The sequence below is a fragment of the Amycolatopsis pigmentata genome (genome assembly GCF_042684065.1).
Lineage (GTDB): Bacteria > Actinomycetota > Actinomycetes > Mycobacteriales > Pseudonocardiaceae > Amycolatopsis_E > Amycolatopsis_E pigmentata.
Genome location: NZ_JBHUKR010000013.1, coordinates 1 through 57,671, shown reverse-complemented (window position 1 = coordinate 57,671; position 57,671 = coordinate 1). Strand labels below are relative to the sequence as shown.

Below are 57,671 nucleotides of genomic sequence, written 5' to 3'. Positions count from 1 at the left end.
GTTGCTACGACGAAAACGCCCGTGTGCTCACCAGTTCCCGCCTCGCAGGCCGGGCCCCGCACGGCCTCGCCGCCCTGCTCCGTCGCCTCTCCCCCTCGTAACTCCCCTGTAGCGTCAGTCGGTGGACAGCGCTTCCAGGAGGTCACCGACCTTCGGGTCCTTCAGGGCACGAGCGACGTCCGCCTGCGCGACGATGCCGACGAGCTCGTGCCCGTCGATCACGGGCAGCCTGCGCACCTTGTGCTCCCGCATGGTCCGCAGGATCTCCTCGGCGTCATCGTCCGCGCCGATCGTGACGGCCTCGCCCTGCGCCAGGTCGCCGGCCCGGATCGCGCGAGGGTCCTTACCGGCGGCCAGCACCTCGACCACGATGTCACGATCGGTCAGCATGCCCTTGAGCCGATCGTCCTCGCCGCAGATCGGCAGTGCCCCCACCGACAGGTCGGCCATCCGGCGCGCGGCGTCGAGCACGGCTTCGCTCGCGCGGACGCACTGCGGGTTCTCGGTCATGATGTCGCGTGCCTTGGTCATCGTTCCTCCTTGGTAGGCGACTCCTGGGTGTGACGTTCCTTCACATACCCACCAGATCAGGACTCAATCCGGTTGATTTCCGGCCGATGCGCGGGAAGGCACGACAGTCCTGGTAGCGAACGAACCGGCTACGAGGCACGCGAATGGTCCATTCGCTCGGTTTTCATTGTACCCGAAAGTGTACAACACAGGTTCGATATGCCGATAGACTGGGCACATGGCCGCATTGACTCCGGAGCACGTGTCCTCGCTGAGTGACACGGCGGTGCTGGATGCGTTGCGGGAAACCGAAATCCGGCGCCGTCGGCTGTATCGGGACGAGCTTGTGCTCGTTGCGGAAATCGAGTCGCGGGGCATTGCGACGAGCCGGCCGGCCTCGTCCCCGACAGGGAGATCCGTTACGTCGTCGAACAAATCAGGTTCGGGCATGATCGGAGCCATGAGCCTGCTCGACAGTCACAGCCAGGCGCTGGCCGAGTTCGACCGGACAGTGCATCTCGTCAAGGCGGACCAGTGGGACAACTCGACCCCCTGCACCGAGTGGACGGTGCGGGATCTGGTCAACCACCTCGTCTCCGAGCAGTTGTGGGTGCCACATCTGCTCGGCGGCGCCACGCTCGCGGAGGTCGGCGACCGTTACGACGGCGACGTGCTGGGCGATGACCCCGTGCGCGTGTGGGAAGAGTCCTCGAGAGCCGCGCGCGAAGCGTGGACCGCGGAAGGGGCGACCGAACGGACGGTGCACCTGTCCTTCGGTGACGCCGACGCGTCCCTCTACGGCTGGCAGATGGTCATCGACCTGGCGGTGCACGCGTGGGACCTCGCGATGGGTATCGGGGCGCCGCAGCCGATCGAGGACGATCTCGCCGAGGAGATCATCCGTGTCGCGGGTCCGATCATCGAGGCGGCGCAGGCCCCCGGCATCCTTGCCCCGCCGGTCGCGGTGCCCGCCACCGCCTCCGCGCCGGATCGGCTGGTCGCGCTCTGCGGCCGCGAACCGCGTTGATCTCACTGGTCCGGGGGCGCGATTCGGGCGCGCCCCCGGACCGAGTCGATCGAGCGTGCCGGAAAGTTCCGGGCGGTCGCGGGGAACTTTTCCCGGTGGGACACGACTAGTTCGACGTGCGATGCGTGATCTTCCGCGGGGCTTGCCGGCGCGGGGTCACGCTCGACGAGTCCCCCCGATTGGAGTGTCCCTTGTCCCGGTCCCTTCGAAGACTGGCCGTGCTCTGCGCGGCGGGCGTCTTGGCCGTGCTCGCCGCACCGGCGGTCGCCTCCGCCCACGTCACCGCGAATCCCAGCACCGCTGAGCAGGGCGGCTACGCGAAGATCACCTTCCGTGTTCCCGACGAGCGTGACAACGCCTCGACCACGCAGGTGGAGATCGACTTCCCCGCAGACCATCCGCTGGCGTCGGTGTCCACGCGCGCGGTGCCGGGCTGGACGGCGCAGGTGACCAAGGCGCCGCTGGCCAACCCCGTCACCATGGACGGCAAGCAGCTCACCGAGGCGGTCTCGAAGATCGTCTGGACCGGCGCCAAGATCTCGCCGGGACAGTTCGAGGAGTTCGACGTGTCGATGGGCCCGCTGCCTGCCGACGCCGGCCAAATGGTGTTCAAAGCGCTGCAGACCTACGACAACGGTGAGGTCGTCCGGTGGATCGACACCGCGGCGGCCGGTGCGCCCGAGCCCGAGCATCCGGCGCCCACCGTGAAGCTGGTTGCCAAGAACGCGCCCGTCACCGCGGCCGCGGTGAGCACCCCGCGGGACTCGGGCAGCAGCACTCCGACCGTGCTGGGGATCGTCGCCATCGTGCTCGCTGTCGCGGCGCTCGCGGTCGCCGTGTTGTTGCGCCGTCCCCGATCCCGGACGGACGGTTCTGGCGCCCAGTGACCAGTGCTGGGGCGCCTCGTCGCCTTCGGTTCGGCCTGCTCCTCCTCCTGACCGGGGTGCTCGCGCTGTTCGCCGGCGCCGGTACCGCGTCGGCGCACGCGGAGCTGGATTCGACCGATCCCGCGCGGGACGCGGTGCTGGACGCCGCGCCCGCGCGGGTGACGCTGACCTTCAGCGAGGCCATTCAGGTCGAGGGAGACGGCGTTCGCGTCTTCGATCCCGACGGGAACCAGGTGGAGTCGGGGCAGGCGACCCTCGGCGGGACCAGCGGGAACACCGTCGGCGTGGGTCTGCGCGGTGGGCTGGGCCAGGGCACCTACACCGTGTCCTGGCGGGTGATCTCCGCCGACTCCCACCCGATCGCCGGGGCGTTCACGTTCTCCGTCGGGCACGCGACGGCCGCACACGCGCCCACGGCCACGCCTCCGCCGAGCAGTACCGCCGTGAGCACGTTGTACGCGTTCGCGCGCGCTCTTGCCTTCGCCGCGTTCGCGGTGCTCATCGGTTCGGCGGCCTTCGTGGTCGTATGTCTGCCTTCGGCGCGCGGCTCCCGGACGATGCGGAGCCTGTTGTTCGCCGGCTGGGCCGGGTCGGTGGCCGGCTGGCTGGGTTGCCTGGTTTTGCAGGGCCCCTATGGGTTCGGGCTCGGCCTCGGGCACGTCTTCGACGCGGAGTTGGTGGGGAAGGTCCTCGACAGCAGACTCGGTATCGCGCTCGTCGCGCGGCTACTGCTGCTGATCGGGTGCTGGCTCTACATCGGGTGGCTGCACTCGGTACCGGTCACGGCCGGGCGGGGTCAACGCTGGGCACTTCGTGCGACGGGAGTGGCGCTCGCGGCCGGGCTGGCCGTGACCTGGTCGGTGGGCGGACATGCCTCGACCGGACTACAACCCGCGCTCGCACTGCCCGCCGACGTTCTCCATCTGCTCGCGATGGGACTGTGGCTGGGCGGGCTGACCGCGCTGCTCGTCGTGCTCGCCCGCCGCACCGCACCGGAGGCGGAACTGACCGGCGCGGCGCGGCGGTTTTCCCCGATCGCCGCCGGGTCCGTGGCCGTGCTGGTGATCACCGGCAGCTTTCAGGCGTGGCGTCAGCTCGGCTCGTGGAACGCGTGGCTGTCCACCGGATACGGACGGCTACTGCTGGTCAAGGTCGCGGTGGTGGCACTTCTGGTCGGCGCCGCCGCCTGGTCCCGCCGCTGGGTACGGCAGCACGGTGAAACGGGTCCACGGGCTTTGCGCCGGAGTGTGGTGGCGGAAACGGTGCTGGGTCTCGTGGTCGTGTCGATCACCGCGCTCCTGGTCGAATCGGAGCCGGGACGAGCCGCCACCGCGGCACCGCCGGGATCCGAACATCGAGAGATCGCCTACGACACCGGCGGCACCGGCGGCACCGGTCTGGTGAAGGTCGACGTCGAGCCCGCGACGAGCGGGGCCGACACGGTCCGGCTCTCCGTCGAAGACGATTCCGGGCGGCCACGCGATGTCCCCGAACTCCGCGCCGCCCTGATCCTGCCGGCGCGGGCGATCGGCCCCCTGGAGATTCCCTTGCGGCACAACGGAACGGGCCGTTACGAGGCACCGGGCACCCAGATTCCCGCCGCTGGCACGTGGCAGCTCGCGGTGACGGTCCGTACCTCGGACATCGACGAAACGGTGGTCGCCACCACGCTCGAAATCCACTAGTGAACCGGTTGCGTTCGAGGGCCGTGTGCCCGGCACAAGGGCGCGACGACATCGAGGGAAATCACCATGAACAAAACGGCTGCGGGACTGGCCGCGGCGATCACCACCTCGGCACTGATACTGGGCGGCTGTTCCGGCGGTGCTCAGTCCAGCGGTGACATGGGCGGCATGACCATGAGCGGCACCACGGCCGACGCCTCCGCGACCGCCCACGACACCACCGACGTGGTCTTCACCCAGCAGATGATCGCGCACCACCAGCAGGGTCAGGACATGGTCGCACTGGCGTCCTCGCACGCTTCGGACCCCCGGGTGAAGGCGCTGGCGAGCAAGATCGACCAAGCGCAGGGAGCGCAGGTCACCGCCATGCGCGGATGGCTCGTCAAGTGGGGCGTGACCACGCCGTCCGGCACCATGACCGCCATGCCGGGCATGGAGGGCATGCCCGGCATGGGATCCATGAACCTGATGAGCGACTCGGACATGCGGCAACTCCGGCAGGCCCAAGGCGCCGCGTTCGACAAGCTCTTCGTGCGGATGATGACCGCTCATCACGAGAGCGGAGTCGGCATGGCCCGGGGCGAGGTGGCCGCCGGCACCAGCGCGCAGGCCAAGGCGCTGGCGCAGAACATCATCACCGACGAAACCGCGGAAATCGACGAAATGCGCCAGGTGCAGACCGCTCCGTAGCGTTTACCCGGTCGCGGCTGACGAAGGCCCGGTGAGGTGAGCCTCGGCGTACTTGCGGAACGCGGCGACCAGACGTCCGCGCTCGTCCGCGCGAGTGGCCAGCACGACGTGCGAGGGATCGATGTCGTCCACCGGAATCGCGGTGAGGTCGGGACGCAGCGCGGTGATGCCGTTGTCGACGGCGACGACCACGGCCTGCCCGGCGGCGACGAGTTCGAACTTGTCCTCGATGCTGTCGATGACCGGACCGTCGGGCGCGGGACGGCCGTCGGGACGCGGATCGATGCGCCAGTAGGCACTCCACGCCGGGTCCGAATCGCGGAGCCGGGGCATCGGCTCGTCGGCGATGTCGTCGAGGGTGATGTGTTCCTTGCCCGCCAGCCGATGATCCCGGGGCACGATCAGGACGCGCGGCTCGTCGTAGAGGACCGTGACGCGCAACCCCTCGGTGGGAAAAGGCAGCCGCGCGACCACCACGTCCATCCGATGTTCCAGCAGTGCCTGCTGGACGTCGTTCCAGGACACGTACTGGACACGCACGTCGGCGTCGGGATGCCGGTGGCGCATCTCGCGGACGGCGGGAGTGATGATCATGCCTGTGGTGTAACCGATGGTGAGGCGGCTGGGCTGGGCCGCGGCCTTGGTGCGCGCGACGGCCTGAGCCGCACTGCGCAGCAGTGCCTTGGCCTGCGGCAGGAACACCTTGCCTGCCTCGGTGAGGCTGCTGCCCCGCGGGGTCCGGTCCAGCAGCCGGGCGCCGATCTGGTGCTCGAGGCGGTGGATCTGCCGGCTCAGTGACGGCTGGGTCACGTGCAGGGCCTCGGCCGCGCGGCCGAAATGCCGGTGTTCGGCGACGACCGTGAAGCAGTGCACCAGTCGCAGGTCCAGGTCCACGTCAGGCGAGTCCGGCATGGCCCCCACGGTACTCCCGGCCCAAGGCTGTGCGGCGGTCACGAACTGGGGTGATACACGAACCGTATTGCGTGATGCGAAGTTTCATTGGCTCACCCAGCGCGCCCGGGCACGTCGTCCGCCGAGAACGAGCCACTGAATTGATCTGCCGATCACCCGTTGTCCCCCGCATGAGCTACTCGCGAATGTCCGCAGCGGGGTGATTCGCGACAGGGCTCTCACCTCGTAGTTTTTCGCTCACAGGCCGACGCGCCAGCCGCGAAACCGAGGAAAGGAAACCCCGAGATGTTCTCCCGAAACCCTGCCAGGACCGAGACCGCCGCCACCGGGCGCAGGGCGCCGGCCTGGTTGCGGACCTGGCGCTTCCCGTTGCTGCTGATCGCCACCCTGGTCCTGATGGCCGCCGCGCAGGAGCTGACCGTGGTCCTGGCCGGTCTGTCCATTCTGGACTTTCTGGTGGGCGTGGCCGCCGGAGCGGTCGTCTTGTTCTGCTACGTCCGGCTGAGCAAGTTCGTCGAAGGGCGGCGGTCGGTCACCGAGCTGCCGCGCGAAAAGGCCCGGTCCGGGCTGCTGGTGGGCACCGCACTCGGGGGTGGCGCGTTCCTGCTCACCATGCTGATCATCCTGGTGTTCGGCGGCTGGCAGGTGACCGGCGGCGACTCCGGGAAGTTCCTGGGCACGATCGGGATCATGGCCTGCACCGCGGTCACCGAAGAAGTGGTCTTCCGGGGAGTCGTCTTCCGCATCGCCGAAGAACGCTTCGGTACCTGGATCGCGCTGGCGATCTCCGCGGTTCTCTTCGGCGTGATACACCTCGGCGGGATCTCCGAAACCAGCGCGGGCGCGGAACTGTGGGGCGTGTGCGCGATCATCCTGCAGGGCGGGCTTCTCCTCGGCGCCGGCTACATGGCCACCCGCACATTGTGGGTGCCGATCGGCCTCCACTTCGCCTGGAACACCTTCGAAGCCGGCTTCGGCACCGCGGTCTCGGGCAAGACCAGCGAATTCGGCAGCCTGATCCAAACCACCCTCACCGGCTCCCCGGTCGTCACCGGCGGTTCGTTCGGCCCCGAAGCGGGCGTGGCGGCCATCTTCTCCTGCCTGCTGGCCGCCGGCCTCATGATCGCCTACGGCGTCCGCCGCGGCAACATCGTGCGACGCGGCCAGACCCGGGAACCGCGAGCCACCCTCGCCTGATCCCCTCCGATCATGTGCCCGGCGCGAGTCCCGCGCGGGCACACGATCATGTCCGGGGTGGAGACGGATCTCCACCCGGGATACGGCGGTCGCCCCACGACGGTGGCCCGTGATCCTTCTAGCGTCGGGTGCGTTCCGATGACCTGTTTCGCCGTGGGAGGTGGGACCGTTGAGCGGTCCTCTCGAAATCGTTCTGATCATCGCCGCTGTCGGCTACGTCCTTGCTCGCCGTCTGCTCGGTGAACCGGTCGACGCCAGGCGCACGCTGCTGCTGCCCGCCGTGCTCACCGGAGTCGGTTTCACCGACCTGACCAAGGTGGCGCAGTCACCGGTCTCCATCGGGTTCCTCGTCGGCACCACCGTGATCAGCTTGGTGCTGGGCCTGTTGCGCGGGGCGAGCATCCGGGTGTTCGAGAAGGACGGCGTGGTCCATCTCCGGTACACGGTGACGACCTTGGTGCTGTGGGCGGCCAACCTGGTGGTGAAGTTCGGTGCCGGTTTCGCGCTGGGGCTCGCCGACCCGAAGGCCGAGCACGCGGCGAGCAGCGGGCTGATGCTCACGCTGGGCGCCGGCCTGCTGGTGGAGGGCCTGGCGGTAATGTCCAAGGCCATGCGGACCAACGGCCGGATGACAGGAGCCATGGGGCGAGGCGGCCAGGCGGTCGCTCTGTCCCCCCTGCTGGACGGGTTCCGTGACCGCCAGGACCGACACGGTCGTCGCGGTCGATGACCACAGCCGGTCCGGTGCGGCCGGCACCGCGATTCGCCGACGAACTGGCCCGCCCGTTCATCCTCGCCACCGTCGCGGCCGTCAGCGTGGTCCAGCTCGCCGTGCGCCCGCTGGGCTTTCTCCCTTGGCTGGTCTGGGTACTGACGGTGGTGGCGATCGCCTCCGGCATGATCACCACGCTGCCCGCGCGCCGCGTCCCGGACCGGGTCCAGGTGGTGCTGGTGTCCTCGTTCATGCTCGCCGGCGCGCTTCTGTTCCCGTTGGCCCAGGGCACGGGGGCGATGGCGCTGGCCTATCTCGCGGCCGCCACGGCAGGGGAAAAGCCCGCCTCCCGCCGGACCGCGTTCGTGATCGTCGGCGCCGGGTCGGCCGTCGCCACGGCCGCGACCTGGGGCGCCACCCTGGTGCACCTGCCCGGCCAATCGCCGTGGTGGCTGGCGCTGACGGTGGGCCTGCCGGTCTACGTCGGCACCGCCCGCCGTGACCGGGCGAACGCGATCGCCGCGGCCGAACTGGCCGCGCGGGAGGGCAAACGCGCGGCGGCGTCCGAAGCCCGAGAGGCCGCGTTGGAGGAACGTGGCCGGATCGCCCGGGAAATCCACGACGTCCTCGGCCATTCCCTGTCCGGTATCGCCCTGCAGTTGGAGATGGCCGATGCCCTGCACGGCGACGGCCGCGACACCGAGGCCAACGAGGCGGTGCGGCGCGCACGGGCCATGGCGGTGTCCGGGATCGGCGAGACCCGTCGTGCGCTTCACGCCCTGCGCGAAGACACACTGCCGCTGCCGGAAACCATCGCACGGCTCGCGGAAGGCAACTCCGCGAAATTCGCGCTACGCGGCGAGCCGGGTGAAGTCCGGGTCGAGGCGGCCCAGGCCGTCATCCGCACCGCGCAGGAGGCGATCACCAACGCACACCGGCACGCCCGCGGCGCCGAGGTGAATCTGTTGCTGGACTACACCGACCACCTGATTCGGCTGACGGTCACCGACAACGGGGCGCCCGGATCGCTCGCCTCGCCCGATGACCCGGGCAGTGGGATGGGTCTGGTCGGCATGCGCGAACGTGCCAGTCTGCTCAGTGGCACGCTGTACGCCGGTCCCGCCGAACCGGCAGGCTGGACGGTGCGATTGGAGTTGCCTCGATGACACCCCTTGTATCGACCCGCGGCTGTCAAGGCGACCACAGCGCAGACTTGCGGAGGGAAACTGTTGACACCGATCAGGTTGCTGGTCGTGGACGACCAGGCGGCGGTCCGCGAAGCTCTTGCCGTCATGCTCGACCTCGACCCCGACATCACCGTCGTCGGCACCGCCGCCAACGGTGAGGACGCGATCGCCGCGGTCGGCGAGCACGAACCCCAGGTCGTGCTGATGGATCTCACCATGCCGGTCATGAACGGCGTGGAGGCCACCGGCCTGCTCCACACCACGCGGCCCGGCCTGCCGGTCGTGGTGCTGACCACGTTCGAGGACGACGAATCCATCCTCGCCGCGCTCCGCGCCGGTGCCCGCGGCTACCTCACCAAGGACGCCGCACGGGCCACCATCGTCCAGGCCGTGCGCAGCGCGCACGCCGGGCACTCGGTTCTCGACCCGGCCGTGCAGTCGCGGCTGCTCACCCTCGCCACGCGCGTTGCCGCGACCGAACCGGGCGCGGCGCCATCGAGCGCGGCGGGAGCGGCAGCCCCGGAGACCGCCGTGCCGCTCACCGCCCGAGAACGGGAGATCCTCGACCTGATCGGGCAGGGTCTCCGGAACACCGAAATCGCCCGGCAGTTGTACATCACCGAGGCCACGGTGAAGACCCACATCAACAATCTGTTCGCGAAGGCGGATCTGCACTCCCGGGCCGATGCCGTGCGTTTGGCGCTCACCGTCGCCGCAAAGAACCGGCCGACGCGGTAATCCCGGGAAAGCACCGAAAAGAACCACCGAGAAAGCGCTTACCGGAAACGTCAGGACACCAGCGGGCGGACCTCCTCGGCCGCCCAGCGGGCGAAGCCGGCCGGGTCTGTCTCGTCGGCGGTGGGTTGCAGCACAACGGAATCCGCGCCCGCCTCGGCCAGGTTGGCCACCGCCTCGGCCACCGTGCTCGCGGTCACCTCACGGGCGTACTCCGGCAGCATGGGCTCCCGCCACCGGTCGAGTTCGGCGCGCATTCGGGCGGTGGCGTCCGGACCGGCGGCGGCGTGCAGGTAGACCACTACCCGGTGCGGGTCGGTGCGGCCGGCCTCGCCGATCAGCGCACGGGCGCGGCGCACCGTGTCCGGCCGGGTGGCGGCGGTCAGGACGGTGCCGTCCGCCACCTCACCGGCCAGCCGCAACGTGCGCGGACCGGTTGCGGCGGTCAAGACCGGCAGGGGCGTGGCCGGAGGCCGTTCCAGGGCGACATCGGTGAGCCGCACGTACCGGCCGGTGGTGCTGACCGTTTCACCACGCAGGAGCGCGCGCAGGGCGGTGAGATACTCGCGCAGCAATGTCAGCGGTGAGTCCACCCGCACACCGGCCTGGCCCATCCACTCCTGAACCCCGTGCCCGCCACCGAGGATGAACCGGTCGGGGAAGAGCCGGTGCAAACTCGCGGCTTCCATCGCGGTCAGCGTGACCGCGCGGAGCGGCAGCGGCAACACGCCGACACCCACTCGCAACCGGCCGGTCCAGGCCAGCGCGGCCGCCGCCGTCGCGATGCCGCCGTCGAAGAAACAGTCCTCCCATAACCACAATTCGGCCAGGCCCGCCTCGTCCGCGGCGCGAGCCATGGCGCGCAGCCGTTCCAGCGGGAGTTGCGGCCGGAAGATGACCCCAAGATCGACCATAACGCTTTTCTACCGTGTTCCCCCGCCGGTTTCACCATATATCGCACCGGGGGTCTTGCCGCAAGACCCGGGTCGTGCCGCAGAATCCGCGACCGGAAAGCGATTTTCGCGAATCAGGGGGCCCATGTTCGACGTGATCATCGCCGGCGGCGGACCGACCGGCTTGATGCTGGCCTGCGAGTTGCGGCTGCACGGTGTCGGAGTGCTCGTGCTGGAGAAGGAGGCGGAGCCGGCCAAGATGGTCCGTGCGCTCGGTCTGCAGTGCGCAGCATCGAGGTGATGGAGCAGCGCGGTCTGCTGGACCGGTTCCTCGCGCACGGCAAGCGGTATCCGGTCGGTGGTTTCTTCGCCGCGATCGCCAGGCCGTCGCCCGAACGGCTGGACACCGCCCACGCCTACACCCTCGGCATCCCGCAACCCGTCGTCGACCGCCTGCTGGCCGGGCGCGCCACGGAACTCGGCGCGGAGATCCGGCGCGGTCGCGAGGTGACCGGCTTGAGCCAGGACGACGACGGCGTGACGGTGGAACTGGCGGAAGGCACGCGTTTGCGCGCCCGGTACCTCGTCGGTTGCGACGGCGGCCGCAGCACGGTCCGCGGTCTGCTCGGCATCGGCTTCCCGGGCGAGCCGTCCACGGTCGAAACGCTGTTGGGAGAAATGGAGGTGAGCGTGCCACCGGAGACGGTGACCGCCGTGGTGACCGAGGTCCGCAAGACCCAGTTGCGGTTCGGCCTCGACTCCCTCAGGAACGACGGGGTGTACCGCGTCGTCGTGCCCGCCGACGGACTGGCCGAGGACCGCTCGGTCCCGCCGAGTCTCGAAGACTTCAAGCGGCGACTGAAGGCCGTCGCCGGTACCGACTTCGGCGTGCACTCGCCGCGCTGGCTGTCCCGGTTCGGTGACGCCACCCGGCTGGCCGAGCGTTACCGGGCCGGCCGCGTGCTGCTGGCCGGGGACGCGGCACACGTCCACCCGCCGACCGGCGGTCAGGGCCTCAACCTCGGCATCCAGGACGCGTTCAACCTCGGTTGGAAACTGGCCGCCGCGGTCTGCGGCTGGGCACCCGAGGGACTCCTGGACAGCTACCACACCGAACGGCACCCGGTCGCCGCGTCCGTGGTGGACACCACGCGCGCGCGGATGGAGCTGCTGTCCACCGAGCCGGGTGCCCGCGCGGTGCGCCGGCTGGTCATGGAGCTGGCGGGCTTCGAGGAGGTGAACCGGTACCTGGTCGAGAAGATCACCGCGATCGGGATCCGGTACGACTTCGGCGAGGGACACCATCTGCTGGGCAGGCGGCTGCGGGACGTGGCACTGAAGCGGGGGCACCTCTACGGCCTGACGCACGCCGGCCGCGGCCTGCTGCTCGACCAGACCGGCCGGCTTTCGGTGGCGGGGTGGGAAGATCGGGTCGACCACGTCGTGGACGTCAGCGAGGAACTCGACGTGCCCGCCGTGCTGCTGCGGCCGGACGGCCACGTGGCGTGGGCCGGTGAAGATCAGCGGGAACTGCTGGGCAGGCTGCCCCGGTGGTTCGGCGCCGCCGCCTGACCACCGGAGCGCGTGATAATACGGTCATACAGTGGTTAGGATGGTCGCGCCGGTGGCCATGACCACGGGCATCGGCCGGTGCGAGACCGCCGATCGGTTTTCCAGACCTCGGTCCGGACAAGGGAGACCCCGTGCCCGCATTTCCCATCGGAGCCTGGCTGAGCACCAGCTGGTCCGCCGACGACATCGTCACCGTGGCCCGCGAAGCCGAACAGGCCGGTTTCGCCAGCATTTCGGTGGCCGATCACTTCATCGGCAATACCGGCACGGAGGAGGTGGGCGAAGGCACCATGTTCGAGTGTTTCGCCCTCCTGGCGGGAATCGCGACGGCGGTGCCACGGGTGCGCCTGTGCAGCCTGGTGGCCGGTATCACCTACCGGCATCCGGCGATCCTCGCCAACATCGCCGCCACCATCGACGCACTCAGCGGCGGTCGTCTCGTCCTCGGTGTGGGCGCGGGATGGCAGCTGAACGAGCATGCCGCCTACGGCCTGGCTCTCGGTCCGGTGCGTGAGCGCATCGACCGGTTGGAAGAGGGGCTGGAGGTGCTTCGCGGGATGCTGACCCAGCCGTCGACCACGATGCAGGGCAAGCATTACACGGTCACCGGCGCGCCTCGGGTCCCGGCGGTCCAGTCCCGCGTCCCGATCCTGATCGGCGCCAAGGGCGAGCGCCGCATGCTGCGCGTCGTGGCGAAGCACGCCGACGAGTGGAACTGCCCGTCCAGCCCGGAAATCTTCGTGCACAAGTCCGCGATCCTCGAGGAGCACTGCGAGCGGATCGGACGGGATCCCCGGTCGATCCGGCGCAGCACGCATCCGATGCTGTCGAGGGATCCGGAGAACGAGTGCTCGCCGGACCTTTTCACCGGTTCGGCCGACCGGATCGTCGACACGATCGGGCGCTGGCGCGAGGCGGGCGCGGACGAGGTGCTCGTGCCCTCCCTGTTCTGGACCGCGGACGAGACTCGCGCGATCTACGCCCGGCTCCAGTCGGAGGTCTTCCCGCAACTCGCCTGAACACCCCTCAGCCGGCGGCTTTGCGCCCCACGAGGTGAAAAACGCGGCTGAGCCGACGGTAGGGATCTCGTCGGCCGGCTTCGAGTTCGACCGCGGCCACCTGCCGCGAATCGCCGGGATCCAGCTCGGCGCCGCCGAACTCCAGCCAGTCGACGAACAGCCATACCCCGTACCAGCGCAGCGGCTCCACGCCTCGTTCGCGCAGAAGCTCACCGAGTTCTTCGACCGTGTCGGCCCGGCCCGGTACGCCGAGCACGCCGATCTCGGTCCGGGCGTCGAACGACGCCAGTGCGTCGTCCCAGCGCCGTTCCATGGCCGGGCGCACCGCTGCGGTGTGGGCGTTTCCCGTCATGATGGAGACCAGGCCACCGGGAGCGGCGCGGCGGCACAGCTGGTCGATCATCGGCTCCGGCGTGTCCAGGTATCCGAGCACGCCGTGGCTCAACACAGCGCCGAAGCGCCGGGCGTTCACCGCCTCCTCGGCGTGCTCGCCGTCGGCCTGCACGAGCGTCACCCGTTGCCGGGCCTCGGGCGGCAGCCGTTGGAGTCGCTGCCGGGCTTTGTCCAGCATCGCCGGCGACGAGTCGAGCAACGTGACCTCGTAGCCGGCCAGGGCAAGCGGAAACGATTGATGGCCCGCGCCGCCGCCGACGTCGAGCACCGCGGCCGGGGGCGGCGGCAAATGCTCCAGCAGCTGCTGGTGCATCACATAGGTGCGCACGTACCCCTTCACCGAGGCATAGGCCTTGTCGACGAAGAGATCGGCCAGCCCGGCCCAGGTGTCGTCAGCCACCGGGCCACCGTATCAGTTAGTAGTTAGTAACTGATAACTTACTCCTCATGGCGACACGGATGAGCGGAGCGGGACGGACCAGCACCGACTTATTGAGGCCATCATGCGATATCATGCGATATCGAGGAGGTAGCCATGTCTGATGTCCTGATCCGAGACGTCCCCGACGACGTGCTCGCCGCCATCGACGCGCAGGCGGCGCGACTCGGACTGTCGCGCAACGAGTACGTCCGCAGGCAATTACGCAGCGTCGCCCAAAGATCCGCATCCGGTGTGACCACCAAGGATCTCCAGAGCTTCGCTCGCACGTTCTCCGACCTCACCAACCCTGACGTGATGGACCAGGCCTGGACGTGACCACGAGGACGTCCGCCCATTGGCTCATCGACAAGTCCGCACTCGCTCGGATAGGCCTCAGCCCGGACGCGGGCGAATGGGCCACCCGTATCGAACGCGGCCTCGTGCACATCACCAATATCACCCTCCTCGAGGTCGGCTATTCCGCTCGCTCCGCCGACGACCTACGCGACGGGTTCCGGCGCCCTCCGCTCTCGCACATGCCTGTCGAGTATCTGACGCCTGCCGTCGAGGACCGCGCTGTCGAAGTGCTGACTCTTCTGGCCGAACGTGGGCAGCATCGCGCCCCCTCAATCCCCGATCTGCTCATCGGCGCGGCCGCCGAACTGATTGGCCTCACGCTGCTACACCTGGACAAAGACTTCGACCTCATCGCCCAGATCACCGGCCAACCGACGGAGAGACTGGTCGTCGACGGTTGGCCGTCCGTCCCTGGCACGCCTCCCGACCGGCTTTGACCTGGGACTACGAAGCGCTTAGCGTGGATCGCATGGCCCGGACGTCACGCCAGCCGGCGGGCAACCTTCCGGCCGTCCTCACCAGTTTCGTGGGCCGCCGGGACGAGTTGTCCGAGGCAAGGCATCTGCTGTCCACCACCCGGCTGCTGACCTTGACCGGCGTCGGCGGAGTGGGGAAGACGCGGCTTGCCCTTCAGGTGGCCAAGAACGTGCAGCGATCCTTTCCCGACGGTACCTGGTTCGTCGATCTCACCACTTTGGACGACGGCCTGTTCCTGCCCGGGACGGTGGCCGCGGCGCTCGGCCACCACGGTCCCGCGTTCTCCCAGGACGGCAAGGCGCCCGTGGAGACGCTGGCAGAGTCCCTTGTGGACAAGGAAATGCTCCTGATCCTGGACAACTGCGAGCATCTCCTCGAGTCCTGCGCGGCCCTCGCACACGGAGTACTGAGCACGGCACCCGGTGTGCGAATCCTGGCCACCAGCCGGGAGCCCCTGGGCGTGGCCGGTGAGCAGTTGATGACGGTCCTTCCGCTCCCCGTGCCCGAGGTCGCGACAGCCGATCTGGACGTCGTGGAACCGGCGGTCGCCTTGCTCGCCGAACGGGCCAGGCTGGTCGCTCCCGGGTTCGCGGTGACGCCTGAAAACAGGGACAGCGTGGTCGCGTTGTGCCGGCGGCTGGACGGCATTCCACTGGCGATCGAACTGGCCGCGGTACGGCTTCGCGTACTGTCGGTAGAACAGGTGACGGAGCGTCTCGATGACAGCTTCCGCCTGCTCACCACGGCCGACCCGACCGTGCCTCCCCGCAGGCAGACGCTCCGGGCGGCCATCGACTGGAGTTACCAGCTGTGCTCACCGGAAGAACGGCGATTGTGGGCCTGGTCGTCGGTGTTCTCCGGCGGCTTCGACCTGGAGGCCGCCGAGGAGGTCTGTGGCCTCCCCTGCGTAGCCCGGGACGACCTGGTCACCCTGCTGAGCGGGCTGGTCGACAAGTCGGTCCTGCTCTGCGAAGACCAGGGCCCGCACGTCCGGTACCGGCTGCTCGAGTCGATCCGCGGTTACGGCCGAGAGCTGCTGGCCGAATCCGGTGAAGAGAAGACAGCGCGTCGTCGGCATCGTGACTGTTACGCGCGCCAGGTAGCCGACGCGGAGGCGAACTGGGTGGGGCCGGACCAGGCGGAGTGGACCCGGCGGCTGTGGCTCGAGGTGCCCAACCTCCGCGCGGCGATGGAATTCTCCCTGTCGGAACCGGGTGAAGCATGCAGGGCGCTCGAAATGACCGGTTCTTTCTGGTGTCACCGGTTCATGTGGAATTCCCTCCAGTCCGGCGTCCCCGAGGGCCGGTACTGGGCCGAGCGGGCGCTGGCCGCCTGCCCCGGCCCCAGTCCTGCCCGCGCCAAGGCACTGTGGGTCAACGCCTGGCTCGCACAGTCCGAGGGCGAGTGGGCGGCCGCCTCCCGCCTTCTGGAGGAGTGCGGCGTACTCGCGGAAAGTATCCACGATGACACGTCCGCGACCGGGGTTTTGCAGTTGTCCGGTTACGCCGCGCTGGCCCGCCGTGATTACGAGCGCGCGAAGTCGTTGGTGGGACAGGCGCTGGCGCGTTACCGGGCCGCGGGTGATCTGAACGGCGAGTGGTACGCCTTGCACCATCTCGCCGTCGCCACCGCCCTCGGCGACGACCCCCCAGTGGAGGACATCGCCGAGGAGTGCCTGGCGCTGTCGAGGAAGCACCGGGCGCGGTGGTCGGAATCGGTCGCGCTGTGGGACCTGAGCGTCTGCGCGCTACGCCTCGGCGACTCCCGGCGCGCCGGCCGGCTGATCAAAGACAGTCTCCGCTTGAAAAAGATCTTCAACGACGATCTGGGCATCGGGCAATGCCTCGAAGTACTCGCCTGGATCGCGCAGGCGGAAGGCCGCCACAACCTGGGAGCACAGCTACTCGGCGCGACGGAGGGCATCTGGCACATGATCGGGGGGCCGCGATGGCGCCAGCCGATGCGGCACCAGCACGATCAGTGCGAAGCCGGGCTTCGCACCGCGCTGGGAGGCGAAGCATTCGACAGCGCCTTCCGCAGCGGCATGCGACTCGCACCCGATGACGTCCTCACCTTCGCCCTGCAGGAAACTCCCACGCGGGAACCGGGCCGGTCGGCGGATTCCTCGCAGGTGCTCACCCGCCGGGAGAACGAGATCGCGGGCCTGATCGCCGACGGCATGTCCAACAAGGGGATCGCCCAGACACTGGTCATCGCACCACGCACGGCGGAAAGCCACGTGGAGAACATTTTGAAGAAACTGGGCTTCACCTCGCGGTCCCAGATCGCCTCCTGGATGATCCGGCATCGTGTGCCCCAGGACGACAAGACCACGAAATAACGCGGAATCGCTCTGTGGGCAGAGTGGTGGGCAGAGTGCGCGTCACCACCGGGTTTGTCCATCAAGTGGCGGAAGAACGGTGCGCGGTCAGAGTGCCTCGTCAGGGATCCAGGTTCCGTGGAAGCCCGCGGGCACCCGGCGGGGCAGCCGTACGGCGGCGACCGGTTTCGCGGCCAGATCGGTGGCGTCGTGCACGAGCAGTTCCGATGCCACGGCGGGATCGTCGTGCGTGACGATCGACAGCAGCCAGCCCTCGTCCTCCCCCGCGTCCTCTGCCGCCGGAACGAACACGGCTTCTCCGGCGTGCCTGCCTTCGCCGAGTTCGTGGCGCGCGATCCGGCCGCGTTCGCTGTCGTACTTGACGATCGCGTGGTCGTCCACGGCGTAGAGGTAGCGGTTGGGCAGGCCGACGCGGCGGTCGTCGACGGTGGGGAATTCGGCGTTGCCGTCGTCCAGTTCCCGCTCGGTGACCGTGCCGGTGGCCGGGTCGAGGATCCAGCGGTGAAGGTTGGACACGGACCGGCGCGCGGCCTGTTCGGCCAGAGGCACGCCACCGATCCAGGACCAGGTGGAAAACCACGCGTCACGGCTGTAGCGAATGGCGTCCAGCACGACGCGGCCCTGTTCGTCCTCGCGGGCGTTGCCGACGTGGAAGACGTAGCACGGTTCTATGTCGAACCATCGCACCGTCGGCTCGTCCTTGCCCATGAGCCCGATCCGCGCGGTGTAGTGGTCGCTCCACTGGTAGGGCATGCCTCGGCCGACAAGTTCGCGGTCGAAGACGACCGGCAGGTCGAGCCACACCACGTGGTTTGCGGTGATCGCGAAGTCGTGCATCATCGTCGGGCCGCCGACCTCGACCGGGAAGCTCGTCGTCAGCTCGCCCGCCGCGGTGAGCCGGTGGTAGGTCAGAAACGGCGGCCGCACGCCGTAATCGAACAGGTGCAGTTCCCCGGTGGCCGGGTCCTCCTTGGGGTGGGCGGTCATGCCGGTGGTGAGCCTGCCGCCGAAGTCGCACGGTCCGATGGTGTCCAGTTCGGGGGTCAGCTCGAACGGGTGGCTGGTCTCCATCAGCGCGAAGATCTTGCCGCCATGCTCGATCACGGACGTGTTCGCCGCGCTCGCCGCCATGTCGAGGGTGCCGTCCGCGCGGCGGTAGGACGCGCCCTCCAGGCGGGTCGAGCGCACCCACCGGTTTCGGTACCACTCGGCCCGGCCCCGGTCGAGCCGGACACCGTGCAGCATGCCGTGACCGGTGAACCAGCTGCCCGGATCCTCGCCGGGCAGCGGGTTCGGTCCGTTGCGGAAGTAGCGGCCGGTCAGCTCGGGCGGGAGCGCACCGACGACGGGCAGCCCGACGGCTTCGATCTCGTCGGAAACGGGGGCCAGATGGCCGGTCAGGTAACTCGGAGTCTGTTCGATCATGGATCAACCATGACATGTACCTTAGTACATGTCAATCCGTACATAACAATCGGTCCATGTCCATCTTGTCGGTTAGGATTTCCGGATGTCGTTGCGCCACGCATTGCTCGGACTGCTCGCCGATCGCCCCCAGACCGGCTACGACCTGAGCAAACGCTTCGAGCAGTCGTTGTCCCGTTACGCCTGGCATGCCAGCCACAGCCACATCTACCCGGAGCTGAAGAAGATGACCGCCGACGGGCTCGTCGAGGTCGTCGGCGAGGGTGCGCGCGGCAGCAAGACCTACGGCATCACCGAGCGAGGGACCGCCGAGTTGCGCGAGTGGATGTTCACACGCAAGGACACGCCGGTGCGCAGCGAATACATCCTGCGACTCTTCCTTCTGTCCGCTTTGGACACCGGCGACATGCGCACGCTGATCGGCGACGTGGTGGCGGACGGTGAAGCCGGTGTGGCGGAGTTGAGCCAGGTCATCGAGCGCATCGAGACGGACGCGCGGCCGGGCGAAAAACCGCCCTTCGCCCGGCTCGCGGCCGAGTTCGGTCTGCGCTGGCACCGGCTCCAACGCGACTGGGCCCGCTGGGCCATCGACGAACTGGACAAAGTGGAACACCAACGGACCACGGACAAGAACGCCCGGCGCACACGGAGGCGTGGTTGACGCGGCAGGATCAATCCGTTTTCTCGTAGAGCGTGTGCACCGCGGTCGCGCTGTTCGGCGGAAGCTCGCTCAGCCGTCAAGGGTGGCGCTGATCTTCGAATTCGCCGTGGGCTTCGGCTTGGTGAGAGGGTCTTGGGACACGTTGTTCTCGATCCCGGGCGGCTCGATGTAGTCCGGCAGTTCGAACATGTGCGGATCGAACTTCGGCGCCGTGATGAACGGCGGCGGGGACGGATCCACGTAGGGCAGGTTCGCGCCGGTGATGTACTCGTCCAGCTCCTTGATCGCGGAGTAGAACCGGTCACGCTGGTCGATCACGTCGTTCATCAGCGCGAGCAGCCCGTCTCGCAGGGACTTGGCGGTCTCGCCAGGGCCGTCCGTGCTGATCTCCGCGGTGGCCACGGAGGTGCCACTGGCCAGCACCGCGCCGGTGACGACCAGCCACACGATGCCACCGCCCCCCGCGATGGAACCGACCGCCCCGGCGACGGCGCCGACGACCGTCAGCACGACCGTCCAGTCCTGCGCCGACCCCTCTTGCTGGGCCGTGATCGCCTTACCGAGCAGATCCCGCACGTTCTTCTTGCTTTCGGCGATCATGGCCTCGCAGCCGGCCTGGATCTGACGGAAATCGTGCAGCACGTCGTCGTAACGCCCGATCGCCTGTTTCACCTCACCAAGGTAGTTGTTGAAGCTCCGCGCCCCGTCGCCTTCCCAGTCGCGGAGGTCGTAGGCGATGTCGCCGAAACCCAGTTCGACATTGGTGGTCAGCTGCTCGTGCGCTTTCTTGACATCGTCGGCGAGATTTCCGGCAGCGGTGTCGTCGCCGTCGCAGAGGAGTTCGGCGAGCTCCTGGATGTCGGCGAAATAGTTGTTCGGGTCTTCCTTTCCGGGCCAGTGCACGCCGATCGCGCCCAGCCAGGAGTTCCATCGCTGCAGGGCGAGGTCGTGATGCTGCTGGATCAGTGCCGAGGTGTCCGCGTCGATCAATTCGGGTACCTCGGCAGTCCGTCGGCCTCCCGGTACCGGTTCGCGACCTCCAGTATGGCGGCCTGCGTCTGACCGAGATGAGCGGAGAGATCCCCGAGACCCTGGACCAGATCGTCGATCAGGGCCCTGACGTAGTCGCCCAACCCGAAATCACCGGAACTGTTCGGGTAATCGCGGCTGTAGAAGTCGGCGTCGTAGGGATAGTCCTTGTGATAGAGGTATCCGGCGAACGCGTTGGTTTGTTCCTGCGAGGCCGCCGACAATTGGGACCGAGCACCGTTGACAGCATCGATGATGAAGGGCAGGTCGGTCTTCGAGACGTTGTGCAGCCCATCGACGTGGGTGAGGAAACCATCGGACAATTCCGGCTCCTGGCTGATCGTCTGCGCGGTCCGGCCGACCGCACCGGTCGCTGTGGAGCCATGGTTGCCCGTCCCGCTCCAAGAACCGCTCCAACCCGGGTATAAACCCAGGCTGGGCGGCACCGTTCGGTCAGCGTCCGCGCAGGCGTGGCGAAACCAGGCCGATGGCGCCGACCAACGCCAGCGCGGCGCCGCAGACAATGATGACGACGCTGACCGGGACGGACCATCCCGGCCACGAAAGCACCGTCGCCACCACGAGCAACAATCCGGCGACAAGATCGAGAACGCACACGCCCCGCTGCTGGGGCACGATCCTTCTGCGCGTCACGTCGGTCACCACGGCCTCCTCGAATCGAGAATTCGTCCAGACCTTTGTACCCACGACGCGACTGGGTCAAACCTCGGTAAGCGTGCCCTTTCGGGCATACCTCTCCTCGGGCGAGACCGCCGGTGTCCGGTCAGATCATTCCGGCACGCATGGCGTGCGCGACCGCGTGGGATCGCGAATTCGAACCGAGCCGGTCCATGAGGCCGTACAACACGTTCCGCACCATTCCTTCCGAATACGCGAGCCGCTTCGCGATCTCCTCCGTCTGGTATCCCTCGGCGACCAACTGCAGCACGTCGCGCTCGCGGGTGTCGAGCCCGGTCAACGTAAGGCCCTGAGGTCCGAGGACCTCCGCCCGGAACCGGGCGACCTGCTCCAGGAACACCCCCTGCAGGCGGTCCGGCATCAGGGCCGCGCCGGCGCCCACCGCCTCCACCGCCGAAACCAGCACGTCATCCCGGGCTTCGACCCGGTTCAGCACGGCCGCCACCCCGCACATGACCCCCGCCAGCATGTCTTCGGTCCGGAAGCCGTCGGCGACGACCACGCACCGCGGCCGGGGACCGCTTGTGGTGTAACGCTGGAACCGGCCGAGCGAGGCGAAATCCTCGCGGCCCGCCACCCCGTGTACCACCAGCACGACCACATCGACGCTGGTGGCGGCGTCTTCGGACACCACGCTCAGCCGTGGCGAGGACGCCAGCATGGCCTCCACACCGGCCCGGCTGATCACGTCCGAGGCATGCACCAGGACTTCAACGATTTCCACTACCCCTCCTCGCGGCAACCTCCGAGGTTTGGGGCAAGCCTGCTACTCCCTCCTTCATAAACCCTCTATTCCCCTGCGTGTCACCGGGCCAGCCCACGGGCCAGGTGCATGACCGAGCCGAGGACTTCGTCCCGGGTGCGCTCGGGGCGGAAGGTCTGCCAGTCGAGGGCGAGGACGAGCAGGGTGCCGAACAGTCCGGCCGCCGCGGTCGGGATGTCGATGTCCTCGCGGAGCAGCCCCGCGTCGGCGACGCGCCGGAGCTGCTCCTTCACGATCGACAAGATCTCTTCACGCAGCAGGGTCAGTGTCTCGTGCCACTGCCCGGGGGTCCGCCACAGTTCGCTGACGAGGATCTGGGAAAACCCGCGGTATTCGGCGATGAACGCGAGTCCGGCGTCCACCATGGACTCCAGGGCGGCGGCCGGATCGCCGTCCGCCGCCGCGCGCAGGCGGTCGGCGAGCAGTCCCACGCCGTACCGCAGCAGCGCGTCGATCAGGTTGTCCTTGCTGCCGAAGTTGTAGTACACGGTTCCCTTGGCGACACCGGCTTCGGCGGCGATGTCGTCCACGGTGAGCCCGACCAGGCCCCGGCGGCCCGCCAGCCGCAGGACCGCCTCGAACAGCTTCTGCCTGCTGTTCACAGGCTCAGCTCGGGTTCGAGTGCCGACATGGTCCAGACCCGTTTCCGCCGTGCGGCGAAGGCGGAGACCGCCAGCGCCCCGGCCAGGTAGGCGCAGAGCACTCCGGCATCGGTCAGGCTCGGCAGCGAGGCGCCGCTGTAGAGGAGGTGCCGGAGCCCGTCCACGACGTATCCCATGGGCAACACGATATGCAACGGGTACAGCGGTCCCGGCAGGGTCTGCCACGGGAACGTGCCCCCCGCGCTGACCAGTTGCAGCACCAGCAACACCAGGCCGAGGAACTTGCCGATGGCACCGAACATCGCGTTGAGCGCGTGCACGATCGCGGTGAAGGTGAGCGAGGCCAGGACGGCGAAGGCGATCGCCGCCACCGGATGGGCGACCGGGACACCGACCAGCCAGGTCACCGCGCCGAAGAGCACGAGCACCTGCGCGGCACCGAGCACCGCCGGGGCCAGCCAGCCGCCGACCGCGACCCGCGACGGCGAGATCCCGGCGGCGAGCGCGCGGGTGGACAGCGGCCGCAGCAGAAGGAACAGCACGAACGCGCCGATCCAGGTGGCCAGCGAAATGAAGAAGGGGGCGAGCCCGGCGCCATAGGTGCCCGCGGTGGAGAGTCCGGCGTTGTCGATGGTCACCGGGTCGGCGATGGTGTCCGCGGTGGCGACGCGGGCCGGGTCGCCGGGATGGGGGATCTGGCTCAGCCCGGCGTTGAGCCCGTCACGCAGTTGGTTCGCGCCGTCGGCCAGATCGGTGGTACCGGCCAGTGCCTGCTTCTCGCCGTCATTGAGGCTCGCCGCTCCCGACGCCACTGTCTTCGCGCCGTCAGAGGCCTGCGCGATCCCGTTCGTCAGGGCCGGGGCGGCCTGCGCGAGCGTGGCCGCTCCAGCCGCGACCTGGCGCGACCCGTCCGCCAGCCGGGCGAGTTGCGCGGAGTCGTCCTGGATCCGCGCGTCCGCGTTGTCCACGGGCGCGCGCAGTCCGGGGAGCTGGGTGAGTACCTGCTGGACCTGCGTTTCGGGCATTCCCGCACCCCGGAGCCGTTGCGCCAGTTGGTCGTCGACGTTGTCGAGGTCGCGCCGCAGATCGGCGGAGCCCTTCGCGACCGCGGCCGCCCGCGCGGCGACCTGGTCGTTGCCCGCGGAAACCTGGGCCGCGCCGTCGGCCAGTGCCCTGGTGTCATGCGGCAACGACGCGGTGCTGTTCTCGAGGGTCGCGAGACCACCGGCGAGCCGGGTGGTTCCGTCGGCGAGTTGCCCGGCGCCGTCGGCGAGCCGCCGTTGCCCGGCGGTCAGCCTGCCCGCTCCCTCGGCCAGTCGCGCCGCGCCCGTGGCGGCTTCCCGGGTTTTGCCGTAGATGGTGGAAAAGCCGATCAGAAAGCGGTTCGCGGCCTCTTGCCCGACCTTTTCGGCGATGGTGCCGCGGACCTGTTCGGCGACCTTGTCCGCGATGGTGTGGGAGAGATAGTTGTTGGCGTCGTTGGTGGTCAGCCGGATGGTGGCCTGCCGGGGCGTGAAGTCGCCGCTCGAAACCAGCGCGGCGGAGAAGTCCTCGGGGATCGTGATCGCGAAGGAGTACTTGCCGTCCCGGACACCTTGCTGCGCCTCGCCGGCCGTCACCTGGTGCCATTCGAAACTGCCCGACTTGGCCACCGTGTCGGCCACCTCCCGGCCCACGTTCCGGCCGTCCGCGCCGGTGTCCTGGGTGACCAGCGCGGCGGGCAGCTTGCTGAGCCTGGCGTAGGGGTCGTAGTTGGCATACAGGTAGAACGACGCGTAGAGCAGCGGTACCAGCACGAGCGCGGCCACCGCGAGCTTGGGCATCGTGCCCGCGGTCAGGCGGCGCAACTCGTTCGCGGCCAGCCGGAAGGCGGTCATGAGCGGTCTCCTTCGTGTTCTCCGGGACTCTCGTGGCCGAGGCCGTTTTCGCCGAGGAGCACCGGCGCCGAGGGCAGCGCGCCGGGCGGGGTGGTGGCGGTCAACACGACCACGGCCAGGCCCTCCTCGGCGTGCTCGTGCGCGAGCTTCACCCAGCTCTCGACTTCACTGGTGTGCCGGTCCGGACGGTCGAGCACGAGCATGCGGATGCCACGGCGGTGCGCGGCGAGGCCGGTCAGGAAGCGGGTCCGCGCGGCGGGAGCGAGTTCGCCGAAACGCAGGCCCGCCTGGGCGCCGAGGTCGTGGTCGGCCAGCCAGCGCGCGATGTCGGCCTTCCGGGCGGGCCGCCCGCCGAGGGCCAGCTCTTCACCGGCGACGACCCTCAGCGGGAGCGCCCCGTCCGGCTCGCTGATCCCTGGTGCGTCGACGACCGCGCTGATCGCCCGCAGCTTTCCGGCATCGGTCCCACCGTCGAGCGTCACGACACCCGTGGTCGGCCGCATCCGGCCGGTCAGCGCGAGCCCGAACGCGGTGATCCCGCTGCCCGGCTGTCCGTGGACGAACACGAGTTCGCCCTCGCCCACGGTCAGCGAGGTCGGTGGCAGTACCTCGCCATGCGGTCCCCCGACGGCGACCCGATCGGCCCGTACGCGCACCGGACGTCCTCCTTTTGAACTGACTGGTCAGTTCAAAAGATACCCCACACCCTCACATCGGCGCGCTCAGGTCAGGGACACACGTCCGGAAAAGTGCCCGAAGGTACCTTCCCTGGCCTCTCCACGCCGACCACTCGTGCAGGTATCGCGTCCAGATGCTCAGGGATTCCCCTCCTGACAACAGGTCATGGCGGTGCTCACTATGATGGAAATAATCGAACCGGTCTGAACCTAATGACGAGATACTTCGTAGCGAATGACAAAGGTGCTGAAGGGTTGCTGATGGGGTTGAGGCTTGACCTTTTCGGTCCCGTACGCGCCTGGCGTGACGACGAACAGGTGGCGTTGGGCGCGGCGGCACGGCGTGCGCTGCTCACCGTCCTCGCCCTGCAGGCCAACCAGGTGGTGGCCCGCTCGGAACTCATCGACGCGCTGTGGGGAACCAGTCCCCCGGCCAGCGCGAACGGCAGCATCTACACCTACGTCTCCGCCCTGCGCGCCGCGCTCGAGCCCGAGCGCACGCAGCGGAGCGCGAACGAAATACTGGCGTCGAGCGGGGCCGGTTATCGCCTGCACTGGGATCCCGAAGCGATCGACGTGGTTCGTTTCGAAAACCTTCGTGAGGACGCACGGCGGCTCGAGCGCGACCATGATCACGCGGGCGCGCTCGACGCGCTGGAGGAGGCACTCGGTCTCTACCGGTCGGCTCCGCTCGAGGGCCTGCCCGGGCCGTTCGCGGCGAGACAGCGGGAACGGCTGACCGAACTCCGGCTGGACACCGTCGAACGACGTGCCCGGCTCAAGCTGGAGCTCGGCCGCCATACCGAGGTGGTGGCCGAACTGACCGAACCCGCCCACGAGCATCCGACGCGGGAAAGCCTGCAGAGCCTGATGTTGCTCGCGCTCCACCGCTCGGGCCGCAGCGCCGAGGCACTGGAGTTGTTCGCGGGACTGCGAGAGGCCACGATCGAACAGCTCGGCACCGAACCGGGCCCCGAGGTGACCAAACGCCACGAGCAGATCAAGAACGACGATCCCGCCCTGTGGCACTCGATACTGAGCGCGCCACGCCGGGCCAAGCCTGCCCCGGCGCGACCGGACCAGCCATCGTGGCTCGAAGCGCCCTCCCTGTTTCTCGGCCGGGACGAAGAACTGCGGGCCATCTCCTCCGCGTTGGCCGACCTGGCCAAGGGGCGTGGCGGCTCCCTGCGGTTCGAGGGTGAGCCGGGCATCGGCAAGTCGGCGCTGATCGCCGCGGGGCTGGCCGGCGCGACCGCCTGCCGGGTCGGGGTCGCGGTCCCCGACGACCTCCTCCCCGACACGCCTTTGCAGACCATTCTCGAATGCCTGAGTATCACCGAAAAATCGGCGATCCCTGCCGCCCGGGAGATCACCGCCGCCGCACGAAGACTCGTCCGCCACGACCGGCAAGCCGTGCGTGCCGTGATCGAAGCGACGGTGGCGCTGGTCAGCGAGCTGTGCCGGAAACGACCGATGGTGCTCGTGGTGGACGGCCTGCAATGGGCGGACCCCGAGAGTTTCTCGGCCTGGCAACGGTTCGAACGGGAGACCGCCCGCCTGCCTCTCCTGCTGATCGGCACCTGCCGGCCGTGGCCGAAGCGGAGCGAGATCGGTCGGTCCTGTGGCGTGCGTGACGGTGACCGCGCGAAGGTGTACCGGCTGAATCCGCTGACGGACTGCGACGTCCGTGAGCTCATGACGGGTCTGCTCGGGCGTACTCCCGAGCCTGCCGAGGTCGAACTGGGCAGGGCGGCCGCGGGCAACCCGCAGTACCTTCACGACATCGTGGCGGCCAGGGCCGACGAGAAGTCCTTGGACCAGCACGAGATTCCGGCCGCCGCGCTGACCGCGGTCAGCAGAAGGCTGAGCCTGCTGCTCTCCCGTCCCGCCATGGAAGGAGCGCGCTGGGCCGCGCTGCTCCACGAACCGTTCCGCCGGAAAACCCTCGCGGCGGCCCTGCGCAAGGGCGTCTCGGAAACCGGCGAACTCGTCGACGAACTGTGCGCCTGTGGCGTGCTGAGCGGCGTGGGCGACGACCTGACCTTCCGGCATCCGGTGGTACGGCAGGCTTTTTACGCCAAGACGAGCCCCGCGATCCGTCTCGCGCTGCAACGGCAGCTGGCCGAAACGCTCGCCGACGCCGGTGTTCCGGTGGAGCTGGTGGCACGGCAGTTACTCGCCGCGCCGATCCCCGTGGACGTGTGGTTCCGTGACTGGCTGATCACCAAGATCTGCGCGCTGACTCCGCGCGCGCCCTCGTCCGCGGCGCGGCTGCTCCGGCGGGCCGGCGCCTCCGGTCTCTTCGACGGGGCCGACCGGGAAATGCTCACGATCGCGCTGGCCAGACTCATGTTCTGGCAGCACGGTGATCTGACACCCGACTCGGTCTACGCCACCGCCAAGATCGCCGACGGCGATGTCGCCGCCGAACTGAGGTGGTTCCACGCCTACTCCGCCTTCTCTCAGGGCTCCCTCACCGCGGCCATCGAGCGCATCGAGGAGGCGTTGCGGGACCCGCGCATCTCACCGGCGTGGCGGACCTTGCACGAGGCACTGTTGTCCAGGACTCGCCTCGGCCGGCTGACGCGGATATCGCCCATTCCGCCGCAGCGGGGCACTGACGAGTCCGACGAGGCGGAAGCCTATTTACGGGGCCACTGGGACGAACCCGCCGACGAACTGGTGGAGACCTTCGCCAGCGGCACCGCGATGGCCTCCCGCACCCTCGGCAGGCCGAACAGAATGCGGCAGCTCAGCGGGATCGCGGCCCTGATCGCCGCACGTCGTGACCATCCGGAGGACGCCGACGCCCACCTGCATTCGGTCTGGTCGACCGCCCCGGAAGGCGAGATCGGCAGCGACGGAAGTGATTTCATGATCGTCGCCGCGGCCATGCTCGCCGAACAGCAGTCCCGCCAAGGCGACGCGCTCGCCCTGGTGGCGGGCATGACGGAGCCGGTCGGCGGCGCGTTCTGCCGCTGGATGCCGATGGTGGCCCGCCTCGCGGCCGAACTCGGCGAGCACGACCAGGTCAAGCTGGCGACCCTCACCTGTGAGCGCACGCCCGGAAACGACACCGCCCTGCTGCGGTGCCGGGCGATTCTCGACGACGATCCCGGCCCGGCGCTGACCGCGGCCGCGCTCTCCCGTGCGGACGGGAGCAGGCTGGGACTCGCGGAGGCGATGGAAGACGCGGCCTGGTTGTACGCGAAGAACGGCAAGAACGTCGAAGCCACGGTAGCTCTGCGTGCGGCACTGCGCGGCTACGGCGAAATAGGCGCCACCTGGGACATCCGACGTGCCAGGCAGCGCCTGCGACCCTTCCTTGGACGGTATCCCGATGCCTGAACCGGAACTGCGGGTCGCCGCGCTGGGATCGCTCCGTGCCTGGCTGGACGGCGAAGAACTCGAACTGGGGCCCGCTCGCCAGCGCGCGGTGTTCGCCGTGCTCGCCACGCGCGCGGTCACCCAGCCGGTCACCCGGCCGGAACTGATCAGCGCGGTGTGGGGTGACGCCGCTCCCGCCAGCGCCAACGGGAGCGTGCACACCTACGTTTTCGGCCTGCGCCGGGTGCTGGATCCGAACCGGACCCGGTGGTCCACCGACGGCCTCCTGGTTTCCGGAACGTCCGGCTACCGCTTGAGGCTCGCGCCGGACGCCCTGGACATCAACGTCTTCGACCGCCTGCGGGAAACAGCCGGTTCGCTGCGCCAGGCCGGTGACGTCGCGGGGGCCGTGAAAACGCTCGAGGAAGCGCTTTCCCTCTGGCGCGGGGAACCGTTTTCCGGGGTCCCGGGCCCCTTCGCGGAATCCGAGCGGACCAGACTGACCGAAAACCGGCTGCTCGCCCTCGAACAACGCGCGTCCGGTCTGCTCGAACTGGGGTCGTACGAAGACCTCGTCCCCGAGCTGACCGTGCTCGTCCACGAACACCCGTTGCGCGAGTCGCTGTGGGCCTCGCTCATGATCGCCCTGCATCGCGCCAACCGGACCGCGGACGCGCTGGACGCCTTCGCCAGGGCCCGCGAGATTCTCCGGCGTGAACTCGACGTCCTTCCCGGCCCCGAGCTCGCCAAGGTCCACCAGCAGATCCTGACCGGCGACCCGGCGCTGAACCCGCCTGACGAGACCCGGCAGGCCGCGGCGGACCTGCTGTCCGTGGTTCCCGCCGGGGTGGCCCACGTGATCGAGCATCCGGATCGCCTGCCGCGCAACCGCGGCCGAGCAGCGGAAATCGCCGAGCTGCGCCGGCTCCTGGACGACGTGGCGGCCGGACGCGGTGGAGCGGCCTGGATCGAGGGTGAGCCCGGGATCGGCAAGTCGGCGCTGCTCGCCGAAGCACTGGCAGACGCGGGTACCCGCGGTTGTCACCTCGGGTGGACGGTGGCGAGCAGCGCCGCCCAGCGGTTTCCCCTGCAGGTGATCACGGCCTGCCTCGGCCCCGGCGCCGGCGACGCGAAGCCATGGACCATCACCAGCGGCGCCGACCCGGTCGCCGTCGCGGCGGACCGGTTGCTGGCCCATATCGACGACCTCTGCACGAGCGCGCCGCTGGTGCTGGTGGTCGATGACTTCCAGTGGGCCGACGAAATGAGCGTGCTGATGTGGAGCCGGCTCTCCATGGCCACCCGTCAGCTTCCGCTGCTGCTGGTCGCGGCGGCCCGCCGGGCGCCGTGGCGGAACGACCTGACGAAGCTGCGGCAGACCGTGACATCGCGCGGTCACCTGTTTCTCGCTCTCGGCCCCCTCTCCGACGAGGTCGCCTTGGAGGTGATCTCCGACTGCGCGGGGGCCAAGCTCGACCCCGCCTGCCGGCCCCTGGCCGCCAAGGGCGGGGGCAACCCGCTTTACCTGCGCGAAGCCACACGAACCCTGATGCGTGAGAACGCGCTGGAAATCAGGGACGGCTTCGCGTACCTGAAGGACGGCGCGACCTATGAACTGCCGGCCTCCCTCGGCGAGGCACTGGACCAATTCGTGGAACGGCTGGACGAGGAGACCCGGACGGTCCTGTCCAGGGCGGCGGTGCTGGGCATGCAGTTCGAGGTATCCCAGGTGGCCGCCACGATGGGGTGCGCGCCTTCGGATCTGCTGATCGCTTTCGAACAGGCGATGGAAGCGACGAGCGTCGTCGACGCGGGTACCCGGCTCGCCTTCCGGCATCCCCTGATCCGGGACGCGCTCTACGAGAAGATCGCCCCCGGCGACCGCCCGCTGTGGCACCGGGACGCCGCCGCGGCGCTCGCACGCATGGGCGCCGGCGTCGAACAGGTGGCCCAGCAACTCGCCGAGGTCCCGGTGGCCGCCGACGACTGGGTCTTCGACTGGCTCGTCGAGCATCACGTGGACCTGTCCAACCGCGCCCCGCTGATCGCCGTCGAACTCCTCGGCCGAGTACTCGAAAGCTGTGGCGAGGACGATCCGAGACGAGAGATTCTGCAGTTCGCCTACGTGCTCGTGTTGTACCGGCTGGACCGCGAACCCGAACAACTGGCCCGGGACACCGTGGCCGTGGCCAAGGACCCGGCGCGGGCGGCCGAAATGCGGCACATCGCGGCCGCGATGGCCCACCGCCGGGGGGACACCGAAGCCGCGATCGCGCTGCTGGAACGCAATGGCTCGCCGGAAACCCCGGCGCTCTGGCAGGAACGGCGCCGCTCTCTGCTGGCCAATTTCAGCAGGGGTGGCCTCGACGACCTCGATCTGGCCGCCCGCCGGGCCCGGGCAACCTACCGCGACGCGCTCGCCGTGGGCGAACCGTACCCGATCGGCCATGCCCTGCAGACGCTGTGGCTGGTGAAGTCGATCGAGCGGGACCACGCCGAGGCACTGCTGCATATCGACCAGGCGATCGCCGCGGTCGAGGGGCACGAAGAGCACCTGGGCCTGTACTTCGACCTCCTCGACAACCGGATGTTCAGCCTGCAGAACCTCGATCGCCTCGACGAGGCCGACGAAACCCTGCGCACGGCGCGGGCAACCGCCGCCCGCCACCATCTCCCGGACGGCCTGCAGGTCTCCGCCGCCGTCCATCATTACTGGGCAGGCCGGTGGAGCGAAGCACTGGCGGAACTGGACACGGTGACCGAGGACGGCCCAGCGATCACCTTCCATGGGCTTCGCGAGCCGGGCCCCACCGCGCTGCTGCTGCACGGCGTGGCCGCGATGATCCATGGCAGGCGGGGCCACACCGACGACGCTTCGAGGCATCTCACCGCCGCGGACGGGCACCTGCCGGTGACCGACGCGGAGCGGGAAAGCTGTGACTTCCTGCTCGTGGCACGTTCGGTCCACGCGGGGCAACGGGACGACGCCGACAAGGCGATCGGGGTGCTGGCGCCGATCCTCGACATCGGCTACGCGCCGATGATGCTGCGCCATCAATGGCTTCCCGGGCTCACCCGGCTCGCCACGGCGAACGGCCGCCCGGACATCGCGGAAGCGGCACTCGCCGTCTGCGAAGAGGAAGCCGCCAGGGAGACCACCCCGGCGCGGGCGGTGGACGCGGCGGGATGGTGCCGCGCGCTGGTCACCGGCGACCCTGAGCCCCTGCTGGCCACGATCGAGCACTACCGCGCGGTCGGCAGGCAGGTCGAAATGGCCACGGCGCAGGGCGACGCCGCGATACTGCTGGCCAAACGAGGCCACCTCGGCAAGGCACGGACCGTCCTGGACGAGGCCGTGGCGCTGCTGGCCGCGACCGGTGCGCACTGGGACGTCCGGCGGATCGGCGGCCGCATGAAGGAGTTCGGCATCGACTTGTTCGACCACGCCGGGCCGTGCCCGATGGAGGGCATGGTGTTCCTGTCCGCGGTGGAGACGAAGATCGCCAAGTTGGTCGCCGGCGGCCGCTCGAATCCGGAGATCGCCCAGGAACTCGGGTTGCCCCGCCGGACCGTGCAGGCACACGTCGCGGGAGTGCTCTCGAAACTGCGGCTGTCCTCCCGTGCCGATCTCGCCCACCGGATCGAAGATGCGGAACTGGCCCCGGGATTCACCGCTTCCGGCACTCGTCCGGTGCGGTGAAGCCGGGCGGGGTTCAGGTCCATCGCCCGATGGCGTCGGCCCACCACCGGCCGAATCCCGCCTGGTCCATTTCCCGCCAGTCCGGGGGGTCCAGCACGGTCGCGTCACCCAGGACGCGACCCAGTTCGACCAGTGACCGGTTCACCGGGCCGCGTTGCTCGGCGTACGCACGCAACGCGCCCGGCCAGTCCATCCCCCGGTTCAACGCGGACTGTATCGTGACGGCGTCCTGCACCGCCTTCACCGCGCCTCTGCCGGTGTGCGGGCGCGCCACGGCCGCGGCGTCGCCGACGAGAGCGAGACGTCCGGTGGCGCACGCCGGAACGCACAGATCGTAGATCGGCTGGGCCAGAATCTCCTCGCGCGGCATCCGGGCGAGCATTTCGCGCCAGTAGGGCGGCATGTTCTCACCGAGCGAGTCGAAATGATCGAACAACGCGGCATCGACACCGCCCTGGGGAAGGCTGGTCGGATCGTCCCACCGCGGCCCGAGGCCGGCGGGAGGAGCCGAGTACAGGGCCCAGTTGAGGGCGGGCGTACCGGAGCGGCCGGGAATCAGGTACATGATCAGATGTCCGCCCGGGAAAGCGACGCCCACCGCTTCGTGCGGTTCCCAAAGCCCGTCCTGCTCCGGGAGGTCCGAGACGGGCAGCGTGCCCCGCCAAAGGAGGTAACCGGCGTATCGGGGCCGCACTTCGGGGAACATCGCGCTCCGCACGGCCGAACGGTATCCGTCCGCCCCCAGGACCACGTCGAAGCGTTCGTCCGTCCCGTCGGCGAAGGTCACCACCGCGTCGTCCGGCGTCTCGGCGACCGAAACGACCCGGCGCGTCCGGTACTCGACGCCGGGTGGAATCCGGTCTCGCAGCGCCTGCCACAACGAGCCCCAGTTGTAGGCGCGGAAAGGGAAGTCCTGGTACCCGACGACCTTCCCGCCGTAGGAATCACCATCCGAGGTGATCCACTTCCGGCCGGCCAGCCGGACATACGGTGTCCGCGGATCCAGGTAGTCCTCGGCGAGCAGTTCCTGGCAAAGCGCGCTGTGGATACCGACGCCCACCCCGCGGTCCTGAAGCTCCCCCAAGGAGCGCTCGAACACGGTCACCTCGCCGGCTGCCGGCGTCCCGCGGTGTGCCGCCAGCGCCATCGCGCATCCCGCGATGCTCCCGCCGACGACCGCGATCCTCGTGGCCGGTGCGTTCACGAAGTGGTCCAGACCGGTTGCCGGTCGTCGGACGGCCGCAGCGCCGCGCGTGCCCGGTCGAGTGCCACGGTGTCCGGACGCGGTGGCGGGCCTTGCGAGGCCTGAATGTGCTGGAGCAGGTCGGGATCCGGGGAGACGTGGTGTTCTTCGAGGTAGTAGGTGACCGTGTCGGTCCACACCCAGCTGCCGTCCGTGCGGAAACTCGCCGGCACCACGTCACCCCGTCCGGGGTCCACGATGTCCGGCAACGTGCCCGTGGTGGCCAGCAATTCCGCCCCGGCCTTGAGGTAGTCGACGAGCCGGGCGCGCTCCGCCTCGTCGGTGATCCGGGGCCGGTCCGGCGCGAACCTGGGGCCTTCCTCGGAATCGACCTCGTCGAAGATCCGCGCCACCGTGATCTCGGGTTCCGGTACGGCCGCCCAGAGCAGCCTGCCCAGCGATCGCGCGACTCGCTGGTACTCGGGTGGATCGACGTGGATCGAGACCACTTCGACCTGCGGATCACGTTCCCCCGCGGCCACCAGCTTGCCCTGCAGCGCGGCGGCGAAGTCCGCCGGTTCACCGGCGTTCTCCGCGTCGTCGTCGACCTCGGCCACATAGACCAGACGCGGCCGGGGATAGGGCGCGTCGTCGACCGGCGTGCGCCAGGCGCACCACAGCCCTCGCGCGCCGGGTTCACTCGCCACCGCGGACACGAGTTCCCGTTCGGCCAGCGCGGCGACCAGCGCGCCCTCGGTGTCCTCGTCGGTTCCGGCCGGTTCGGGGGATTCCGCGGAAAACCGCCAGAGCAGCGGAGTGTTCTCGGCGGTCAGCTCGATGCCTTCCAGCACGCCCCGATGAAGACCGTCCGCTTCGAGCGCCGCGTCGAGCACGTCGAGATCGTCCTCGGTCAACGGCACCACGGTCCGCTTTCCGGCGAACGCCACCACCTGCGCGACCTCACCGCTGTGCCCCTTCGCCAGCCTGGCCCGGGTGTCGGCCAGCACGTCGTCCGGCAGCCATCCCGCCCCTCTGAGCAGAATTTCGTGCAGCTCAGGCACAAACGGTCGGCTCATCTGTCTCTCTCCGTCTTCGGTCTCCGTGATCCATTATCCGGCGCGGGTGCGGCGTTTCCCGCGCGCTCTTCCCGAACGTCGGGTGCTCGACCCCTTCGGGCAACCAGGAAGCCTTACTGTGCCGGTCGTTACCAATCCGACCACAGCCACGGCCGAAACGGGTGTCTACAAGCAGATCGGCTGCGGACCGTCTCGACCTACTTTTGGTCGGATTGGTACCAGGCGGAGGGAACGCCGTCGCGGGAAAACCCGATTCCCCTGTCCGCACGGGAGGATTCCTCCCGCGGGTCGGTCCGCTATGTGTCCACTGTGGATAGAACACGAGGTTGGTTTACCTCGGGCAGTAACGGATAAAACTCGTCGCGATAATCCTCTTCCGCGTCGCGTGCGGTGAAATCACGAGCGGTCAGCATCAGGCCCAGACCACGGCCGAGCTGTCCGTCCTGGTCGGACGGACGCGCCGACGGGTCGCGGATCTCACCGGGAGGGGAAACCCGGACTTCCGGCGCGGTATCCGGCGCCTTCAACCCCAGTTCCTCCAGGCCGAGGCGGTCCACTTCGAGCAGGATCGGCTCGTCCCGGCCGGTGTGGATGGTGTCGTGCCAGTTCGCCGGCACCTTTTTTCCGTTGTAGAACGGGGTGATCCGCCAGCGCGGGGTGACTTCGACCAGGTAACGCGGCCCCTTCGGACGCTCACCGGCCGGATGACCCGCGTCCCCCTCGGTGGCCGCGCCGTGCTCGCGCGCGTAGGTGAAGTCGGCGGGCAGGTGAATGGCCTCGATACCCTGCATCGCGGTCCGGTAGATGGGTTGTTCGATCAACCCGCCCCGGGCGTCGGCGACGGTCGCCCAGTAGGGCGCGACGTTGATCGCGGATCCGGTCGTCGCGTCTTCCCGCTCGCGGCCGGTCCTGCTCAGCTCACCCTCGTCGATCACCTTGAGCAGCTTGCGGTTTGCGAGATTCGCACCGACGATCACGTGCCCGAGGCGGTCACCGAGCCCCTCGTTGACCTCGAAACCGATCTTGTGCCCACTCCGGGTGAAGACCTCGAGCAGGCGCCCGCGGAGCGTGCCGCTCCCGCCCTCCACGAACAGCTTGTGCGCGGTTTGCGGGCGTAGCACCGGCCGCCGGGGAGCCGTGGCGTCGTCGTGGTCACCGCGCACCAGTTTTTCCAGTGCCGCGTGGAGCTTGGGCGCGGCGAAGGGACGGACGTGGATGTCGGCCTTCGTGCGGCCCTTGTCGTCCTTGCTGAAACCGAACGGGACACCTCGCTCGGCCTGGTCGGCATGCCAGGTGCCGACCGCGTGCGCGATCGGCTTGACCGGCGCGCCGCCGTCCGTGACGGACTCGTCGACGGCCACCGTGGAACGGCCCGCGCCGGGCAGGGTGAACTTCGCCTGCCACGGTTCGCCGAACCGCCGGGGGGCCAGGGAAGGCCACGCGCGTTCCAGGAACTTCCCGTAGGTTCCGGGACGCGAGTACGGGTAGACGTCCATGGTCACGTCGAGATCGTGCAGGAACTGCACGGCATCGTGTTTCCCGGAACTCGCGCGGGTGCCCTCGCTTCGGTGCCGCGAACTCCCCGTGCTGTCCGAAACGTGCACCTCGACACCGCCGACCAGCAACCCGAGCGACCCTGGTCCCTTCGGCCCGTGTGCGCTGTAATAGCCGACCCCGACGTCGATGTCGGCCGTCCAGGTGTTCGTGATCTGGTCGCCGTCGGTCCGCGTCGCCTCGGTTTCCTGGGCCGTCGTGCGCCCTCCGATCCGCTGGTGGTAGCTGCCTTCGCCGGGTTCGGCGCGCAGCACGACGAGTTGCTCGACCTTGCCGAACACGGTCTGCCCCGTGACCACCACCGGCCATCCGCCGTTCAGCATGGCCGCGAGCGCCGGGTCGGATCCGGCGGAGGCCAGTTCAGGGCCCAGGACTTCCAGAAGCCGCTCGTTGATCTGATCGAACTTCTCGATCGACGGGGTCCGGTAGTCCTTGCCCTTCATTCCCGCCTTCGCCGCCTGGTCCCGCGACCAGGCGGCCAGCGCGTCGCCGATTTCCTTGGCCAGTTCGACAGGGGCGTTGAGGCGGTACCAGTCGAGTCTTCCCACGCCCCGGCCGACGTTCGCGGGCGGGCGGACCCGGGGCTCGTCCGGCTCGGGAACGGGTGCCTCGCGCTCGCGATGCGAGCCGACCGGATGACCGTCGATGCCTTGGCGGGCAAGGGAAGCTTCACCGGGCCGCTGACGCTCGCTCTGGTACCGGGTGGTCTCGGCGTCGTCCAGCTTGGCGAGGTCGTCCGCGGTGAGCACACCGACGCGATGGATCTCGCTCGCCGGGACCCACACCTGCACGGCGTCGCGGACCTGAGTCCACCTGGACTTCTCGTAGCGGGTTCCGTTGTGGCGGAAGCCGTAGAAGTCCTGCCACCGGCGGCGCGCCGAAGCGCCCAGGTCGTACCGGCCCCCGTAACTGACCAGGTAGCCCCGCTCGACATGGCTTTCCTCGCCCGTGTCACGGATACCGTCGCTGCTTTCCTCGTTCTTCGCACGGATGTACCGGGGGATGATCTCGGCGAAGGTCCCGCCCAGGAAGTACTTGCGCAGCGGCACGAAGTCGGCGACGTTGATCTTGGCCCGCAGCCCGCGCGACCTCCATTTCCCTTTCGCCGCGGTGGTCTTCATACCGGTCTTGCGCGTGAACACGTGCTCGTCGTCGCGGCCGACGATGTGCGGGTTGCCCAGCCGCAGCCGCAGGCCGAGCTCCCCGGTCAGTTCCCGGTGCCCGGCCAGGCCGCCGATGTTGTGCGTCTCCAGCCGCACCTTGTCCTCATACAGCGCGGTCCGCTGGAACGCCGCCATCCGCCTCGCCGGATGCGCGAACGCCTCCAGCGCGTCCAGCGCCGCGTCGTGTTCACCGCCGGTGGTCCGGGTCAGATCGTGCGTGCCGACGAACCGCGTGTCGTCGTGCTCGTCGAGGGCCTTCGGACGTCCGCCCACGAACGGCCACTTCAGCCACTCCTTCCAACGCGCCGACCGCGGCATCTCCAGCAACGCGGCCGCCGTGGAGGCGAGCTTCGGCACCGGCTTCATCCCCGCCAGTTCGTACCCGGGCGGCAGATCGCCTGGACGCATTCGCGTTTCCGGCTCGCCCGGGGCGTGCCAGTCGTCGGCGGGCACCTCGCCCAGCACGTCGCCGTCACGCCCGGCGTGCGCGGGCGCGGACACGTCGACGTGCCCGCGCACCGTGCTCTCCGCGGTATGCGACCTGCCGTCCGCTTCGGCCTCGCCACGCCAGTACCGCAGCCGCGCCGGTTCCGACCATCTCCCGTCGGTGCGTACCTCGAAGGCGGCCGGATACCGGTAACCGTGCGTTTCTCGTTCGGAGTCCAGCCGCTGCTCATGCGTGAATTCCCGGGTGATCGCCTCGTCCCGGCCGGAACCGTGCTTGTAGGTGAACTGGCTGCCGGCGAACTTGGCGTCTTCGGCACGCACGTCGTATCCGGAAACCACCACGCCCGCGGACACGTGGTGGGTCTTTCCGTGCCCCACGCCGCTCTCGTGGCTGCCGGTGACGGTACCGCCGGTCCGCTCGCCCTCGCGCGGCCCTTGGTAGGCCGCGTGTGACCGGTCCATGATGCCCCGCACGAAGATGTCGGGCGCGCCGTGGTGCCACGAACTGACCGGCACCCGGATCCCGTCGCCGCCGTTGGCCAGTTCGCGGGCGTTGTCCTTCAAGAACCCGCTGATCCGCCGCGCCAGGCCCGGCAGTTCGGAGGTGCGGATCTTCGCTTTCCGGCCGATGAACAGCATTCGCTTGACCGGGCCACGGCGCGCGGCGATCACGCCCTCGGCGTTCAGGCGGTGCAACAGCCGCCCGGTGATGTCGTTCGCGACCTCGTCCGGCAGTTCGTAACGGGCATCCACGCGGTCGGGCACCTCGTGCCGTCCGGCTCCCGCCGGGTCGTGCTCGGGCGGCGTTCCCCGCTCCATGTCCTTTGTGGATACTCGGGCGGGCTCGCCTGCCTCCGCGCGCAGGGCGTCGAACCGCCTGGCGAAGTCCGACCAGAACTGCTCGCCGAAGTCGGCCGCCTGTTCGCGGACGGGCGGCAACCAGTCGGCCGCCGCCAGTTCCGGCGCCCGGCGAGGAGCGAACCGGACCACCGTGGGCGACGTTGCCCCTGCCTCGGTGGGACGGTCGCCGGACGGGGATTTCCCGTCACCGTCGTTGGGCAACAACGCGGCGATCCGGTCGTAGTCGGCGTCAGCAAGTGGTCTGCCGTCCGGATGGCGAACGTCGAAGACATGGTGGCCGTTGGCCGTGCCCGCCCGGGTGACGTCGATGACCACGTTTTCGTCGTCGGCCACCGTGCGCAATCGCCGCTGAGCGTCCTCGCCGAGGTGATAACGGCGTTCGATCTCACGGGGGCCGGGCGATTTCCCGCGTGTCCACAAGGTGGCCGTACCGTCCACAGTGAACCGTCGCGCCGGGTCACGGTCCGCCTCGCCCACCCCCACCACGAACGAGATGTCCGACCGGTGCGCGGTGAGCGGTCCGGTATAGGTCTGCCGGGTCTGATGCGAGGCCGCCGTGGTGGCCGAATCCGTCCGGTTGGTGGCGCGGTAGTCGATCCCCATCGGGCCGGCCGCGGCGCCGGTCACCCCGGTGATGTCACCGGCCTGGATCATGGCGCCGGCGCCCCGCCGCCGGGTCTGCGAGACGCTGGACATGGTGGTGACGGCGGTCTCCTCGCCGTGTTCGGCCGTGCCCTCGCCCTCCCGGATCGGCCGGGCCGACGGTCTCGACCCGTCGTCGTCGCGGCCGCGCAGGCCGATGAAGATCGTCTTTTTCCCGCCGTGGAAGGAAAAGGTCTCCTTCGCTACCTCACCTCCGAACAACCCGGCGGCCCGGTCCGCCAGGGAGGGCAGCCAGTCGTCGCGGAAACGCCTGGCTTCGGGATCGTTGTGGGCGAAACCACCGAGGCTTTCGGACACGTCGTGGTAGACGCGGCCCAGCCCGGAGAACTCGCCGTGTTCGATGGCCCTCGGGTCGACCGGCTCCGGCTCGCCGGGATGCTCTTCCGGCCAGGCCAGCGTGACGTGGTTGTCGGCGTAGAAGACCTGGTGGACAGGCTTGCTCCACGGCCACTTGCGTTTCGGCGTGATCGTGATCTTGTAGGTCGCGCGGTGTTCGGACTCCGAGGCCGCGACCCCGGGCTCGGTGACCCGGGTCGTATGGGTCTGGGATCGGGCCGCGTTGATGGCCGAGCCCAGGCGATTGATCATGCCGACCAGCGTGCCCCGCACGATCACGTGCGGAGTGGGAATCCGGACCCAGGCCGGTTCGGTCAGCTCGGGCGCGTTCTCGGTGGACGAGGAGATTCCGGCGCCGGGACGGGAGGTCTCCGCGCCGAGGTCGGCCTTCGTGTCCGTGGCGGGCCCGTCCGAACTCAGTTTCACGAGCGTGACCCGGATTTCCGGGCCGCCCTGGTGTGCGCGCTCGGCGAGGTTGGTGATGAAGCGGTCATCGGTTGCCCGCGAGAAGTTCTTCTCCAGGTTCTCGTCCGAGAACGCCAGTTCGATCAGCTTGTGCCACGGCGAATCCGCTCCCCCGGTCCCCTTGACCACGGCGGCGCGGATGTTGGCCCATCCACGCCCACCGACGAGCTTCGGCCGTTGCGCGCGTGCCCTCTCGACGGTAGTCCGGGGAGACTCGTCCCGGGGCCCGCCGGAGGACTCCGGCGCTGGATCCGGGGCGTTTTCCTCGATGTCCGGGGGCAGTTCCTCCAGTTTGCCCGCCGCGAAGGCTGCCCTCGCGACGGCCGCGTCATGGCGAACCAGCTCTGCCTCGGAGACGCCTCGGTCCCAGGCGTCGTAACGCGCCTGCATCGCGTCGTGCAGCGCGATCTCTTCCGCCGAGGCGGCTTCCCGGTCGAAAGTGTCGAGTTTGGTGATCGCGCCGACCAACCGCGCCATCGCCGTCTCGGGATGAACGTCGGATCGCGAACCGGTGAGCTGGCTGAAGACCGCCTCGTCGAACTCCCGCCGGGCGCGCTTGACCTCGTTCAGCGCAGCGAACATCTCGGCCAGTCCATGATCACCGTCGTCCGCCTCGCGGGACGGCGCGACCAGGCCGGTGTCTTGGGCGCGACGCAACGCGACGGCGATCTCGTCCGCCGAATATCCGCCCTTGAACAGCCTCGCGGGCACGATCGCGGGTTCGAATCCCTGCTCCAGCAGGAGCCGCTGAAGCATCACGTGCACGCCGGCACGCCGGTTGCCGTCCTCGAACAGATGCGTGATCAGCAGGTTCCGCACGGCCCGTCCGAGGGCCCGTAACCGCTCGTGCTCGGTGCCCGCGTGCTCCAGGTCGTCGTAATAGGTGTCCAAAATGGAGTCCGCCAGGCTCGGCGCCTCGGCCTTCGTGTACGCCGTCCGGAGCACCGGCTGACCGGACTTCCCCTCGTACCGGGTCAGCACCGTCAGCGGAGCCAGCGCCGCGCGCGCCTCGGCGTCCATCGCGACGTAGACGTGGTCCTCCACCATGAGCGGGCGCCCGCCCACCTTCTCGGCCAGCACCTCCGGATGCGGCCGGTCGGCCTGCAACGGGTGCGCCGTCGACGAAATCGCCGAGCCGGTGACCGCCCCGCTCCAATCGAGCTTCTTGCCGATGTGCCCGGTCACGAGCTCGTGCATGCGTTTGTAGTCGGCCGAAGTCAGCCTGCGCGTACCGAGATCGGGTGCGTCCAGGAACTCCCGGTAGGCATCGACCAGGCCCTGCCGGAAACCCGGTGAGCGCTGGGTGTCGTACAGCGCGCCAGGATCGTCCGGCAGTTTCCGCTGCGCCTCGGCGTGGTGCCGTGGGTCCAGGAACAACCGCCACCACTCCGATTCGGGCAGTTTCGGCGAAAGCCTCGGCGATCCCGGAGTCGCGGATCGCGAGGCCTGCCCGGCTTCCGGCGACCACACCGGCGGTGGCGGGGAAAGGTGCGCACCTCCGGGCTGCTCGCCGGCGATGCGGATTCCCGTGACGGCCGAAGGAACCACCGGCGCGGGCTCGGCGTGGCGTGGGCGGTCCACGGCCGGCGCGGTGAGCATGACCCACAACTGGCCGGACACTTCGGGGCGCCCGGAGAACTTCTGGCCGTCGATGTAGTGGACCTTGCCGTCGTCCGGATTGAGGTGGGCGTTGAAGGGGTGCCCGAACTTGCCTTGTCCCTTCACGGTCAGCACGACCGCGTGCGCGTTGGAGTCGCGGCCTTCTCCGAGCATCCTTCGTTCGAGTTCGTCGAGGCTGTCGACTCGCTGGAATCTCGCCGGACGGCCGGGCACGCCGAAGTTCCGCTGGAAATAGTCCTCCAGCTCCGAGGCGTGCCGGAGCCGGTCGCGATCGAGGTGCGGTGCCGCCTGGTGGGTCCGGCCGGTCATGATCGTCAGGAAGGTCTGAATCACCGCGGACAGGCAGTTCGTCCGGTATTCGAGTCTGCCACTGTCGTAGTTCGCCTTGTTCACCCCGCGCACCGGTTCGTACCGCGCGGGCAGGCCCTCGCGGGCATCGGAACCGGTGTCGTGCGGGGAGGCATGATCACCAGGGCCACCGGTGTCGTGCGGGGCCGCATGCTCGCCAGGGTCGCGTGGGGCGGTGGCCGGCGAGGGCTCCTCGTCGGCGAATCTCACCCGGCGACGGCCCTTCGGGCGCGGCGGACGGTGATCCCCGGACTGTTCGCCCTTCCGCGAGTCCGACGGGACCTCGTTCCTCAGCGCGGCGAGCTTCGCGGACAGGTCCTGCAGCTCGATCTCGACGGCCTCGTGCTGGGCCAGGGTCGCGGCCCGCTCGGCGGTCCGCTGCCGCAGGCCCGCTTCGGCGAGCGTCGCGCGCAGATCGTCTCCCCGCACGTCCGCGACCTTGGCCGTGGCGCGTTCCAGCAACCGGTTCTGCGTCTCCACCGCGGACGCGAGCTTGCCCGCCTTCGCGCTCGTTTCGGTGATCTTCGCGCTGACCGCGGCGACCGGGTCCTCGTCCTCCGGATCACGCCGCGACTCGTGCGTCGCGTCCCAGGAGTACTTGCGCGCGACCGCCGCGTCGTAGCGGCGTTTGGCCTGCCACCACGCCTCCTCCGCCTCGCGGAGGTCCTCATCGGCCTGCAGGCGCTCGTCGACGGCGTCGGCGAACGCGTCGCGCAGCCGGGCATCGGGTTCGCTCAGCGGGCGGTCGAGCGCCGCGGCCAACTCCTCCCGCAGCTCCCTCGCCTCGATGTCAGCCTCGACGGACCGCCTCAGGGCGGCGTCACGGTCGGCCTCGAGGACGGACACACCGGCACTGCCCTTGTGCTCCGCCCGGGCCAGCGCGCGTTCGACCTTGTGGACCACCTTGCGGGCCTTGTCGGCGCGCTGGTCCGCCTTCTCGATCCGCTCCGGCAGTCTGTCGATGACCTTGTCGATCTTCTCCTGTTCCGCGGCCGCCTTGTCCTCGGCCAGATCGAGCGCTCGCCGCGCCCGCCGGGCCGCGTGTTCGCGGCCTCGCCGCGTGAGCTCGGCCGCCGTCCACTCTTTGCCTTTGTCGTGCAGGTCCTTCGCCGCGTCCTTCAGCGAGGACGGCAGGACATCGCCGGTCAGCTCTTCGGCGATGTCGTTCCGCATGCGCAGGCTCAGGGCGTCCCGCACGAGGAACCGGCGGCCGCCGAGGAAGGTGTCCGGCGCGTCCGCCCGGGCGGCGACGACCGACCATTCGATGTCGGCGAGCCGCAGCTGGGAAAGCTCGTCGGTCTTCGCGTCGAGATTTTCCTTGCTGAGAGGGTACTTCGCCGAGTGGTCCCGCCGGGTGCCGGCCGCGGTCAGCTTCGCCGAGGACGGCGCCAGGACTGCTCGCGTCTCGGTCAGCGTGTTGACCAGGTTGCTCTGCCCCGGTTGCCGGTGCCCCCGGGAGTTGGCGCCCTCCGGATGGAGCGTGCCGGCCACGAAGGGAAGGTCGGGCCGGTTGGCTTCGAGGGTGTTGCCGCTCTGGACCTCCGAGGTCGACTTGTCCTTCACCCCGATGCTCCCGTCGACCTTGGTACCGCCGAGGGCGGCGAACCGCGAGCCGTGCAGGCGAGCGTGGAACTCCAGGATCCGGTTTCCCTTGATCGGCAGAGGAATCCTCAGGCCCTCTTCCAGGATCACCTGCCGTCGCGCCTTGATCAGTGACGACGTGACGGCCGCGTCGAGTGCCCGCTCCATGCCGGAGTCCGCCAGCCGTTCCGGTTCGCCGGTCCTCCGGTCACGGACGACGTCGACGCCCGAGTCGCCCAGCGCGGCGCGGGCGGCCTTCTTCAGCTCCTCCAGATCACCGAGATAGTGCTCGACGAACAAACTCCGCTCGTCCGGCAGCTTCGGCGTCGGTGTTCCGTCGGCGCGGAACGCGCGCCAACGGTCGAGTCCCGCGCGGCGCAACTCCCTCCGGGGAATACGCCGGTGCCCCTCGGCGAATCCGAGGTGATCGCGCTGCGGCTCGGGGAACGACACGTCCGGCGACTGGGTGACCGTCGTATCCCTGGTCACCGTGGCGGAGGCGTAGGAGGTGCCGTGCCGCGTGATGCTCGCGGTGATGGCGAACTTCCCCCGGTACGCGGCGACCGGTCCGGAGATCTCCCCGGAGTTCTGGCCGTCCTCGGTGTGGAGCTCTTCCTTCTGCCTGTTCCTGGTGCCGAACAAGGCCTGGACGCTTTGCCCCAAACCGAAAGCGCCCATGGGCGGCCCCTGCCCCTCGGTGGGCTTCGGTTCGTCCGGTCCGTAGTGATTGACCTTGTGCAGGCGGAACAGACCGCGGAGGGTGCCGGTCAGGTTCGCCAGTACCCGGCCACGCTGGCGCGTCGAGGTTTCCGACGTCTTGGACGAGTTGGCGACCTTGTACTTGTCGCCGTGCTCGATGCCGTGGAACTTCGCGTCGGTCAACTTCGCCGAGAGTGTGAGGTCGTAGGTCTCGCCGTTGGCCCAGTTCTCCAGCCGGATCGGGTCCGCCCTCCGGCCGTTGAGCAGGTGATGCATCGCCCGGTTGACGTCGGAGAGGAAAGCCCTGGCCTCGCGGTGGTTGTCGTTTCCCCGTTCCACCAGATGCGGGGGCAGCAACCGGTGCGCGGCCTCCTTGCCGAGACTGGCCTTCAGCTGGTCCCGCAGATCGCCGACCAGGTGCGCCAGGTCGATGCGCTCACGCACGCCACCGAGCCCCAGCGACGGCTTCGCCGCGCCACCGTCGCCCTCACGCAACGACGCGGGCACGGGCAAGGTCCGCTCCGGATGCTCCTCTCGCGCCGGGTGCACGGGGAAAGCACCGTCCTCGTCGAGAAGGTGGTCGAGGTCGTGCCCGAACAGCATCTCCCACGTGTCGCGGTCGCCCCGGAGGGTTTCGCGATCTTCGTGGGACAACGCGGCATAGACCTGCTCGCGGGTCAGCCAGACCTTCATGGGAACGGTGATCTCGCCCCGCAGGCGGGCCGGTTTGGCCTTGTCCCAGCCGAACTTGTACCACTTCGTGTGCTCCACCTGTGCCGCGGCTTCGACCTTGACCGCCAAATGGGTGAGGATCCGGGGCTCCGGCAGGCCGCCCGCGGTGAAGCGCTCGGTGGACTCCAGCCCGGTTTCGGCGGTGCGATTGCTGGTCATCCCGAACGTGGAGAGGTTCACCACGATCGACGCGAAACCACCGGTCACCGTCTTCCCGCCCGGACCGTCGGTACCGAGCACGGGGTTGCCCTGCCCGCTCGGGGACAGCACGAACACCGTCTGGAAGCGGCCTCCCTTGCCTTTCCCGCCTGCCTGTTTCGTCCCGCTGGTGGCCGACTGCTCGGTGACGATCTGCTGGTACTCGCCGTCCGTGGTGTAGAGCCGCTCCACCGTGGGACGGAAGCTCAGCTCCACCGAGGCGCCGACCTTGTCCATCCGGCGGTCATGGTCCAGACCTTCCACCAGCTTGGTCCGGCTGAACAGGGCCGGATCGTTGGCGAGTGCCTCGGGCGAGAGATGGTGGGTGATGGCCTCGGTGATCTTGTGCGGTTCGAACGCGAAGATCGGGTCTTCGGGCTTTTCCGGCGTCTGCTTCGACACCTTGGCCAGCAGGGTCTTGACCATGTGCTGAAGCTTGTCGACACCGCCGATGCTCACGACCTCCACGTCGTCGAAGACGTGCGGGGCGGGCTCCAGCGGCTCGGGACCGGCGGGGCGGGCGGTGGCCGGATCGAACGGCGCGAGGCGTTCCGGCGGATCGGGCGGGGTGTCCCGCGTCAGCGCCTCCGGAATCGTGAAGCGCACCGGCATTTTCCGGGTCAGCTGTTCCGGCGGGATGTTCGCGGTGACGTCCACCAGCTTCGGCACATGCAGTCCCGGCCTGCCGAACATGAACTTCCGGGCGCCGCGGTTCTCCTTGGCGGACGCCAGCACCGTCATCTCCACGGACATGGTCCCGGCGAACCGGCGCATCGCCGCGTCACCCAGTTTGCCCTCCGCGGTGAGGCCCTCACCCCGCTTGATGTCGACCTTGTTGCCCGAGGTGTGCACGACGGCCGAGGATTTCGCCCCGGTCTTGGTCAGCTGTGGCCCGGTGACGAAGGACAGCCCCAGATTCCTGGTGGCGCCCACGAACACGCGGACCTGGGGCAGCCCCAGGGAGGTCAGCCAGTCACCGGTCCGGCCGGTCGTCGCGGTGTGGGTCTCCTTCAGGCGCACGGTCCGGGCCTGGTCCTTGGCCTGGACCGGATCCCCGTCACGGAGATCGGAAAGGGTGCCCTTGAGGGTGACCTGGTACCGGTAGTTGTGCAGCAGTCCCTTGCGCTTGAGGACGATCTTGAGCCCGTCCTTGCTCCCGATCATCTTCATCAGGGCGGAGATCTCCGGCCCGGACAGCCTCTGGCGCAACTCACCCTCGCGCGAGAGCATGTCCGCGATCTTGGGCGTGAGGCCCTTGGCCAGCTTGGGATCGTCGAAACTCCGGATGAAATCGCTGGTGCTCCACCACCGCCGCAGTTCCGGCGGGATCTTCCGCAACAGGGGCACGAGCGTTTCGTACGCCCATGCCTGGTCCTCCGGGGAAATGTCTTCGACACGGCCGGGCAGGTCCCCGTCGTGCTCCATCTCGGCGGGACCCCAGGCCGCGCGGTCCTCACCTGAGCGATAGACATCCGGCACGAAGCCGCGGTCCGCACGCGCCCCCAGATCCCGTTTCCGCGTATCCAGATGAGCGGTGACCGCGCCCGCCACCGGTTCGCCCCGCATCCCGACCGGCCGTACCTGGAGCTCGTAGACCACCTGATAACGGGTGCTGTCCTCGGTACCGGAGACGGCGTCCTTCCTCGCGACCACCCGGCTCAGCGAGCGCCCGTGCGAGGTTCCCCGGCTGGCACCGAACGCGCCCCCCACCATCACGGTGGTGGCCGTCCCGGTGTCCCAGCCGAAGCCGCCGAAGACGTCCAATCCCGGCCTGCGGCTGAGCTTCTTGTCGTCGGTGACCTCGATGTGCGTCCGGCTCGTGTCCGTGATCTTCCGTTCGGCGGTCGTGCCGACCTGGTACCACCTGGGCACCAGGCGCGCCTCGAGCTGGGTGGCGCGGGTGAAGAATTCGATACCGCGCGCGTTGCGTCCCTTGTAGAGCGGATGGGAGCGGATCCAGCCCGCGTGCCGGGGTGGGTCGGGTTTCGACACCGCCATCTCGTGATGGCGCAGGGTGAGGTTGTCCGGGCTGAGGAAGTTCCGCAAGAACTCCCTGCCGTGCGAACCGATGGCGAGGGCCTTGGCGTACCGGTCGCCGTACTGCTTCCCCAGCCGTTCGGCGATCTGGTCGAAGGGATCCTTGCCGTCCGGGGAATCGTGCACCACCACGGCTTCCACGCCGTAGCCGCGAGGCAGTTCGTCACCGGGCCTGAGCCGGTGGATCCCCTGTGCCGCGAGCTTGGCTTCGTCGGCCAGCTTGACCTGCCCGACCCGGCCGTCGCGCGCGTAAGAGAGCACGGCCGGAGCCGGGTCCTCGGCCACCGCCAGTTCGAGCGGGACCTTCACCCGCACCTGACCGGTCTCGGTGATCCGGCCGTGTGAGTCGGTGTGCGGCGAAGTCACCACCCGGCCGTGCTCGTCGAACAGGGTGGCGGTGACCTTCAACGGCACCTCGACGATGTGCGCCTTGCCGAGTTCGACGTCGAAGGACCTGCCGTACTCGCCGGCCAGGCCGGTGTCGTGCTGCCGGTCCGGAGCGACCGGGACGCGCGGAGTGAACCCGGCCACCGGCCCGGGAATACCGGCGTTGGAAAAGGAGGTGGCGAAGGTGCGGTCGAACTGGGTGGTGTGCTTGACCGAGACCTTCGTCTTCTCCTTCGACTTCGCGGTCTTGGCGTCGTTTTCCGCCGCCGCCAGCGGCTCCAGCCGCGACCAGTCCGCCTCGGTCTTGAGCAGAAGCTCGTACTTCTTGCCCTTCCGGGTGGTGACCGTCAACCGTTCGCCCTTGCCGGCGAACTTCAGCGGGCTGGTGTCCAGTAGCCGCTGAACCGGCGCGCGCCGGAGGTCCGTGGTTCCCGCGCCGACGTCCGGAAGTTTCTTCCAGCCCGCCACCCCGGGCGCGATCTTGCGAAGCATTCCCGTGACCGAGACCTGTTTCGTGGTCTCGACGAGTTCCACCGGGCCCTTGCCACCGAACCGGTTTTCCCGGACGTAGGAGGGCAGGTGCTTCACGATGTAATCGGCGGTGCGTTCCTCCTCGTCCGGTACCGGTTCCCGTTCCGGCGTGGGTTCCGCGGCGAGTTCTTCCCGGAGGGCGTCGACGCGGCGCTGCTCGACCGCGGGATCCACGGGCTCGTGCGCTCGCGAAGACTCCGCCTTCGGCGCCGGGGAAGGGTCATCGAAGAAGGAGTCGATCCGGTCAAGCCCGCCGGGCGGTCGTTCCACCGCCGTTCGCCGGACGGGAGCCTTCCCTTTGACGGTGGTGGGACCCAGGTGCACCGGTTCTCGCAGATCCAGCCGGGCGGGCGCCTTCCCGGGCACGGGCAGGGTGTAGGACGACGGCGTCACCGATCCGTCCGGCCAGTGCCGCATCCAGCCCAGGCCCTGATCGGCCATCGCACCGGGCCGCTCCGGCACCAACGGCCTGCCATCGCCGGTCAGCGCCAGCCGTCCCACCCGCGCGGCCGGGCCGTCCCCCTCCATCCCCAGCCACAGCAAGGCCTCCGGCCGGTCGACCGGCGTGTTCAACTGGGAACTCAGCCACCCCGCGAACTCCGCGACCTCCGGGGAATAACAGGCGAACAGCCGGATCGGCTCACCCTGCCAGCCGGCATCGACCATCGCCTGGGTCACCGCTGCCCGGTCGATGGGACCATGAACGGTCAGGACGACCCCGAACATCCCGTCTTCCTGCGGCAGCCAGCGGACCGCCCGCGCCACCGGGGAATCCCGGTCCCCCACCAGAATCCCGGCCGGAACGCGCACCGTGTCGGCCGGACCGGCATGCGCCTGCGCCGCCGGCGGTGCCGTACGGGCCGGATACGAGGTCAATTCGAACGTGGCGGTGCCCGAACGCCGCCCGACGGAATCGTCGGCGATTTTCAGCCCCAGCGAGTCCGCTGTCACCGAACGGTCGCCGCCCCGCGCCGAGGCGATCTCGTCGTTGATCAGATCCCGGATCATCCAGGCCACCGCACGATTTCCGCCCCGGGCCTCGTGGCGTGTCCTCCCGGCAGTATCGGAGTATCCGTAGGTCAACATCAATTCGAAGGGCGGAAGGCCCGCACCGTGACGCAGCAACAACGCGGGCACCAGCGTCTCCCGGATCCGCTGCCGCAACGGGGGCAGGTCCGGTTCGAAGATCGCGCCACCACCCTCCCTGACCCTGCCGCTCCACTCGGAAGTCACCGTTCCCGGGTAGTCCACGGTCACCTCGGGAACAGGCGGAACTTCGGCTCGGCTGTGGGACGACGGTGCGGCAGCGGTGTCGGCCACCAGCGACGCGGGGTGACCGGCGTTGCTGTGTTTTTCGGGCGGTGGTATCCGCACCTCCGGCATCAACTCGTCCACACTCGGAAGCCCGCGTACTCCGCGAGCCTCCAGGCTCTTGAGCGCGGAGCCGATGGACGAACGCACGAGATCGGTCAGGTAGTTCGACCGTTCCCCGTGCTCCTTCCCGGTCTCGCGGTGGAACCCGGTGATCCTGAACGACACCGGGTTCATCCGTTGCCGCCGGGTGCCCGGGGGCGCCGACAAGGCCGCCAGTTCCGCCTTGTTTTCGATCATCGCCCGCAGCCGGTTCTCGTCCGCCACCGGCAACCGTGTCGCGTGCGGTGCGAAACGCAGTTTGTCGTCCCGTGTCCGTTGCCGGTAATCGGCCATCCGCAAACCCGGATCGGCATGGCGCTCCAGCACGAACGTATGCGGAATCGGCTCGGTGCGCGCCACCGCCCGCATGTCGGTCGTAATGCCGAACCCCAGCGATTTCGTGGTCACCACCGGATTGCCGCCCTGCAAACGCGTGAGTTCCGCGTCGAGCGCCCCGGTGAACGTCCGGACGATCACGTCACGGCGGTCCAGCACCATTTGCGTCTTGTTCAGCCCGCTGCCCTTCGGGTAGTAGAAGGTCAGCCAGTAGTCGAACGACTCACGCGCCTCGAGCCCGCGCCGCAGCAACTCCGGCGCCACCTCGATCGCCTTCGCCACCAGAAGGTCCCTGTCCGCGGCGACCAATCTCGTCGTGCGACCGTCGAAATTGCCCTCCCAGTGTTTTTCGGGAGCGGCCGGTGCGGGGATCGCGGCCGCCGACGGCTCCGGCACCACCGGACCGCCATCGTCCGCCAGTGCCATCGGACGCGCGGGCTCCTCGGTCCGCGGCTCCCTGCCCGCGCGGCCGCGGCCGGAGGTAGGCGGTTTCCGCCGCGACGAAGCCGTCTCGTCGCGAGGCCGTGCTCGCCTCCGTCCCCGCGCCCGCGCCTCGTCCGCCGCCTCCGCCCGTGCCGGGGGAATCGGCGCTGGAGCGCGCGTACCGGGAGGAGGGGGAGTCACGTCGTACAAGTCGTCGAACGGACGAGGCACCTCTTCCTCGGGCCGCGCGGTCGGCTCGACACCGCTCATCGGCTCCGCACCGCGGTTCACCTCACCGGGGTTCACCTCACCAGGTGCGTCACCGATCCGGAAGTTGTCCCAGTCGAAGTCGTCCAGCCAATCGAGACCGGGCACCGGAGCCTGTCGTTGTGCGGCTTCGGCGGCGGCACGACCTTCCTCCGGGACGGGTGGACCCGGGATCGACTTCAACTCGACATGGGTAACGCCGGGAGTGATCCGATAATCCGGGACGATCTCCAAGCCGAGCGAAGCAAGGGTCACCGGGTCGGCCGTTTTCCCCGTGAGCGCGGTCAATTCCTCATCGATGACCGTTCGCACCGCCCGCTCGGCCGCCGCGGGAGTCCCACGATTCACCATCGTGCGCCGCAGACTCTGGGAGGTGTAGTGGACGACAAGGGCGAGTTTGAAGGGCTCTCCTCCCGCCGTCCGGCGCAACAACAGCGCCGGCAACACGGACTCCCGCAGTCGCTTCCGCAGCTCCTCCACGGCCGTCGTGCGGAAATTGTCCGTGCCGTCCTCGAAGCGCCCCTTCCACTCGGTTTTTTCCGAATCTCCGGGGTAGTCCACGGTGACCTGGGAGGCAATCGGTATCTCGGCGTTGGTTTCCACCAGCAACGAGGAATTGCGGCTGAAATCGTAATGAGCTTCCGGCTCGGGTATCAACAGAATCGGCCTGAAAAACTCGGTGGACAGAAGTCCACGCACGCCACGCGCCCGCAGACCCGCCAGCACCGACGCCACCGCCGAGTCCGCCACCGCCTCCAGCGCCTTCACCCTGCCCTGGTGAACCTCGGCTTTCTCCTTCGCCCAGCCTTCTATCGCCAACCGCATCGGGGGCACGAACGGCTCGCCCGCGCGCCACGCCCGCCACGCTTCGCCCTGGATCATCCACCGCAACCGGTCCTCATGCGCCTTCGGCAACTTCGTGGCATGCTGGTCGAATTCGAGCTTCACCGACCTGAGCCGCCGGTAGTGCTCGCTCGGCAATCCCGGATCGGAATGACTCCACAGAGCGAACTTGTTTTCCAGGCCGGAGTATTGAGCCACCTTCCGCACGTCGGTGGTCACGGCGAACCGCAACGAATCCACCGTTATCGACGGTCGTCCGCCCTGCAGTTCGGAAAGCGCCCGGCCGAGCTCGTCGGAGAAGATCTTGGCAGCGACCTCGTGCCGCTTCGCGGTAAGCTTCGGAAGCAACTTGTTGTAATGATAGATGATCCGGTAGTCGGGCATTTCGATGCCCCGGCGCGCACGGTCCAGTATGTCCGGCGCCGCCGCACGTGCCTGCGCACGCAAGGCCGCTTCGTCATCGGGATGCAGTACATCACCGTTCGTCTCGCCATACTTACCCGAGTGGAATTTGCCCACCCACTTCATGACCGGCTTTTCCACCACGGGCTCGGCGGCGTCCGTAAGGTGACCCGGCTCGGGGCCGGCCGCCGTGGAGTGATCGACGGGCGGGGGCCCAGCCGTGTCGTCGTGTACCGGCACGGAACCGCCTTCGGGCTCGTAGGCGATCCAATCGGTCACGGCCGGGGGGCGCCTCGCGCCGTGGGGGCCGTCGTGGACCGGTGCCGGATGACCTTGGGGGCGCTCAGGGGGCTCGTAGGCGATCCAATCGAGGACGGTGCCTGGGGCTCGATCCCGGTCGCCACCGGACGGTTCGTCAGGCCGTGGCGGATTGTTCCGCCTCGGCGGCGCGTTTGCCGGGGTGTGCATCGCGTCATACGGAGAGCCGTCGGCCGGCGTGGCACGGTCGGAACGCGGAGGGGGCTGATAGGCCCGGATGCTGTCACCGGCTCGGAGGGTCATCTCGTCGAGCTTGGCGACGTTGGACGGGGTGAGGAACAGGTCCCGCTTGGGGCCCATGATTCCCCCCTCGTCCTCCCGGTTCAGGAGGAGCTCGGAGTCCTTGTATCCCTCACCCAGTCCGGAGAAATGGAACACCTCGTGCAAAGCGTCCCGGACGTCACCGATCGGCCACCGCACCTGATCGGCCCGTCCCCGCTCCTGAGTGGCCGGGTCCACCACGTCCACCGGCACATTACGAGACCCGTCGGTGTCCCAGCCACGGGCGCCACGATCCGGGGTCGCCGCGTCGATCCGGAAATACGGCTGGTCGCCATTGGCGAACCGGTTCGCCGGAACATTGAAATGCTGGTCCAGAGCCCGCTGCACCTCCTCAGCCCACTCCCGCCGCGCCGCGGCGTCCACCGTTCCCTTCTTCGACACCAGATCGAGCGGTACCGAAATCTCCCGTACGACCTGACCCGGACGAACCTCTCCCCGGCGCACGTCGAACCGGATTTGGGTGATCCGCCCTTCCAGCCGGCCGCCCTGGGAACGCCCGCTGCCTGCCGGATCGAAACGCTCCGCGTGATACCGCGACACCGGCAGCGAGTCCCGCATGGCCTGCCACTCCGCCAAGGGAATCGAAGACGGGCCGTCGTGCGCGGCGGAACCGGCGGACGCCGCATCGTGTTCGGCGGCGGGAGCGGGGTTCCGATCGAAAGTGCCGTGTGAGTCCGGGAGCGGCGCGTTGGCGGGGGCGTGCATCGCGTCGTAAGGCCCGTCGTCCACATCGGACATTTCCTCGTCATCGCTGTCGCGAGGGTTCTCTTCCACGCCGGACATCGATTCGTCGTCACTTTCGTGGAAACTCTCGTCATCCGACATCGGCGCGTCGGCGTGGTCCGTGGACTCCTCCCGGGCGAGCGCGAGTGCTTCTTCGACATCCGCCGTGCCGGTGTGGAAAGGCTCCCGGCCCGGAGCGAGCGCCACCCATTCGGGCCTGCCGTGCTCGGAGTGCAGTTCGATCCGGCCGTTGTGCAGCCGGACCTGGTCCGTGGTCGCCAAGACCGGAGCCTGGAGCTTGTCGACGACGGCGGGCGCGAGTCTGTCGAGCCCACCGGAGACGGCGAGGATCGCCCGTCCCTTCGGGTCGGCGTCCAGGTCGTCGTGGAGCGCGTTCGTCAGCATGGAACGCTTGTGCAGGACCTCGGCGAAGTCGTCCAGTGGCACCTCGCGGCCGTCCCACATCATGACGTGGTCGCCCTTGTCCGTGAGCGTGGCGGCAAGCACCTCGGCGCCCTCGAACCAGGGCTGCGCCATCGCCGTCGCGACCACGTTCCGCACGGAGTCTTCCGGTACCGGGAACAGCCATCCGCGTCCGAAAGGGCCGACGACCATCGGCGCGCGCAGGAGTTCGTCGTTGTGCCCGTCGTCGCGCCACGGAGCGGTCGCGGCGAACTTCTGCACGACCAGTTCCTGCGTCGCCGGGTTCAGCGGCAGCAGTTCCAGGAAGTCCATCAGTTTGGCGAGCTGATCATCCGGATGTTCGTCCGGATTGCTCCGGATCAGCAGATCGGGGTCGGCCATGAGCTGGTCGAGCCGGCGGTGGATGGCCGGATTCCGGGCCGCCTCCACCATCGCGGCGGTCAGTTCCGCGTGCGCCTGCCAGGTCGCCGGATCCAGACTGGAGGCCCACCACCGGAACTCCAGCCGGTCATTCTTCCCGCCCTCCACCGATCCGAAATAGAGTGCGTCCTCTTTCCCGGTGTCCAGCATGGACACGTCGTCATGCGACTCGATCTGCCGTGGGTCGGGAGGAAGCGGGTTGGGCCCGACGACATTCAGTTTGCGGTGCCCCGGCGCGGTGACGTGGTGGTTGCCCAACCGGTAGAGCGTGGCCTCGAACGCCTTGTTGAGCTGCGCCAGCCGGGCATACTCGTGTGGTTTGAGGTTCTCGTCGAAACTGATGTTGACGTGTCCACCGACTTTGTCGGCCGTAGGCCGTTCACCGCTCTCGCTCCGATGCTCACGGATGATGTCCAGCAATCCCCCGGCGTTCCGCCACATTGGCCCGCCACCCCGGGGAATCGAAGACACGAGCTCCACACCGTACTCGTGGGCACGCTCTTTGATCATCTTCCATTTGCCGTCCGGGGCCGCGTACTCCTTGTCCTCGAACTTGGCGCCGTTGCGCCATTCGATATAGCCTTCGCGCTCCAGTTTCCGCCCCAGGTCGTGGAGCGTGTGATCGAACCCGTTGGCAGGCAACTGCAATTCGACCTCCAGGCCGAACTTCGCGTCCGGCCTGCTGCTCACCCCGCCCGGGACGCCGTCGGGATGGAAGGTGAGGGGATTTTCGCCGCGCTCGACCTTGGCGAGCGCGATGTCCCGCACGCGGGTCATCGCGTTCAACCGCGCCGTGCGGACCTGCCCGATGAGCCCGTGAAGGCTGGACAACCGGCCGGCGAGTTCCGCGGGGGTCACCTGGAGGTGAGGCAGTCCTGCCGCGAACGACGACATCGCCGGCATTCGCTCCCGCAACTGGGGCGCGAAATCGGGGGGCAACGTCGCGAGATGCCGTTCCAGCAAGGCGATCCCGTCGGACAAATCCGCCTTCAGCCGGGGGATGTCCACGGGCCCGGCAACCGGAACCGGGCCGCCACCGGGGCCGGGCGGCCGGTCCGGGCCGGACGGGCCGCCAGGCCTCGGCGGATCGTCCGGCTTGGGCGGCGCGTTCGCCGGGGTGTGCATCGCGTCGTACGGGCCGTCGTTGACCACCGTGGGGGGATCGGCGGGCCGGGGCGGCCGGTAGGCACGGATGCCCTCACCGGCCTGAAGGCTGAGTTCATCGAGCTTGGCCAGGCTGGACGGGGCGAGGAACAGGTCCCGATCGGGGCCCATGATCCCCGGTTCGTCTTTCCGGTTGAGCATGAGCTCGGGATCTTTGTAGCCCTCGCCCAAGCCATAGAAATGGAACAACTCGTGCAACGCGTCGTTGAGGTCACCGATGGGCCACCGCACCTGATCGGCCCGTCCCGGCCCCTCCTTGGCCGGATCGACCACTTCCACCGGCACATTGCGGTTGCCGTCGACGTCCCAGCCATGGTCGGCACCGTTCGGGGTCGCCGCGTCGATCCGGAAATAGGGCTGGTCGCCATTGGCGAACCGGTTGGCCGGAACGTTGAAATACTTGTCCAGAGCCCGCTGCAACGTCTCGGCCCACTCGCGCCGCGTCCCGGCATCGACGTTTCCGTCCTTGGACACCAGGTCGATCGGTGCCGCGATCTCCCGCACCCACTGGCCCGGACGAACCTCGCCCCGACGCACATCGAACCGGATCTGCGTGATCCGCCCCTGCAGCCGCGTACCTCCGGATTCCGCGTTCTTGGCCGGATCGAAACGCTCCGCGTGATAGCGCGAAACCGGCACCGAATCGCGGATCGCGTGCCATTCCGACAACGGAACGAACGATGGCGCGTCGTCCCGCGCGCCCGGCACCTCGTTTCCATGATGCGGCCCGCCGACCCCCTCGGGCCCGCCGGCCGCCAGGTGCGCGGCCGCCAGTGCCGCCGCCGCGTCCTGGGGAGTGGGGCCGTCGGCCGGTTTGCCCGTCTGGTGCCGCCGGTCACCGCCCGGGGCCTGCCGCGCCGGACCGCGACCGTCGGGTCCGTCGACCGAACGCGGAGGTTCGAGGCGTGCCGCCGCGGAACCGTCCGTCCGCTGGTCACCTCCGGGCCGTCCCGAATCCGGGCGGCCGTTGGCCGCAACGTCGTTCCGGACGGGTGGGCGGTGCCCGGAAGGCGGTTCCGACTCGACGTGGTGAGGTGGCGCGGGACGCGGGCCTCCTCCCTCCGTACGCGGTGGCATGACGGAGTCCGCGGGCCTGCCACCGCGGTCCGCCTCCCCATTCGCCGCCACCGGTGACGCGGCAGAGGACGCGGGTGGTGACGGGAGCGCGGACGACGAGGGCGTGGTTGAGGACACGGACGAGGTGCGCGGCGGAGTTGGGTCACCGGTGGGCAAGGGCGTGCTCTCGGCCTCCGGCGATGGGGCGGAAGCTCGCGACGACGGCGTCGGATCCGTCGCACGCGGAACCGTGACCTGCGGCGCGGCCGGACGTGGCTCGACCGGGGTGGTGACCGAAGACGGGCCCTGCCGCACCCCGTTGGTGACTTGCGACGCCGGGGCAGGTTGCGCGGGCACGGCGGGGCGAGGGGGAGCACTCGCCGGGGTGGCGCCGTTCCGGGAAGATTCCGCCTGCGGACGGTCGGGGTTCACCGACGGCGGGGACGGAGCTTCCGCACGCGGACGGTCAGGAGGCACCGACGGCGAGGACGACGGCTCCGCTGGGGGACGGTCGGAGGTCACCGGCGGGGACGACGGCTCCGTCCGGGGGCGATCGGAACTCACCGATGGCGGGGACGACAGGGCGGGCCCACCTCGCGCTGGAACCCCCGCGGTCGTCGACGGCACCGAGGACGCCGTGGGCACCGGCCGCTGCGTCACCTCCTGATGACTATCCACAACAGACTGTCCAGCCCGGTCCTGCACCCCGGAGGAAGTGGTCGGCCGACCCGGTGGGTTCGCGGCCGCGGCCGGGCTCGCCGCTCCCGCGGGATTCGCGGCCGCGGCCGGATTCGCGGGCGCGGTCCGGTTCGACGGCACAGCCGTGTCCGCCCCCGCGGGATTCACCGGCACAGTGGAACGCGTTGGTACAGCAGGGTTCTCAGCCGCAGCGGAGTGCGGTGAAGCAACAGAGTTCACCGGCACAGCGGAATGCGTTGGCACGGCCGGACGCACCGTCTGCTGCGGAATCGAGAGGTCATTCCCATGGCCATCAGCGGGCGGGGCGGTCTCGGCCACCTGGCCCGTATGCTCGACCGTCGGCCGCCCGCCGCTGTTGGTCTCACCGAGCAGGAAATCGTGCGCGTCACGTGTGCCGGTGCCGGTCGTGCCCTGGGCGACGGCGTGCGCTGGATTTCCCGCAGTGGCGGTGTGTTCGCCGCCCGATGTGGGCGTCACGCTGGTTTCCGGTCGACCCCCGGCTTCGGGACCAGACACCACCGTCACCGGACGCGCGATCTCCCCGGCGCCCACCCCCGACGGCGCCGCGAACAACACCCCCATCCGCCGACCGCCGACATCCCCCGCTCCCGACACCTCGTCGCCACGGCCAACGCCACCACCGGCCACGCCATCGGCCACCCCATGACCGGAACCGGCCGAAGCCCCCGCCCCGCTCCCGGCCTGCTCCTGCTGATGGCCATGCGACCCACCGTGAACCTGTTCACCGGCCTGCGCCAGTTCACCGGCCTGGCTCCGCGTACCGACCGGGCTTTCCCCGCGATGTTCCCCGTGCTGACCTTCCTGGACCTGTTGGCCTGCCTGGGTTTGCCGGCCCTGCCCGGTTCGGCTCTGGTCTTGCCGACCCTGTTGCCCGGGCTGGACTTGCTGGCCTTGCTGGCCGACCTCGCTTGGCTGACCTCGCTGCCCTACCTCGACATGCTGGCCCTGCTGGCCGACCTCGACATGCTGGCCCTGCTGGCCGACCTGGTTTTGCTGGTTCTGTTGCCCGGTCTGGGCTTGCTGGTTCTGATGCCCGGTTTCCAGGGGCTCAACAGGCTGCTGCTGGGACTGGTCAAGAGGAAGGAACGACTTGTGCCCCTCCGGCACCTCCCGCGAATACGGAGGCGGCGCCTCACCCCACTGCCCACCACCACCATGCTCACCACCGTGCTCACCGCCGCCATGCTCACCCAACCCCGGCAACTTCCCCCCACCCGCCACATCA

At 69.1% G+C, this 57,671-nt stretch carries 33 protein-coding genes and 1 pseudogene (1 of these 34 running past the window's edge); 19 read left to right on the top strand and 15 right to left on the bottom strand.

Translation table 11 applies throughout. The features are described from left to right. Window positions 1-101, top strand: the end of a protein-coding gene (locus ACFSXZ_RS25310) for a hypothetical protein (RefSeq protein ID WP_378267677.1). 115 nt of this gene lie to the left of the window's left edge; 101 of the gene's 216 nt are visible here — the last part of the coding sequence; its start codon lies off the left edge, out of view; its stop codon occupies window positions 99-101. 13 nt (window positions 102-114) lie between these two features. On the opposite strand, the gene ACFSXZ_RS25305 is transcribed toward ACFSXZ_RS25310, so the two are convergent. Continuing rightward, window positions 115-531 (bottom strand): CBS domain-containing protein, encoded by a 417-nt coding sequence (locus tag ACFSXZ_RS25305; protein WP_378267676.1) that lies wholly within the window; start codon window positions 529-531, stop codon window positions 115-117. A 427-nt stretch (window positions 532-958) separates the two neighbouring features. On the opposite strand from ACFSXZ_RS25305, the gene ACFSXZ_RS25300 reads away from it, so the two are divergent. The 4 genes from ACFSXZ_RS25300 to ACFSXZ_RS25285 all read left to right on the top strand — a co-directional run bounded on the left by ACFSXZ_RS25300 (window position 959) and on the right by ACFSXZ_RS25285 (window position 4,799). Further along, window positions 959-1,537, top strand: a complete 579-nt coding sequence (locus ACFSXZ_RS25300; protein ID WP_378267675.1) for a TIGR03086 family metal-binding protein — start codon at window positions 959-961, stop codon at window positions 1,535-1,537. Between the two features lie 191 nt (window positions 1,538-1,728). After that, the gene (locus ACFSXZ_RS25295) at window positions 1,729-2,424 is read left to right on the top strand and encodes a YcnI family protein (protein ID WP_378267674.1); all 696 of its coding nucleotides are present in this window, start codon (window positions 1,729-1,731) and stop codon (window positions 2,422-2,424) included. Beyond that, window positions 2,421-4,109 (top strand): copper resistance CopC/CopD family protein, encoded by a 1,689-nt coding sequence (locus ACFSXZ_RS25290; protein ID WP_378267673.1) that lies wholly within the window; start codon window positions 2,421-2,423, stop codon window positions 4,107-4,109. The genes ACFSXZ_RS25295 and ACFSXZ_RS25290 overlap by 4 nt, the downstream gene beginning before the upstream one ends. Window positions 4,110-4,175: 66 nt before the next feature. Continuing rightward, window positions 4,176-4,799, top strand: a complete 624-nt coding sequence (locus ACFSXZ_RS25285) for a DUF305 domain-containing protein (protein WP_378267672.1) — start codon at window positions 4,176-4,178, stop codon at window positions 4,797-4,799. A 3-nt stretch (window positions 4,800-4,802) separates the two neighbouring features. Here the strand turns inward: ACFSXZ_RS25285 and ACFSXZ_RS25280 are convergent, their stop codons facing one another. Beyond that, window positions 4,803-5,711 (bottom strand): LysR family transcriptional regulator, encoded by a 909-nt coding sequence (locus ACFSXZ_RS25280; RefSeq protein WP_378267671.1) that lies wholly within the window; start codon window positions 5,709-5,711, stop codon window positions 4,803-4,805. A gap of 285 nt (window positions 5,712-5,996) precedes the next feature. Between ACFSXZ_RS25280 and ACFSXZ_RS25275 the strand changes: the two genes are divergently transcribed. From ACFSXZ_RS25275 to ACFSXZ_RS25260, 4 genes are all read left to right on the top strand, one after another. Beyond that, window positions 5,997-6,908, top strand: a complete 912-nt coding sequence (locus ACFSXZ_RS25275) for a CPBP family intramembrane glutamic endopeptidase (RefSeq protein WP_378267670.1) — start codon at window positions 5,997-5,999, stop codon at window positions 6,906-6,908. Window positions 6,909-7,077: 169 nt separating this feature from the next. Continuing rightward, window positions 7,078-7,638 carry a DUF1453 domain-containing protein gene (locus tag ACFSXZ_RS25270; RefSeq protein ID WP_378267669.1) on the top strand — a complete coding sequence of 187 codons (561 nt, stop codon included), beginning with the start codon at window positions 7,078-7,080 and terminating at the stop codon, window positions 7,636-7,638. Continuing rightward, the gene (locus tag ACFSXZ_RS25265; RefSeq protein WP_378267668.1) at window positions 7,635-8,786 is read left to right on the top strand and encodes a sensor histidine kinase; all 1,152 of its coding nucleotides are present in this window, start codon (window positions 7,635-7,637) and stop codon (window positions 8,784-8,786) included. The genes ACFSXZ_RS25270 and ACFSXZ_RS25265 overlap by 4 nt, the downstream gene beginning before the upstream one ends. Before the next feature lie 126 nt (window positions 8,787-8,912). Then, window positions 8,913-9,545, top strand: coding sequence for a response regulator (locus ACFSXZ_RS25260; protein WP_378267774.1), 633 nt, complete (start codon window positions 8,913-8,915; stop codon window positions 9,543-9,545). Between the two features lie 50 nt (window positions 9,546-9,595). Here the strand turns inward: ACFSXZ_RS25260 and ACFSXZ_RS25255 are convergent, their stop codons facing one another. Then, window positions 9,596-10,456, bottom strand: coding sequence for an LLM class flavin-dependent oxidoreductase (locus tag ACFSXZ_RS25255; RefSeq protein WP_378267667.1), 861 nt, complete (start codon window positions 10,454-10,456; stop codon window positions 9,596-9,598). A gap of 124 nt (window positions 10,457-10,580) precedes the next feature. Between ACFSXZ_RS25255 and rox the strand changes: the two are divergent. Continuing rightward, window positions 10,581-12,007: pseudogene (gene rox / locus ACFSXZ_RS25250) on the top strand (rifampin monooxygenase). Between the two features lie 131 nt (window positions 12,008-12,138). Next, window positions 12,139-13,026 (top strand): TIGR03560 family F420-dependent LLM class oxidoreductase, encoded by an 888-nt coding sequence (locus ACFSXZ_RS25245; protein ID WP_378267666.1) that lies wholly within the window; start codon window positions 12,139-12,141, stop codon window positions 13,024-13,026. Between the two features lie 7 nt (window positions 13,027-13,033). Here the strand turns inward: ACFSXZ_RS25245 and ACFSXZ_RS25240 are convergent, their stop codons facing one another. Continuing rightward, on the bottom strand, window positions 13,034-13,819 hold the full coding sequence (locus ACFSXZ_RS25240) for a class I SAM-dependent methyltransferase (RefSeq protein WP_378267665.1): 786 nt from the start codon (window positions 13,817-13,819) through the stop codon (window positions 13,034-13,036). A gap of 135 nt (window positions 13,820-13,954) precedes the next feature. On the opposite strand from ACFSXZ_RS25240, the gene vapB reads away from it, so the two are divergent. From vapB to ACFSXZ_RS25225, 3 genes are read left to right on the top strand one after another with little or no spacing between them, the layout of a single operon-like run. Then, the gene (gene vapB, locus ACFSXZ_RS25235; RefSeq protein ID WP_378267664.1) at window positions 13,955-14,176 is read left to right on the top strand and encodes a type II toxin-antitoxin system VapB family antitoxin; all 222 of its coding nucleotides are present in this window, start codon (window positions 13,955-13,957) and stop codon (window positions 14,174-14,176) included. Then, the gene (locus ACFSXZ_RS25230) at window positions 14,173-14,634 is read left to right on the top strand and encodes a PIN domain nuclease (RefSeq protein ID WP_378267663.1); all 462 of its coding nucleotides are present in this window, start codon (window positions 14,173-14,175) and stop codon (window positions 14,632-14,634) included. The genes vapB and ACFSXZ_RS25230 overlap by 4 nt, the downstream gene beginning before the upstream one ends. A 32-nt stretch (window positions 14,635-14,666) precedes the next feature. Then, on the top strand, window positions 14,667-17,015 hold the full coding sequence (locus ACFSXZ_RS25225) for a LuxR C-terminal-related transcriptional regulator (RefSeq protein ID WP_378267662.1): 2,349 nt from the start codon (window positions 14,667-14,669) through the stop codon (window positions 17,013-17,015). Between the two features lie 87 nt (window positions 17,016-17,102). Here the strand turns inward: ACFSXZ_RS25225 and ACFSXZ_RS25220 are convergent, their stop codons facing one another. Then, window positions 17,103-18,440, bottom strand: a complete 1,338-nt coding sequence (locus ACFSXZ_RS25220; protein ID WP_378267661.1) for a carotenoid oxygenase family protein — start codon at window positions 18,438-18,440, stop codon at window positions 17,103-17,105. Between the two features lie 85 nt (window positions 18,441-18,525). On the opposite strand from ACFSXZ_RS25220, the gene ACFSXZ_RS25215 reads away from it, so the two are divergent. Beyond that, complete coding sequence (locus ACFSXZ_RS25215; RefSeq protein ID WP_378267660.1) at window positions 18,526-19,101, top strand: PadR family transcriptional regulator; 576 nt, start codon at window positions 18,526-18,528, stop codon at window positions 19,099-19,101. A 69-nt stretch (window positions 19,102-19,170) separates the two neighbouring features. Here ACFSXZ_RS25215 and ACFSXZ_RS25210 read toward each other — a convergent pair whose 3' ends face one another. The 7 genes from ACFSXZ_RS25210 to ACFSXZ_RS25180 all read right to left on the bottom strand — a co-directional run bounded on the left by ACFSXZ_RS25210 (window position 19,171) and on the right by ACFSXZ_RS25180 (window position 24,727). After that, window positions 19,171-20,091: a hypothetical protein gene (locus ACFSXZ_RS25210; protein WP_378267658.1), complete on the bottom strand. Its 921-nt coding sequence runs from the start codon at window positions 20,089-20,091 to the stop codon at window positions 19,171-19,173. Continuing rightward, complete coding sequence (locus ACFSXZ_RS25205) at window positions 20,088-20,453, bottom strand: hypothetical protein (protein ID WP_378267657.1); 366 nt, start codon at window positions 20,451-20,453, stop codon at window positions 20,088-20,090. Before ACFSXZ_RS25205 ends, ACFSXZ_RS25210 begins: the two co-directional genes overlap by 4 nt. Window positions 20,454-20,583: 130 nt before the next feature. After that, window positions 20,584-20,793, bottom strand: a complete 210-nt coding sequence (locus ACFSXZ_RS25200; RefSeq protein WP_378267656.1) for a hypothetical protein — start codon at window positions 20,791-20,793, stop codon at window positions 20,584-20,586. A gap of 121 nt (window positions 20,794-20,914) precedes the next feature. Further along, window positions 20,915-21,553 (bottom strand): response regulator transcription factor, encoded by a 639-nt coding sequence (locus ACFSXZ_RS25195; protein ID WP_378267655.1) that lies wholly within the window; start codon window positions 21,551-21,553, stop codon window positions 20,915-20,917. 80 nt (window positions 21,554-21,633) lie between these two features. Beyond that, window positions 21,634-22,194 (bottom strand): TetR/AcrR family transcriptional regulator, encoded by a 561-nt coding sequence (locus ACFSXZ_RS25190; RefSeq protein ID WP_378267654.1) that lies wholly within the window; start codon window positions 22,192-22,194, stop codon window positions 21,634-21,636. After that, on the bottom strand, window positions 22,191-24,071 hold the full coding sequence (locus ACFSXZ_RS25185; protein ID WP_378267653.1) for a YhgE/Pip family protein: 1,881 nt from the start codon (window positions 24,069-24,071) through the stop codon (window positions 22,191-22,193). The genes ACFSXZ_RS25190 and ACFSXZ_RS25185 overlap by 4 nt, the downstream gene beginning before the upstream one ends. Continuing rightward, window positions 24,068-24,727: an ABC transporter ATP-binding protein gene (locus ACFSXZ_RS25180; protein WP_378267652.1), complete on the bottom strand. Its 660-nt coding sequence runs from the start codon at window positions 24,725-24,727 to the stop codon at window positions 24,068-24,070. The genes ACFSXZ_RS25185 and ACFSXZ_RS25180 overlap by 4 nt, the downstream gene beginning before the upstream one ends. A gap of 282 nt (window positions 24,728-25,009) precedes the next feature. On the opposite strand from ACFSXZ_RS25180, the gene ACFSXZ_RS25175 reads away from it, so the two are divergent. Next, the gene (locus ACFSXZ_RS25175) at window positions 25,010-28,096 is read left to right on the top strand and encodes a BTAD domain-containing putative transcriptional regulator (RefSeq protein WP_378267651.1); all 3,087 of its coding nucleotides are present in this window, start codon (window positions 25,010-25,012) and stop codon (window positions 28,094-28,096) included. Beyond that, entirely contained in the window at window positions 28,089-31,775 is a 3,687-nt protein-coding gene (locus tag ACFSXZ_RS25170) for a BTAD domain-containing putative transcriptional regulator (RefSeq protein WP_378267650.1), read from the top strand. The genes ACFSXZ_RS25175 and ACFSXZ_RS25170 overlap by 8 nt, the downstream gene beginning before the upstream one ends. A 13-nt stretch (window positions 31,776-31,788) precedes the next feature. Here the strand turns inward: ACFSXZ_RS25170 and ACFSXZ_RS25165 are convergent, their stop codons facing one another. The 3 genes from ACFSXZ_RS25165 to ACFSXZ_RS25155 all read right to left on the bottom strand — a co-directional run bounded on the left by ACFSXZ_RS25165 (window position 31,789) and on the right by ACFSXZ_RS25155 (window position 55,747). Beyond that, entirely contained in the window at window positions 31,789-32,979 is a 1,191-nt protein-coding gene (locus tag ACFSXZ_RS25165; protein ID WP_378267649.1) for an FAD-dependent monooxygenase, read from the bottom strand. Continuing rightward, a complete protein-coding gene (locus tag ACFSXZ_RS25160; protein ID WP_378267648.1) occupies window positions 32,976-34,034 on the bottom strand; it encodes a hypothetical protein in 1,059 nt (352 codons plus the stop codon). Before ACFSXZ_RS25160 ends, ACFSXZ_RS25165 begins: the two co-directional genes overlap by 4 nt. Before the next feature lie 296 nt (window positions 34,035-34,330). Continuing rightward, entirely contained in the window at window positions 34,331-55,747 is a 21,417-nt protein-coding gene (locus ACFSXZ_RS25155; RefSeq protein WP_378267647.1) for a hypothetical protein, read from the bottom strand. Here ACFSXZ_RS25155 and ACFSXZ_RS25150 point away from each other — a divergent pair. Next, the gene (locus ACFSXZ_RS25150) at window positions 55,746-56,393 is read left to right on the top strand and encodes a hypothetical protein (RefSeq protein WP_378267646.1); all 648 of its coding nucleotides are present in this window, start codon (window positions 55,746-55,748) and stop codon (window positions 56,391-56,393) included. The genes ACFSXZ_RS25155 and ACFSXZ_RS25150 overlap by 2 nt on opposite strands. A gap of 317 nt (window positions 56,394-56,710) precedes the next feature. Beyond that, window positions 56,711-57,671, top strand: a 961-nt coding sequence (locus tag ACFSXZ_RS25145; RefSeq protein WP_378267645.1) for a hypothetical protein, incomplete at its 3' end; no start/stop codon positions are given.

Bases quoted from the DNA above. Each gene is read 5' to 3' on its own strand.
- ACFSXZ_RS25305 (WP_378267676.1), bottom strand. From the start codon at position 531: ATGACCAAGGCACGCGACATCATGACCGAGAACCCGCAGTGCGTCCGC.
- ACFSXZ_RS25300 (WP_378267675.1), top strand. From the start codon at position 959: ATGATCGGAGCCATGAGCCTGCTCGACAGTCACAGCCAGGCGCTGGCC.
- ACFSXZ_RS25285 (WP_378267672.1), top strand. From the start codon at position 4,176: ATGAACAAAACGGCTGCGGGACTGGCCGCGGCGATCACCACCTCGGCA.
- ACFSXZ_RS25280 (WP_378267671.1), bottom strand. From the start codon at position 5,711: ATGCCGGACTCGCCTGACGTGGACCTGGACCTGCGACTGGTGCACTGC.
- ACFSXZ_RS25275 (WP_378267670.1), top strand. From the start codon at position 5,997: ATGTTCTCCCGAAACCCTGCCAGGACCGAGACCGCCGCCACCGGGCGC.
- ACFSXZ_RS25265 (WP_378267668.1), top strand. From the start codon at position 7,635: ATGACCACAGCCGGTCCGGTGCGGCCGGCACCGCGATTCGCCGACGAA.
- ACFSXZ_RS25260 (WP_378267774.1), top strand. From the start codon at position 8,913: ATGCTCGACCTCGACCCCGACATCACCGTCGTCGGCACCGCCGCCAAC.
- ACFSXZ_RS25255 (WP_378267667.1), bottom strand. From the start codon at position 10,456: ATGGTCGATCTTGGGGTCATCTTCCGGCCGCAACTCCCGCTGGAACGG.
- vapB (WP_378267664.1), top strand. From the start codon at position 13,955: ATGTCTGATGTCCTGATCCGAGACGTCCCCGACGACGTGCTCGCCGCC.
- ACFSXZ_RS25225 (WP_378267662.1), top strand. From the start codon at position 14,667: ATGGCCCGGACGTCACGCCAGCCGGCGGGCAACCTTCCGGCCGTCCTC.
- ACFSXZ_RS25220 (WP_378267661.1), bottom strand. From the start codon at position 18,440: ATGATCGAACAGACTCCGAGTTACCTGACCGGCCATCTGGCCCCCGTT.
- ACFSXZ_RS25215 (WP_378267660.1), top strand. From the start codon at position 18,526: ATGTCGTTGCGCCACGCATTGCTCGGACTGCTCGCCGATCGCCCCCAG.
- ACFSXZ_RS25185 (WP_378267653.1), bottom strand. From the start codon at position 24,071: ATGACCGCCTTCCGGCTGGCCGCGAACGAGTTGCGCCGCCTGACCGCG.
- ACFSXZ_RS25175 (WP_378267651.1), top strand. From the start codon at position 25,010: ATGGGGTTGAGGCTTGACCTTTTCGGTCCCGTACGCGCCTGGCGTGAC.
- ACFSXZ_RS25170 (WP_378267650.1), top strand. From the start codon at position 28,089: ATGCCTGAACCGGAACTGCGGGTCGCCGCGCTGGGATCGCTCCGTGCC.
- ACFSXZ_RS25160 (WP_378267648.1), bottom strand. From the start codon at position 34,034: ATGAGCCGACCGTTTGTGCCTGAGCTGCACGAAATTCTGCTCAGAGGG.
- ACFSXZ_RS25150 (WP_378267646.1), top strand. From the start codon at position 55,746: ATGACGGAGTCCGCGGGCCTGCCACCGCGGTCCGCCTCCCCATTCGCC.
- ACFSXZ_RS25155 (WP_378267647.1), bottom strand. From the start codon at position 55,747: ATGCCACCGCGTACGGAGGGAGGAGGCCCGCGTCCCGCGCCACCTCAC.